General features: G+C 72.1%; 50 protein-coding genes (1 of these 50 cut by a window edge). 18 read left to right on the top strand and 32 right to left on the bottom strand.

Annotated features, from left to right (window positions below; translation table 11 throughout):
- Positions 1-25: 25 nt before the first annotated feature.
- On the bottom strand, positions 26-262 hold the full coding sequence (locus M8C13_RS34325) for a DUF6480 family protein (protein ID WP_252484943.1): 237 nt from the start codon (positions 260-262) through the stop codon (positions 26-28).
- A gap of 51 nt (positions 263-313) precedes the next feature.
- Between M8C13_RS34325 and M8C13_RS34320 the strand changes: the two genes are divergently transcribed.
- Positions 314-2071, top strand: a complete 1758-nt coding sequence (locus tag M8C13_RS34320) for a thiamine pyrophosphate-dependent enzyme (RefSeq protein ID WP_252484942.1) — start codon at positions 314-316, stop codon at positions 2069-2071.
- A 9-nt stretch (positions 2072-2080) separates the two neighbouring features.
- On the opposite strand, the gene M8C13_RS34315 is transcribed toward M8C13_RS34320, so the two are convergent.
- Positions 2081-2575: a hypothetical protein gene (locus M8C13_RS34315; RefSeq protein ID WP_252484941.1), complete on the bottom strand. Its 495-nt coding sequence runs from the start codon at positions 2573-2575 to the stop codon at positions 2081-2083.
- A gap of 110 nt (positions 2576-2685) precedes the next feature.
- Here M8C13_RS34315 and M8C13_RS34310 point away from each other — a divergent pair, with 110 nt between their 5' ends.
- The 6 genes from M8C13_RS34310 to M8C13_RS34285 all read left to right on the top strand — a co-directional run bounded on the left by M8C13_RS34310 (position 2686) and on the right by M8C13_RS34285 (position 10432).
- Complete coding sequence (locus tag M8C13_RS34310) at positions 2686-3474, top strand: metalloregulator ArsR/SmtB family transcription factor (protein WP_252484940.1); 789 nt, start codon at positions 2686-2688, stop codon at positions 3472-3474.
- 330 nt (positions 3475-3804) lie between these two features.
- Positions 3805-4839 (top strand): iron ABC transporter permease, encoded by a 1035-nt coding sequence (locus M8C13_RS34305; RefSeq protein WP_252484939.1) that lies wholly within the window; start codon positions 3805-3807, stop codon positions 4837-4839.
- Positions 4836-5618: an ABC transporter ATP-binding protein gene (locus tag M8C13_RS34300; RefSeq protein WP_252484938.1), complete on the top strand. Its 783-nt coding sequence runs from the start codon at positions 4836-4838 to the stop codon at positions 5616-5618. The genes M8C13_RS34305 and M8C13_RS34300 overlap by 4 nt, the downstream gene beginning before the upstream one ends.
- Positions 5615-6652 (top strand): ABC transporter substrate-binding protein, encoded by a 1038-nt coding sequence (locus M8C13_RS34295; RefSeq protein ID WP_252484937.1) that lies wholly within the window; start codon positions 5615-5617, stop codon positions 6650-6652. The genes M8C13_RS34300 and M8C13_RS34295 overlap by 4 nt, the downstream gene beginning before the upstream one ends.
- Positions 6653-6686: 34 nt before the next feature.
- Positions 6687-6929 carry an Rv0909 family putative TA system antitoxin gene (locus M8C13_RS34290; protein WP_252484936.1) on the top strand — a complete coding sequence of 81 codons (243 nt, stop codon included), beginning with the start codon at positions 6687-6689 and terminating at the stop codon, positions 6927-6929.
- 17 nt (positions 6930-6946) lie between these two features.
- Positions 6947-10432, top strand: coding sequence for a TM0106 family RecB-like putative nuclease (locus M8C13_RS34285; protein WP_252484935.1), 3486 nt, complete (start codon positions 6947-6949; stop codon positions 10430-10432).
- Here M8C13_RS34285 and M8C13_RS45620 read toward each other — a convergent pair.
- From M8C13_RS45620 to M8C13_RS34270, 3 genes are all read right to left on the bottom strand, one after another.
- On the bottom strand, positions 10422-11600 hold the full coding sequence (locus M8C13_RS45620; RefSeq protein ID WP_252484934.1) for a cytochrome P450: 1179 nt from the start codon (positions 11598-11600) through the stop codon (positions 10422-10424). The genes M8C13_RS34285 and M8C13_RS45620 overlap by 11 nt on opposite strands.
- A 169-nt stretch (positions 11601-11769) precedes the next feature.
- Positions 11770-12990, bottom strand: a complete 1221-nt coding sequence (locus tag M8C13_RS34275; protein ID WP_252484933.1) for an alginate lyase family protein — start codon at positions 12988-12990, stop codon at positions 11770-11772.
- A 184-nt stretch (positions 12991-13174) separates the two neighbouring features.
- Positions 13175-16081: a glycosyl hydrolase gene (locus M8C13_RS34270; RefSeq protein ID WP_252484932.1), complete on the bottom strand. Its 2907-nt coding sequence runs from the start codon at positions 16079-16081 to the stop codon at positions 13175-13177.
- Positions 16082-16212: 131 nt separating this feature from the next.
- Between M8C13_RS34270 and M8C13_RS34265 the strand changes: the two genes are divergently transcribed.
- The gene (locus tag M8C13_RS34265; RefSeq protein WP_252484931.1) at positions 16213-17214 is read left to right on the top strand and encodes a LacI family DNA-binding transcriptional regulator; all 1002 of its coding nucleotides are present in this window, start codon (positions 16213-16215) and stop codon (positions 17212-17214) included.
- On the opposite strand, the gene M8C13_RS34260 is transcribed toward M8C13_RS34265, so the two are convergent.
- From M8C13_RS34260 to M8C13_RS34235, 6 genes are all read right to left on the bottom strand, one after another.
- Positions 17208-19334, bottom strand: a complete 2127-nt coding sequence (locus M8C13_RS34260) for a cation-translocating P-type ATPase (protein WP_252484946.1) — start codon at positions 19332-19334, stop codon at positions 17208-17210. The two genes, M8C13_RS34265 and M8C13_RS34260, sit on opposite strands and share 7 nt — an antisense overlap.
- A gap of 229 nt (positions 19335-19563) precedes the next feature.
- Complete coding sequence (locus M8C13_RS34255; RefSeq protein WP_374213248.1) at positions 19564-20193, bottom strand: DUF4360 domain-containing protein; 630 nt, start codon at positions 20191-20193, stop codon at positions 19564-19566.
- A gap of 216 nt (positions 20194-20409) precedes the next feature.
- Positions 20410-21243 carry an SDR family oxidoreductase gene (locus tag M8C13_RS34250; RefSeq protein ID WP_252484930.1) on the bottom strand — a complete coding sequence of 278 codons (834 nt, stop codon included), beginning with the start codon at positions 21241-21243 and terminating at the stop codon, positions 20410-20412.
- A 28-nt stretch (positions 21244-21271) separates the two neighbouring features.
- Entirely contained in the window at positions 21272-22141 is an 870-nt protein-coding gene (locus M8C13_RS34245; protein WP_252484929.1) for an LLM class flavin-dependent oxidoreductase, read from the bottom strand.
- A complete protein-coding gene (locus M8C13_RS34240; protein WP_252484928.1) occupies positions 22138-23082 on the bottom strand; it encodes a zinc-binding dehydrogenase in 945 nt (314 codons plus the stop codon). Before M8C13_RS34240 ends, M8C13_RS34245 begins: the two co-directional genes overlap by 4 nt.
- A 59-nt stretch (positions 23083-23141) precedes the next feature.
- Entirely contained in the window at positions 23142-24026 is an 885-nt protein-coding gene (locus M8C13_RS34235) for an NAD(P)-dependent oxidoreductase (RefSeq protein ID WP_374213247.1), read from the bottom strand.
- A gap of 85 nt (positions 24027-24111) precedes the next feature.
- Between M8C13_RS34235 and M8C13_RS44805 the strand changes: the two genes are divergently transcribed.
- Complete coding sequence (locus M8C13_RS44805; RefSeq protein WP_308202887.1) at positions 24112-27075, top strand: BTAD domain-containing putative transcriptional regulator; 2964 nt, start codon at positions 24112-24114, stop codon at positions 27073-27075.
- 7 nt (positions 27076-27082) lie between these two features.
- Here M8C13_RS44805 and surE read toward each other — a convergent pair whose 3' ends face one another.
- The 14 genes from surE to M8C13_RS34155 form a co-directional block, all read right to left on the bottom strand.
- Positions 27083-27844, bottom strand: coding sequence for a 5'/3'-nucleotidase SurE (surE, locus tag M8C13_RS34220; RefSeq protein WP_252484926.1), 762 nt, complete (start codon positions 27842-27844; stop codon positions 27083-27085).
- Positions 27841-28776: a PfkB family carbohydrate kinase gene (locus M8C13_RS34215; protein ID WP_252484925.1), complete on the bottom strand. Its 936-nt coding sequence runs from the start codon at positions 28774-28776 to the stop codon at positions 27841-27843. Before M8C13_RS34215 ends, surE begins: the two co-directional genes overlap by 4 nt.
- A 50-nt stretch (positions 28777-28826) precedes the next feature.
- Entirely contained in the window at positions 28827-30098 is a 1272-nt protein-coding gene (locus M8C13_RS34210; protein ID WP_252484924.1) for a hypothetical protein, read from the bottom strand.
- 92 nt (positions 30099-30190) lie between these two features.
- Entirely contained in the window at positions 30191-32488 is a 2298-nt protein-coding gene (locus M8C13_RS34205; RefSeq protein ID WP_252484923.1) for a M64 family metallopeptidase, read from the bottom strand.
- Between the two features lie 84 nt (positions 32489-32572).
- Positions 32573-32953 (bottom strand): 4-carboxymuconolactone decarboxylase, encoded by a 381-nt coding sequence (gene pcaC / locus M8C13_RS34200; protein WP_252484922.1) that lies wholly within the window; start codon positions 32951-32953, stop codon positions 32573-32575.
- Positions 32946-33722 carry a 3-oxoadipate enol-lactonase gene (gene pcaD, locus M8C13_RS34195; RefSeq protein WP_252484921.1) on the bottom strand — a complete coding sequence of 259 codons (777 nt, stop codon included), beginning with the start codon at positions 33720-33722 and terminating at the stop codon, positions 32946-32948. The genes pcaC and pcaD overlap by 8 nt, the downstream gene beginning before the upstream one ends.
- Positions 33719-35446, bottom strand: a complete 1728-nt coding sequence (locus M8C13_RS34190; protein ID WP_305884036.1) for a lyase family protein — start codon at positions 35444-35446, stop codon at positions 33719-33721. Before M8C13_RS34190 ends, pcaD begins: the two co-directional genes overlap by 4 nt.
- Positions 35439-35990, bottom strand: coding sequence for a protocatechuate 3,4-dioxygenase subunit alpha (pcaG, locus tag M8C13_RS34185; RefSeq protein ID WP_252484919.1), 552 nt, complete (start codon positions 35988-35990; stop codon positions 35439-35441). The genes M8C13_RS34190 and pcaG overlap by 8 nt, the downstream gene beginning before the upstream one ends.
- Positions 35987-36727, bottom strand: a complete 741-nt coding sequence (gene pcaH, locus M8C13_RS34180) for a protocatechuate 3,4-dioxygenase subunit beta (RefSeq protein WP_252484918.1) — start codon at positions 36725-36727, stop codon at positions 35987-35989. Before pcaH ends, pcaG begins: the two co-directional genes overlap by 4 nt.
- A gap of 17 nt (positions 36728-36744) precedes the next feature.
- Positions 36745-37920, bottom strand: coding sequence for a 4-hydroxybenzoate 3-monooxygenase (locus M8C13_RS34175; RefSeq protein ID WP_252484917.1), 1176 nt, complete (start codon positions 37918-37920; stop codon positions 36745-36747).
- A gap of 77 nt (positions 37921-37997) precedes the next feature.
- The gene (locus M8C13_RS34170) at positions 37998-38861 is read right to left on the bottom strand and encodes an IclR family transcriptional regulator (RefSeq protein ID WP_252484916.1); all 864 of its coding nucleotides are present in this window, start codon (positions 38859-38861) and stop codon (positions 37998-38000) included.
- Between the two features lie 2 nt (positions 38862-38863).
- Positions 38864-39583 (bottom strand): SRPBCC domain-containing protein, encoded by a 720-nt coding sequence (locus M8C13_RS34165; protein ID WP_252484915.1) that lies wholly within the window; start codon positions 39581-39583, stop codon positions 38864-38866.
- On the bottom strand, positions 39583-40200 hold the full coding sequence (locus tag M8C13_RS34160; protein ID WP_252484914.1) for a helix-turn-helix domain-containing protein: 618 nt from the start codon (positions 40198-40200) through the stop codon (positions 39583-39585). The genes M8C13_RS34165 and M8C13_RS34160 overlap by 1 nt, the downstream gene beginning before the upstream one ends.
- A 48-nt stretch (positions 40201-40248) precedes the next feature.
- Positions 40249-41421: a lipase family protein gene (locus M8C13_RS34155; RefSeq protein ID WP_252484913.1), complete on the bottom strand. Its 1173-nt coding sequence runs from the start codon at positions 41419-41421 to the stop codon at positions 40249-40251.
- Between the two features lie 236 nt (positions 41422-41657).
- On the opposite strand from M8C13_RS34155, the gene M8C13_RS34150 reads away from it, so the two are divergent.
- Entirely contained in the window at positions 41658-42845 is a 1188-nt protein-coding gene (locus tag M8C13_RS34150) for a helix-turn-helix domain-containing protein (RefSeq protein ID WP_252484912.1), read from the top strand.
- 4 nt (positions 42846-42849) lie between these two features.
- On the opposite strand, the gene M8C13_RS34145 is transcribed toward M8C13_RS34150, so the two are convergent.
- A complete protein-coding gene (locus M8C13_RS34145) occupies positions 42850-43224 on the bottom strand; it encodes a phage tail protein (RefSeq protein WP_252484911.1) in 375 nt (124 codons plus the stop codon).
- Between the two features lie 128 nt (positions 43225-43352).
- Entirely contained in the window at positions 43353-43790 is a 438-nt protein-coding gene (locus M8C13_RS34140; RefSeq protein WP_252484910.1) for a hypothetical protein, read from the bottom strand.
- On the opposite strand from M8C13_RS34140, the gene M8C13_RS34135 reads away from it, so the two are divergent.
- Positions 43789-44370, top strand: a complete 582-nt coding sequence (locus M8C13_RS34135) for a hypothetical protein (protein WP_252484909.1) — start codon at positions 43789-43791, stop codon at positions 44368-44370. The two genes, M8C13_RS34140 and M8C13_RS34135, sit on opposite strands and share 2 nt — an antisense overlap.
- Before the next feature lie 154 nt (positions 44371-44524).
- Here the strand turns inward: M8C13_RS34135 and M8C13_RS34130 are convergent, their stop codons facing one another.
- Both M8C13_RS34130 and M8C13_RS34125 read right to left on the bottom strand, forming a co-directional pair.
- The gene (locus M8C13_RS34130) at positions 44525-45163 is read right to left on the bottom strand and encodes a hypothetical protein (protein ID WP_252484908.1); all 639 of its coding nucleotides are present in this window, start codon (positions 45161-45163) and stop codon (positions 44525-44527) included.
- Positions 45164-45240: 77 nt separating this feature from the next.
- Positions 45241-46515 carry a DUF6801 domain-containing protein gene (locus M8C13_RS34125; protein ID WP_252484907.1) on the bottom strand — a complete coding sequence of 425 codons (1275 nt, stop codon included), beginning with the start codon at positions 46513-46515 and terminating at the stop codon, positions 45241-45243.
- Positions 46516-46750: 235 nt separating this feature from the next.
- Here M8C13_RS34125 and M8C13_RS34120 point away from each other — a divergent pair, with 235 nt between their 5' ends.
- Positions 46751-47077 (top strand): acyl carrier protein, encoded by a 327-nt coding sequence (locus M8C13_RS34120; protein WP_252484906.1) that lies wholly within the window; start codon positions 46751-46753, stop codon positions 47075-47077.
- A complete protein-coding gene (locus M8C13_RS34115) occupies positions 47074-47904 on the top strand; it encodes an alpha/beta fold hydrolase (RefSeq protein ID WP_252484905.1) in 831 nt (276 codons plus the stop codon). Before M8C13_RS34120 ends, M8C13_RS34115 begins: the two co-directional genes overlap by 4 nt.
- On the opposite strand, the gene M8C13_RS34110 is transcribed toward M8C13_RS34115, so the two are convergent.
- A complete protein-coding gene (locus M8C13_RS34110; protein WP_252484904.1) occupies positions 47858-48184 on the bottom strand; it encodes a helix-turn-helix domain-containing protein in 327 nt (108 codons plus the stop codon). The two genes, M8C13_RS34115 and M8C13_RS34110, sit on opposite strands and share 47 nt — an antisense overlap.
- 56 nt (positions 48185-48240) lie before the next feature.
- Between M8C13_RS34110 and M8C13_RS34105 the strand changes: the two genes are divergently transcribed.
- The 4 genes from M8C13_RS34105 (at position 48241) to M8C13_RS34090 (ending at position 51707) form a co-directional block, all read left to right on the top strand.
- On the top strand, positions 48241-49065 hold the full coding sequence (locus tag M8C13_RS34105) for an SDR family oxidoreductase (RefSeq protein WP_252484903.1): 825 nt from the start codon (positions 48241-48243) through the stop codon (positions 49063-49065).
- Between the two features lie 265 nt (positions 49066-49330).
- A complete protein-coding gene (lpdA, locus tag M8C13_RS34100) occupies positions 49331-50734 on the top strand; it encodes a dihydrolipoyl dehydrogenase (RefSeq protein ID WP_252484902.1) in 1404 nt (467 codons plus the stop codon).
- A 123-nt stretch (positions 50735-50857) separates the two neighbouring features.
- Positions 50858-51511: a HemK2/MTQ2 family protein methyltransferase gene (locus M8C13_RS34095; RefSeq protein WP_252484901.1), complete on the top strand. Its 654-nt coding sequence runs from the start codon at positions 50858-50860 to the stop codon at positions 51509-51511.
- Positions 51492-51707: a CDGSH iron-sulfur domain-containing protein gene (locus M8C13_RS34090; RefSeq protein WP_252484900.1), complete on the top strand. Its 216-nt coding sequence runs from the start codon at positions 51492-51494 to the stop codon at positions 51705-51707. The genes M8C13_RS34095 and M8C13_RS34090 overlap by 20 nt, the downstream gene beginning before the upstream one ends.
- A gap of 99 nt (positions 51708-51806) precedes the next feature.
- Here the strand turns inward: M8C13_RS34090 and M8C13_RS34085 are convergent, their stop codons facing one another.
- Complete coding sequence (locus tag M8C13_RS34085; RefSeq protein ID WP_252484899.1) at positions 51807-52787, bottom strand: iron-containing redox enzyme family protein; 981 nt, start codon at positions 52785-52787, stop codon at positions 51807-51809.
- A 34-nt stretch (positions 52788-52821) separates the two neighbouring features.
- On the bottom strand, positions 52822-53907 hold the full coding sequence (locus tag M8C13_RS34080) for a glutamate--cysteine ligase (protein WP_252484898.1): 1086 nt from the start codon (positions 53905-53907) through the stop codon (positions 52822-52824).
- 100 nt (positions 53908-54007) lie between these two features.
- On the opposite strand from M8C13_RS34080, the gene M8C13_RS34075 reads away from it, so the two are divergent.
- Positions 54008-54920 carry the 5' portion of a TIGR03557 family F420-dependent LLM class oxidoreductase gene (locus M8C13_RS34075; protein WP_252484897.1) on the top strand. Its footprint extends 59 nt past the window's final position, so the window shows 913 of its 972 coding nt (coding positions 1-913); the start codon lies at positions 54008-54010; the stop codon falls past the right edge of the window.

Here is a 54920-nt window from a genome sequence, read left to right as displayed (position 1 = left end):
GCAGACGGGGCTTTGACGACACGACCTAGAGCACGTCGATGATCCCCACGATCTGCGCCACGATCATCGCCACCACCAGCAACGTCACCACACCCACCAGCACCAGCGTGACCCGCCCCGTCGCCGCCGAGGGCTCCGGCTCCCGGTGCGACAACCCCGACATCCCACCCTCCGCAGGCGGCGTCTCACCGGGCGGCACCCCACCACCAGGCTCCAGACCAGGGGTTCGCTCCGGCTCAGGGTGCGGCGGTCGCTCAGTCATGCCACCCGGGTAACCCGTTTTCCCCCGAACACACCGGGTAGGCCCTCCAACATGGCTGACATCTGCGCGCAACGCCTCATCGGCCGCCTCGCCGAATGGGGCGTGGACACCATCTTCGGCCTGCCCGGCGACGGCGTGAACGGACTCATGGAAGGCCTGCGCCGCCACCGCGACCAGGTCCGCTTCGTCCTCGTCCAGCACGAGGAAGCCGCCGCCTTCATGGCCACCGCACACGCCAAGGCCACCGGCCGCCTCGGCGTCTGCCTGGCCACCTCCGGCCCCGGCGGCATCCACCTGCTCAACGGCCTCTACGACGCCAAACTCGACCACGCCCCCGTGCTCGCCCTCACCGGCGCCCAGGAAACCGGCCTGCTCGGCTCCGGCTACCAGCAAGAGGTCGACCTCACCGCCCTCTTCGCTGATGTCGCCGAGTACAACCTGCTCATCACCAACCCCCAGCAGGTCCCCGGCGTCCTCGACGGCGCCGTGCGCACCGCACTGGCCCGCCGCGGCGTGGCCCACCTCTGCCTGCCCAACGACGTCCAGATCGCCCCGGCCGACGCCGACCCCTACAGCCACGGCGCACCCGGCATCCCACACCACGGCGCACCCATCTTCCCCGAACACCGCCCCATCCCCGCCGAAGCCCAGCTGCACGCCGCGGCCACCCTGCTCAACGAGGGCACCCGCCCCGCCATCCTGGTCGGCGCCGGCGCACTCGGCGCGGGCACCGAGGTCACCCAGGTAGCCGACACCCTCGGCGCACCGGTGCTGAAAACCCTGCCCGGCAAAGCCGTCCTGCCCGACGACTCGCCCTACACCGTCGGCGGCCTCGGCCTGCTCGGCACCACCCCCAGCGCCGAACTCGTCGACGACATCGACACCCTGCTCATGGTCGGCACCAACTTCCCCTACACCCGCCACCTGCCCGACCCGGACAAGGTCCGCACCGCCCAGATCGACACCTTCCCCGAACGCATCGGCGTCCGCCTGCCCGTCACCGCCCCCGTCGTCGGCGACGCCCAGGAGTCACTGCGCCGCCTGATCCCCCTGCTGGACAAGCGAAACCACGACCACCTGAGCAAGTACCAGTCCAAAATGGACAAATGGCGGCAAGACCTGGCCAGCCAGCAGAACCCGGACCGCTCCCCCATCGCACCCCAGTACCTGGCCCACCTGCTGGACACCCTGGCCACCGACGACGCCATCCTCACCTGCGACTCCGGCACCGTCACCACCTGGGCCGCCCGCCACTGGACCATCCGCGGCACCCGCGAGTTCTACCTCTCCGCCACCCTGGCCACCATGGCCTGCGGCCTGCCCTACGCCCTGGCCGTGCAACACGCCCACCCCGGCCGCCAGGTGATCGCCTTCATCGGCGACGGCGGCTTCGCCATGCTCATGGGCGAGTTCCTCACCGCGGTCCGGCTGAACCTGCCGGTCAAGGTCATCATCAACAACAACGGCTCCCTCGGCCAGATCCTCTGGGAGCAGATGGTCCTGGGCTACCCCGAACACGGCGTCCGCTTCGGCGAACCCCGCTCCGACTTCAGCGCCTGGGCCCGCTCCTGCGGCGCCTACGGCGCGAAGATCGACTCACCAGAGGCCCTCCCGGACGCCGTCCGCGCCGCACTGGCCCACCCCGGCCCCGCCCTGCTCGACGTCGACGTCAACCCCGACGAGCCCCCGCTGCCCGGCAAGATCACCTACGAGCAGGCCACCAAGTTCGCCCAGTCCTTCCTCAAGGGCCAGCCCCGCGCCAAGCAGATCGCCACCACCCTGTTCAAGGACCGCATCCAGAAGCTCTGACGACACGGCCTACGGCACCCGGTCCCCTGGCCCCAAGCGCTTCGGCGGCACATAGCCGTCGTGGTCCTTGGGGTCACCGGCCTTCGGACCGGGGTCCATCTGGTCGGGGAACAGCAGCACCTCCGCCGTCCGGGACAGCTCGATGCCCTCCGCCGGCCCCAGCCACAGGTCGGTCGTGGAGTTCGCGTACGCCGAGGAGCACAACAGCACCACCCGCCGCTGGTCCACCGCGCACACCAGCAGCTCCACCGTCGAGGACGGGATGTCACCGGTGAACCGGTAGCTGAGATTGACCGCGGGCCCCTGCTCCGGCACCTGCGGATGCGGCTTGACCGCCCACCCGGTGATCTCCGCGGTGAGCCGGTACACCTGCGCACCGCGCACCACCGTCACCCGCTGCCCCGCCGCCCCCAACGCTGGCGGCTCCGGCGGCCCGAAAAGCCCACAACCGGCGACCACACCCACCGCGACCAGCACACCGGCCAGCCTCGCCCCACTCGCCATGACGCCTCTCCCACGCACACCTCACCCTATCCGGCGACCCCGGTTGACATGCAGCCGCACAGCTGCATATGGTTCAGGCAGCCAACCGGCTGCATGTTCGAGAGGATCCGATGGACGAGGTGTTCAAAGCGCTGGCCGACCCCAGCCGCCGCCGGCTACTGGACAGCCTGAACAACCACAACGGCCAGACCCTTAGGGAACTCTGCGCCGAACTGGACATGGCCCGCCAGTCAGTCAGCAAACACCTGGCCATCCTGGAAGAAGCGCACCTCATCACCACCGCTTGGCGCGGCCGGGAAAAACTGCACTACCTCAACGCCGAACCCATCAACGCCATCGCCGACCGCTGGATAACCCATTTCCACCGGCACCGCGCACAAGCACTGGCCAACCTGAAAACCGCATTGGAGCACACCACCGTGAACCCCTTCGTCTACACCACCTACATCGCAACCACCCCGGAACGCCTGTGGACCGCCCTCACCACCCCCGAGTTCACCAAGCAGTACTGGGGCGCGGAACTGGCATCCGACTGGCAGCCCGGCTCCACCATCACCTGGACCCAGGGCAGCTGGACCCACACCGACCCCGACCAGGTGGTGCTGGAAGCCACCCCGCACACCCGCCTGTCCTACACCTGGCACACCTTCACCCCGGACTTCGGCGCCAGCGTCGGCCTGGACGAGGACCTGGTCGCCAAGCTCGCCGCCGAACCCCGCTCCAAAGCCACCTTCGACATCGAACCCCTCGGCGAGCTGGTCAAGCTGACCGTCACGCACGACGGCTTCGCCCCGGACTCGGTGCTGCGCGGCATGATCAGCGAAGGCTGGATCCCCATCATCGCCAGCCTCAAGACGCTGCTGGAGACCGGCAAGGTCCTGCCGGAGCCTCAGCGGTAGATCCACACGTCACCATTCGCCTCGCCCAGAACTGCCCACTGGCCGCTTGCCAGCCCAGCCCAGCGCGGGCGCGGCACCCCCATCCCCACCTCGTCCATGCGTTTTTGTCGGGTTTGCCTCCACTCAATTACTTTCACTCGTCACTGAAGTCATCGTAGCTACCAAGCAAAAAGTTTGATCGTCGCCAGCGCTGTGCCTACGATGCGCACGCCTCGTCGACGGCAACGGGAATCCGACCTGTTCGGAGCGGTCGCGCCACTGTGAAGCCAGACCCCGTGCCGTCCACACCGCCACCTAGCGGGCCGCGTCAGCCCGGGGAGGTTTCACCGCGTGCGTCGTTCCAGGACCGGCCCCGTCTTACTGGTGCTGGCGCTGTTGACGCTGCTCACGACCGCCTTCTCCACCTCGGTCGGTGCTGAGCAGCTACCCCTCCCTGCCGTGCTCGACGTCCTCGCCGCCCGCCTCACCGGCTCCCCCGGCCCGGACCTCACCTTCGACACCATCGTCTGGCACCTGCGCCTGCCCCGGACCCTGCTCGCCCTGGTGGTCGGCGCGGGGCTGGCCGTCGCGGGCGCGGCGATCCAGACCCTGGTCCGCAACCCGCTCGCCGACCCATACCTGCTCGGCGTCTCCTCCGGCGCGAGCGTCGGCGCGACCGCGGTGATCACCACCGGGCTGTTCGCCGGCGCGGGGATCTGGGCGCTGTCAGCGGGCGCGCTGCTCGGCGCGTTCGGCGCGGCGGCGCTGGTGTTCGCGATCGCGGCGGCCCAGGGCGAGCTGACCCCGTTGCGGCTGGTGCTCACCGGGACGGTGCTGGGCTCGGCGTTCTCCGCGGTGGCCAGCTATCTCGTCTTCCGCAGCGCGGACGCCCGCGCGGCCGAGTCGGTGCTGTTCTGGCTGCTGGGCAGCCTCGCGGGCGCGGACTGGGACCGGCTCGGCCTGCCACTGGCCACCGTGCTGCTGCTGGGCGGCCTGCTGCTCGCGGGCAGCGGCTGGCTGGACGCCCTGGCGATCGGACCGGACACCGCCGCGGCCCTGGGGGTTCCGGTGCGCTTCCTGCGCAACGCGCTCTTCGTCGGGCTGGCGGTGCTGGTCGGGGTGCTGGTGGCCATCTCCGGCGGGATCGGGTTCGTCGGACTGGTGATCCCGCACATCGCCCGGCTGCTGGTCGGCGCGCGGCACCGGGCGATGCTGCCGGTGGCCGCGCTGACCGGGGCGCTGTTCCTGCTCTGCGTGGACATGGCCGCCCGGGTGCTGGTCCGGCCGGTGGAGGTGCCGCTCAGCGTGGTCACCGGACTTGTTGGCGCACCGGTGTTCCTGCTCCTGCTGGGCCGCCGCCGCTACCGCTTCGGCAGCGCCGGATGACCGCGACCCTGCGCGCCACCGGCCTGGACTGCGCGATCGGCGGCCGCACCATCCTGCGCGCGGTCGAGCTCGCCGTCCGGCCCGGCGAGGTGCTCGGCTTCGTCGGCCCCAACGGCAGCGGCAAGTCCACCCTGCTCCGCGTGCTGGCCGGGATCCGCCCACCCGCCGCAGGCGCGGTCCTGCTCGACGACCAGCCGCTGTCCGCGCTCTCCGCACGCCGGCGCGCCCAGCTCATCGCCATGGTGGGCCAGGAAGAAGAGCTCCCGGCTGACCTCCTGGTCGGCGAACTGGTCGCCCTGGGCCTCACCCCGCACCGCGCCCCCTGGTCCGGCGGCGACCGGCGCGAGCTCGACGCCGTCCACAAAGCACTGTCCACAGTGGATCTGGCCGACGCGGTGGACCGCCCGGTGGAACAGCTCTCCGGCGGCGAGCGGCGGCGGGTCCTGCTGGCCAGGGGCATCGCCCAGGACGCGCCGCTACTGGTGCTGGACGAACCCACCAACCACCTCGACATCCGCCACCAGCTCCAGCTGCTCGACCTGGTGCGCGCGCTGGAGCGGACCGTGCTGCTCGCCCTGCACGACCTCAACCTGGCCGCCGACGTCTGCGACCGGGTGGTCGTGCTGCACGACGGTCAGGCCCGCCCCGCCGCGCCACCGGAGCAGGCCCTGACCCCGGAGCTGGTGCGCGAGGTCTTCGGCGTCCGGGCCACCCGGGTCACCCACCCGGACACCGGACGCCCGCACCTGCTGTTCACCCCGACCCTGGAGCGCCCATGAGCCGTCCCCTGCCCCTGCTGATCGGCGCGGTCGCGCTGCTCGCCCTGCCCGCCTGCGGCAGCGGACCGGCCGCGCAGCCCGGCGCGAGCTCGGTCACCGTCACCAACTGCGGCAGCCAGGTCAGCTTCCCGTCCCCGGCCAAGCGGCTGTTCGTCAACGACGGCAACCTGATCGCACTCACCCTGGCCCTGCGCGCGCAGGACCAGATCGCCGCCGTGTCCAGCGTCCAGCGCGACGCGGCCACCCTCAAACGGCACTACGGCGAGGTGGTGGACAAGCTCAACTCGGTCGCCCCGGAGTACCCGTCCCGGGAAACCGTGCTGGCCCAGCGCCCGGACGTGATGGTGGCAGGCTGGAGCTACGGCTACGCCGAGGACAAGCAGCTCACCCCGGCCACCCTGCGCCAGCAGAACGTGGCCGCCTACGTGCTCACCGAGAGCTGCCGCCAGTCCGACGGCAAGGCCGCCCGCGGCGTGGTCGAACCCTGGCAGGCCCTGCGCGAGGACCTGGCCAACCTCGGCAAGATCACCGGCCGCACCACCGAGGCGGACCAGGTCACCGCCGACCTGGACACCCGGCTGAAAACACTGCGCGAGGCCCCCAAACCGGCCACCCCGCCCACGGTGTTCGTGTTCGACTCCGGCACCGACAGCGTCTACTCCAGCGGCCGCTTCGGCGCGCCCGAGGCGATCCTCACCGCCGCCGGGGCGCGCAACGCGCTCTCCGATGTGGACGACACCTGGACCAAGGTCTCCTGGGAACGGGTGGCCGCGGCCAAACCGGATGCCTTCCTGTTCGTGGACTATCCGCCGCAGACCTACGCGGACAAGGTCGCGCTGCTCAAGGCGCGGGCCGGGATCAACGAGCTGCCCGCGGTCAAGGAGAACCGGTTCCTCAACCTGCCCTACGCGCTGTGGACCTCCGGGCCGCTCAACATCGACGCCGCCGAACAGGTCCGCAAGGCGCTGGAGGGCTGGGGGCTGGTCCCGGCCTCGGGCGTCACCCCGAAGTCTGACGACCGGGTCGCGAACTGAGCAGCTCCGCCGCACCGGTGGCACCATGGTCGGCATGAGCTTCCTGAACAAGGCGAAAGAGCTGGCGGCGCAGGCCAAGGAGAAGGCGGCCGAGCTGGCGCAGGGCCCCGCGGGGGACAAGGCGCGCGAGCTGGCCGCCAAGGGTGTCGACGCCGCGGCAGGCGGAATCGACAAGGTCACCGGCGGCAAGTACCACGACAAGATCGAGAACGTCAGCACCAAGGTGGAAGGTTTCCTGGACAAGGACGGCAAGCCGGGCGGTGACGCCAAGCCCTGACTTGGCAGACTGACCGGATGCTGCGGACCGATCACGGGCTCGTCCACTCCCCGACCGACCTGGTCGACCTGATGGAGTGCGGGCACCGCAGCAGGCTCAACCAGGCAGTGGCGCTCGGCCTGCCCGGCGCGCCGGTCCCGGAACGCGGGTCGGCGGCACTGGTGGCCAAGCACGGTCTCGCGCACGAGCAGGCCGTGCTGGAGCGGCTCAAGCAGCGGCACGGGGCCGGGGTGGTCGAGATCGACACCCCGGCCCCGCACCCGGACGCCCTGGCCGCGGCCGCCGAGCGCACCAGGGCCGCACTGGCCGCCGGGGTCCCGGTGGTCTACCAGGGCGTGTTCTACGACGGCGAGTTCTCCGGCCGCGCCGACTTCCTCATCAACACCGAGGGCGGTTACGAGCCGCACGACACCAAGCTGGCCCGGCACGCCCGCCCCGCCGCGGTGCTCCAGCTGACCGCCTACGCCGACGCGCTGACCAGGGCCGGGTTCCCCGCGGGCCCGCTGATGCACCTGCTGCTCGGCGACGGCAGCGCGCACTCCCTGCGCGTGCAGGAGTTCCTGCCGCTGCTGGGGCACCTCCGCGGCCGCCTGCGCGGCCAGCTCACCGCACCGGCCGAGCTGCCTGACCGCCTGTGGGACGACGAACGCCCGGCCTGCGCCACCTGCCGCTTCAGCAAGCACTGCGCCACCGGCCGCTCCACCGCCCGCGACCTGTCCCTGGTGGCCGGCATGCGCACCGACCAGCGCCGCAAGCTGGCCGCCGCCGGACTGACCACCATCGAGGCGCTGGCCGCGGCCACCGAGAACGAGCGCCCGCCCACCCTGTCCGTGGCCACCTTCACCGGCCTGCGCGCCCAGGCCACCCTCCAGGTGCAGCAGGACCTCACCCGCACCCCGGAGGACCCGGTCGGCAAGGTCTCCTACGAGATCCTCGCCCCCGAGGAGCTGGCCGCGCTGCCCCAGCCCAGTCCCGGCGACGTGTTCTTCGACATGGAGGGCGACCCGTTCGCGCTGGACTCCGACGGCCTGGAGTACCTCTTCGGCGCGGTCACCCTCTCCCCCACCGGCGATGAGGAGTTCACCCCGTTCTGGGCGCACAGCCGGGTGCAGGAGAAACGCGCCTTCGAGTCCTTCGTGGACTTCGTCACCGACCGGCTCGCCGAGCACCCGGACCTGCACGTCTACCACTACGCGCCCTATGAGACCAACGCGCTCAAGCGGCTGGCCGCGCTGCACGGCACCCGCGAGGAGGAGGTGGACACGCTGCTGCGCGGCGGGGTGCTGATCGACCTGTACACCGTGGTGCGCAAGGGACTCCGGGTCTCCCAGCGGTCCTACTCGATCAAGTACCTGGAACCGCTGTACATGCCGGAGTCCAGGGCGGGCGAGGTGCAGAACGCGGTCTCCAGCATCGAGGCCTACGAGGACTACCTCACCCTGTCCGAGGTCGGCGACACCGAGCGCGCGTCCGAGGTGCTGCGCGGGATCTCCGACTACAACGAGTACGACTGCGTCTCCACCCACCGGCTCTACCGCTTCCTGCTCGACATCCGCGCTGAGGCAGGGATCGAGCCGATCCCGCCGGTCGATCCTTCCACTTTGGACGCCGCCATCGACTCCGCGGCCGACGAGCTGGCCGCGCAGCGCAGGGCCGAGCGCGCCGCCAAGCTCGCCGCCCTGGTCGACCCGCTGCTGGCGGGCCTGCCGGAGAACCCGGCCGCCTTCACCGCCGAGCACCGCGCCCGCGCGCTGCTGGCCGCCTCGGTCGGTTACCACCGGCGGGAGACCAACCCGGCCTGGTGGGAGTTCTTCCGCCAGGTCACCGCACCACTGACCGACCTGGAGTCGGACAACACCTGCGCGGTGCCGGTGTCAGTGTCCACACAGGACTGGACCGCGCCGTCAGGCCGGGTGCGCAACGCCAAACGCGAGGTCCGGCTCAGCTGCGACCCGGACCGGCCGCACCCCTTCGCCCCCGGCGACACCGTCCGCCTGCTCTACCCCGGCCAGCGGACCAGGGACGCGCTGGTGGTGGAGGCGGGCGCGGATGGCCTCACCGTGCAGGAGAGCGCCAAACCCGCTGAGCTGGAGGGTTTTGACGGCCGTCCGGCGGCGGTGCTGCCCGGCAGTCCGGTGCGGCCCAGCCCCAAGGACGAGGCCGTGGCCGACCTGGCCCGGATCACCGTGGACGCGCTGCCCGTGCTGCCCGCGCACCCCGGCATCGACCTGCTGCGCCGCCGCCCCCGGCTGCGCGGCGGCCGGGACCTGCCCGACCCGCGGGAGTTCGGCGGCGACCTGGTGGCCACCGTGATCGCCGCGGTGGACGCCCTGGACGGCTCCACCCTGGCCGTGCAGGGACCGCCCGGCGCGGGTAAGACCTACCTCGCGGGCAGGCTGATCGCGCACCTGGTGGCCAACGGGTGCGGTGTCGGGGTGACCTCCAACAGCCACAAGGCGGTGGAGAACGTGCTCAGCGCCGCGCACGAGGCCGCGCGGGCGACCGGGGTGCCGCTGCCGATGGCCAAGCGCCCCAAGAAGAACCCGGACCCGGACTGCGTCTGGGAGCAGCCCAAGTCCAACAACGACCTGGCCCGCTGGCGGGAGGAGCAGGGCGGCGGGCACCTGGTCGGTGGCACCGCGTGGACCTTCGCCAACGCCGCGCTGCGCGCCCAGCCCTTCGACGTGCTGATCATCGACGAGGCCGGGCAGTTCGCCCTCGCCGACGCCCTCGCGGTGTCGCTGGCCACGAAGAACCTGGTGCTACTGGGCGATCCGCAGCAGCTGCCCCAGGTCGTGCAGGGCACCCACCCGGCAGGCGCGGACGCCTCCGCGCTGGGCCACCTGATCGGCGCGGCCGACGTGATGCCGCCGGAGCTGGGCTACTTCCTGGACCAGTCCCGCCGCATGCACCCCGCGGTCTGCCGCCCCATCTCCAACCTGTCCTACGCCGGGCTGCTGCACGCCCACCCCACCGCCGCCGGACGCGGGATCGACGGTGTGCCACCGGGATTGTGGCTACGCCAGGTCGACCACCGGCACAACCTGGCCTCCTCGCCGGAGGAAGCCGCGGTCGTCGTCGAGCTGACCCGCGAGCTGATCGGCCGCGCCTGGACCGACGGCGAGCGAAGCAGGCCGCTGGCACAGTCCGACATCCTGGTGGTGGCCCCGTACAACCTCCAGGTCCGGGTGGTGCGCCGCGCGCTGGAACGCGCGGGCTACCCGGAGGTGCGGGTCGGCACGGTGGACAAGTTCCAGGGCCAGGAGGCCCCGGTGGTGCTGGCCACCATGACCAGCTCGGCCGCCAGCGACCTGCCCAGGGGACTGGACTTCCTGCTCTCCCGCAACCGGTTGAACGTGGCGCTCTCCCGCGCGCAGGCGCTGGCCGTGCTGATCTGCTCACCGCGGCTGGTGGAGGCCGACATCCGCAACGTGGAGCACATGCGGCTGCTGGCCGGCATGCTCGGCCTGCTCGCCGAAGCCCGCCCCTGGCCTACCAGGTAACCGGCAGCGACGCGATGCCGCCGCCGAGCTTCACCGCCTCCGGGTCCATGCTCATCGGGATCTCCTCCACCGGCACGGTCAGCGCCAGCCCCGGCATCCGGGTCACCAGCGCGCTGAACACCTCGGCCAGCTGGATCTTGGCCAGTGGCGCGCCGATGCAGTGGCTGATGCCGTGGCTGAAGGCCAGGTGCGGGTTGGGCGCGCGGGTGATGTCGAAGCGTTCCGGGTCGGGGAAGACCAGCTCGTCGTAGTTGGCCGAGTAGTGGTCGCACAGCACCAGGTCGCCGTAGCCGATGGTGACCCCGCCGATGGTGATGTCCTCCGCGGCGTAGCGCGGCATCACCGACTCCTCCACCTGACCCATGCGCAGCACCTCGTCCACCGCGCTGTCGATCAGCCCCGGCTCGCGGGCCAGCAGGTCCCGCTGTTCGGGGTGCGCGGCGAACAGCGCGGTACCCACGCTCTGCACGCCGGGGGTGACCAGGAACGGGAAGCTGATGGTGGCGATCAGCCCGGCGATCTGCTCCACCGGCACCCCGACCGCCGACAGCTCGGTGATCACGTCCTGACCGGGGTTGGCCTGCCGCCACACCACGGCCTCGGCCAGGTAGGCGAACACCTCGCCGACCTTGGCCGGATCGTCCATGCCGGTCAGCATGCTGATGAAGGTCTGCTCGTCCGGCACGCCGTGCAGGTCGCAGAGCACCCCGTGGGACAGCGGCAGCGAGAAGTCGTTGTGCAGGTCCGCCTCCGGGCCCTTGGCCAGCAAGGAATCCAGCAGGCGGTGCACCCGGTCCCGGATGCTCTCCCGCAGCACGGCCATCCGCCGCGCGGCGAACAACGGGGTGAGCGCGGCGCGGAACTCCCGGTGCTGCGCGCGGGCCTCGTCGAAGTCGGTGCCGAGCAGGTTGTAGTCGAACACCGGACTGTCCAGGTAGCGCGCCCGGTTCGCCGGATCGGGGTGCGCGTTCTCCATCCTGCCCTCGACCAGCAACTGCTTGAGCTCGGCGTAGCGGGTCACCAGCCAGGCCTGGTCACCGGTCCTGGTGCGCACCTTGAGCACCGGCGCGCGGGACTGCAAGTCGCGCAGGAGCGGGTCCAGCCTGCCCACCACGGGTCGCTGACAACGCAGCAGCGGTAGTTCCTCGACGTCGGGTGCGGTGCTCACGCGGGCATTCCTCCTGGTTGGCGGACCAGTTCCACTCCGGTGATGCTCACGCTATCGACGGCGGTGCCCGATTTTCCCGAGTGTTGTGCCGGGTTCCCGCCAACCTCCGTTGGTTGCCGACCCCCGTGCGCCCGGCCCTCGGCGGCGGGCCGGGCGCGCGGATGCCGGGTCAGGCCGGGTTGCCGGCGTGGGTGAGGGTCTGCCAGGCGACGAAGAGGATGTTCGTGCCGTGCGGGCGCCGGGACTCCACCAGGCGCTGGGTGTTGGCCATGCTGTGGCCCATCCGGTTGGCCAGCGCGTTGTAGCCGACCTCGGTGACCGGGCCGAGGCCACGCTTGATGCTGCCGCCGCACAGCCAGCCCGGCGCGGGTTCGCCCAGCTCGTACTTGGCGTGGAAGCCCAGCGCGTGCCGCAGCCGGTCCGCGATCTCCGGGTAGAGGTCCTGGCCCTGGTGCCGGGTGGTCTCGGCGAAGTTGGCGATGCTGGCCAGGCCGTAGCCGGTGTGGGTGAAGTCGCGGCAGGTCTCCTGGCTCAGCCCGTCCACGAAGGTGTTCTGGTTGTGCCAGTACCGCACGATCTCCTCGCGGGTGTCGATGCCGCTGCCTGCCGGGCCCTTGGCGTAGGCGCCGTCACTGCTGACGTAGAGGAAGGCGGGCACCCGCTGGCGGAACTTGGTCACCGCGCGGTCGTAGGCCCCGCGGTCCTCCAGGAACACCGCGATGCCGATCGCGGCCTCCATCATGGTGAGCTCCCAGTTGCCGTTACTGGTGGCGGTCCCGTTGATCACCCTGGGCAGGTAGACGTTGCGCAGCATGGTGCTGAACCGGGTGACACCCTCCGCTGACCAGCCGCCGCCGGTGTGCCGGATGATCTCCGCGGCCTTGGCCCAGGACACCCCGGCCCATGCGGTCTGCAGCGGGGCGTTGCTGTTGGTGTGGTCCCTGATGGTGGCCGACCAGGCGTCCATCAGCTGGATCGCCTTGTTCGCATAGCGCTGGTCCCTGGTGAGGTACCAGTTCAGCGCGTTGGTGAAGGCCGCGATGGCGTCCTGGCGCTCATCGGTGCACCCGTTGTTGGGGTTGGAGTACGGACCGCACTCCACCACCGCCCGCGGTTTCGGGTTGCGGGACAACGAGGCCAGGCCGTGGGCGTTCATCTGGTCATAGGCTGCCTTCCAGGGTTGCGCGCCCGCCTGCACCTTGCCGCGCACGAAGTCCAGCTGTCCCCGGCTCACGTACACCCCGGGGTGGGTGAAAGTGGGCGGGGCCGCGGCGGGGGTGGCTGCCGGTGCGGGGGCCGGATCGGCGGAAGTGGGCGAAGCGCCTGCGAACAGGGCGGTGGCGGCGGCGAGCGCGGTGAGGACGATCCCGCGTCGATGCAGGGTTGTCATCGGTCTCCTCAGGGATGGGTACCCGGTTGCGCGTCGCGGCGTGAAGCGCGGTGAACGCAAACGATGGTGTGGTCCAGACCACCTGAGGTCAATACGCCGGTATTCGCAAACACCTGAAAAGAGGCATCCCCCGGTTCACAAGCATGAATTTTCACGCTTGTGAACCGGGGGATGATCCGTCAGTTCAGTGGAACGGAATTGTCAGCACCGACTGCTGGCCCTGACTCGCGGAAGCGTTGACCCGCAACGAGGTTGACCCGGTGCCGATCGCGCTCCACACCTCCAGCCGGACACAGCCATTGCGCAGTTCGGCAAATGACCCGGAACTGGAATGCAGCGCGCCCGCGGTGTAGTTCTCCCACCCGGTCACCGGATCGGTGGCGAAATAGCGGTAGGTCTCCACCCGGCCATAACTCCCGGAGCCGGTGAAGTCGTAGGAGACCCGCGCCTGCACCGCGTTGGCCACGCTGGCGCCGGAGTCGACGTAGAGGCTGAAGCCGGTCTGCCGGGCCGGATCGTGCGTGCCGGAGAGGCCGCAGGCGGTGTAGGTCTGCGGGTTGCGCGGTGCGCCGTCGTTGTTGCCGCCGCCGGCCCCGGCGATGGTGTCGCTGCGCGCGCCGGTGGACTCCGCGGCCGACAGCGCGCCGGGGTTGTTGACGAAGAACCGGTTGGCCTTGATCGGCGGCGGCCCGGTGGTCGTCGTGGTGGTGGTCGGGCTGGTGCTGCTGGAGGTGGGCTGGCCGCCGGAGCCGTTGCCGCCGCTCCAGGTGATCGCGCCGGTGGTCGCGGTCTTGCCCGCGCCGACGGTGAGCGTGGTGCCGTTGGAGAAGGTCACCGTGATCGGCTGATTGCCGATGTTGGCCGCCACGTAGGTCTTCGCGCCGTTGCGGGTGAAGACCGCGTGCAGCGGGTGGTTCGCGGTGACCGAGCGGTCGACCTGGCCGAGCGAGCTGAGGTTGCGCAGCCACTGGAAGGTGCGGGCCTTGCTCTCGCCCTCCTCCACGGTGTAGCTGCCCGCGCGGAACTCGGCCAGCGCGGTGTCTGGTGTGGACAGTGCCTGGAAGGACCAGATGATGTCCCGCCACACCGTCGGCGGGCCGCCGTTGTTGGTCACCAGCTCGCGCAGGTTGCGGTCGATGTAGGCCGGATCATGGCCCAGGTACAGGGATCCGCCGGTGATCGGCAGCATGTTGATGCCCTGGATCATCTCCGGCTCGGCGCTGAACCAGGTGGAGTACGCGCCGCCGTCGCCCCACACCATGCCCACCGTGGAGTGCTGGAAGGCGCTGGGGAAGTTGGTGTCCCGGTTGTCGAACCAGTACTCCTTGATCGCCTCGCCCTGGGTGGTGTACATGAACAGCCCGGCATCGCGCGCCGCGGTGTCCCCGGTGGCCAGGCCCCACTGGATCACCGCGTTGGCGAAGTTCATGCCCTCGGAGCTGGACTCCTGGTTGTTCCCGGCGAAGAACGCGCCGTGCCCGGCCGCCCAGTCGTGCCCGGCGTAGATGTCGAAGTCGCGCAGGAACGGGAACATGGCGTCGTTGCGGTTGAACCCGTTGGCGTCCCGGATGAGCAGGTTGACCATGCCGCCGTACTGGCTGGGCGAGGCCCAGGCCGGGTCGAACTTGGCCAGGGTGGCCGCGGCGGCGATGTAGTAGCCGTAGTGGAAGTGGTGGTCGTTGAGGTCGGTGTCGGAGCCGAAGGAGGCCGGGAAGCCGACCAGCGAACCCCAGTTGCGGTTGTAGTAGAAGACCCGCTCGCTCTTGCCGTTGGGCGCGGTGAACCAGTCGGTCAGCCGGGTGCGGACCGCACCGATCAGCTTGTCCCGCACCGCCAGGTTGCCCACCTGGTCGGCGATCTCGATCATCCGCGCCGCCCGGCCGAGCGCCTTGCCGGTCCAGTAGGTGTCGTTGTTGAACCCGGCGAACGGGTCACCGCCGCCCGCCTCGTTGAGGTAGCCGTTCAGCGTGGCCAGGTCGCCGCCGGTCATGCCGACCTGGGGCAGTTCGGGCAGCACACCGTGGTAGCGGATCGCGGTGGTGAACGCCGATGCGCCGACCAAGGTCTTCAGCTGACCCCGTGGTGAGACGTAGGTCTGCGCGATCGGCGTCGAGCCGCTGAGGTTGTGCCACTGGTGCGGGTACAGCGCGACCACCGCGCCGCTCTGGCCGCCCTCCATGGCCTGGGTGGTCAGCCGGTAGGTGGCCCGCACCGTGCTGGCCGCCTGGTCGTAGGCCCATTCGACCCTGGTGCCGGTGACGTGGGCGTGCGCGTGGCGGCCGTAGGAGCTCAGCAGCGCCTGCCGGTCCGCGGCACTGCTGGCCGGAGTCGTCGGCAGCACCGCCACGGAGAAGAATCCCTTGCCCGCCAACGAGGACGTGATCGCGTTGCCGCCGACGTGCCAGCTCGATCCGCTCGGCGCGTAGGCCACGTAGTCGTGTCCGTCCACGCTGAACCCGATGGTCGCCCCGCTGTTCGACCACACGGTCGGCGCGGCTCCGAAGCCCAGCCGCGCGTCCCCGCCGGTGACCTTGGCGTAGACGAAGGGCAGGCCGTGCCCGATGGTGGTGCGCAGGGTGCGCGCGCCGTCGCTGAAGTAGGGGCTGACCGTCCAGTCGGTCCAGCCGTCCACCTTGACATCCGGGGAGTTCAGGCCGGTCACGCCGAGGGTGAAGTCGGTGGAGTACGGGTAGTGGTACTCGCCGACGCCGGTGGCCGTGCCGCTGACGGTGACGTTGGTGGCGTAGTCGACGCCGAGGCCGTTCGCGCTGGTGTTGAAGGAGAACGGGTGCGCCATCAGGTTGTCGGAGTAGGCGCAGTCGTTCCGCTTGAAGATCAGCGAGGACCACCAGTCGTTGGTCGGCACCGCGCCGGTGGGGGCGTTGCCGGTGACGTACTGGCGCGGGTTGCGCGGGATCTCGCCGCAGGCGGTGGGCAGCTTGGCCCCGGCGGGCAACGTCGTGGTGTAGCTGCCCGCGCCGATGGGTTCGGCGCTGGCCTGACCGGAGCCGACCGTGACGGCCAGCGGGACTAACACACCGAGCGTGAGGACCGCAGTGGCCGCGGCCAGCCCACGACTGAGCAGGCTCATCTTTCCTCCGAGCAGGGGTGGAGGGCTGGGATGGGGGTGGCCTAGCTTGAAACCGGTTTCAACAGGGTTTCGGGAATGTAACATCCGTCACAGGGGCGGTCAACGTTCCGGCGATCGGGAAGGGTGGGCCGGTGGCGGGCAGGAAGGCGACGATCACGGACATCGCGGCGCGGGCCGGGGTGTCCAAGGCGACCGTGTCCAGGGTGCTGACCGGCAACGCGGTGGTCGCCCCGGACAAGCGGGACGCCGTGCTGACCGCGATGGCCGAGCTGAGCTACCGCCCGAACCTGATGGCCAAGGGCCTGGCCTGGGGCCGCACCTTCACCGTCGGTGTGCTCACCCCCGACCTGGCCAGCCCGCTCTACGGCCTGATCATGGCCGGGGTGGAGGCCGAGCTGCACGGACTGGGCTACCAGGCCCTCTTCGCCAGCGGCGCCTTCCACACCGAGACCGAGCGCCGCGCGCTGGAACACCTGGTGCAGCGCCAGGCCGACGCGCTGATCGTGCTCGGCGGCCGCCTGCCCGGCGCGGATCTGCTGGCCGTCACCGGCGACCTCCCGCTGGTCACCGTGCTGCGCGCCGGCCCGGGCAAGCTGGCCATCACCCTGGACAACCACTACGGTGCCCGTCTGGCCACCGAACACCTGATCTCGTTGGGGCACAAGGAGATCGCGCACATCACCGGCGAGTCCGGCCAGCCCGACACCGAGGAACGCCTGCACGGCTACCGGGACACCATGACCGCCGCCGGTCTCACCCCGCGCACCATCCCCGGCGGCTACCACGAGGACGACGGCCGCCGGGCCACCCATCGGTTGCTGGACAACGGGATCCGGTGCACCGCCCTGGTCGCGGCCAACGACCAGGTGGCCATGGGCGCCCGGCTGGCGCTGTCCGAACGCGGGCTGCGGGTGCCGGAAGACGTGTCCCTGGTGGGCTTCGACGACCTGCCCAGCGTGCGCTACGCGGTGCCGCCGCTGACCACGATCCGCCAGCCCGCCAGGGAGATGGGGCAGGCGGCGGCGCGCGCGGTGCTGGGCCTGCTGGACGGCGCGGAGGTCCAGCCGCCCGGCTTCACCGCCGAGCTCGTGGTGCGCGCCTCCACCGCACCGCCGGGACGCGACGGCTACTGACCGCCGAACTTGCGCAGCCGCATGCTGTTGGACACCACGAACGCCGAGGACAGCGCCATCGCGGCCCCGGCGATCAGCGGGTTGAGCAGCCCGAGCGCGGCCACCGGCAGCGCGGCCACGTTGTAGCCGAAGGCCCACCACAGGTTGCCGCGGATGGTGTTCAAGGTCGCGCGGGCCAGCCTGATCGCGTCCGGCACCGCGATCAGGTTGTCCCGCACCAGGATCAGGTCGGCGGCGTGCAGGGCCACGTCCGCGCCGGTGCCCATGGCCATGGCCAGGTCGGCCGCGGCCAGCGCGGGGCCGTCGTTGACACCGTCGCCGACCATGGCCACCCGGCGGCCCTGCGCCTGCAACGCGCGCACCACCTCCACCTTGCCCTGCGGCAGCACCCCGGCGTGCACCTCCTCGATGCCCACCGCCTCGGCCACCGCGCGGGCGGTGCTCTCGTTGTCGCCGGTGAGCAGCACCGGAGTCAGGCCCAGTGCGCGCAGGGCGCGGACCGCGGCGGGTGCGGACTCCTTCACCGTGTCCAGCACCGCGAGCAGTCCCCGCGCCGCGCCGTCCCAACCGGCCACCACCACGGTGCGGCCCAGCTTTTCCCATTCCGCGCACCGCTCGCGCAATTCCGCGTCCACGCGCCAGCCGCGTTCGGTGAACAGCAGCGGCCGGCCGATGAGGATTTCCACCCCGTCCACCCGGCCGGTGGCGCCGAGGCCGGGCAAGGCGGCGAAATCAGTGACCTCGGGCAGGGCGCCGAGCTCGGCGCGGGCCGCGGTGGTGATCGCGGCGGCGATGGCGTGCTCGGAGGCGGCCTCCACCGCACCGGCGTAGCGCAGCAGCTCGGCCCGCTCGCCGGTGGAATGCGTCTCGGCCAGCGACATCCGGCCGGTGGTGACGGTGCCGGTCTTGTCCAGCAGCACGGTGTCCACCGCCCTGGTCTGCTCCAGCGCCTGGGCCCCGCGCAGCAGGATGCCCAGCTGCGCGCCGCGGCCGGTGGCCACCAGCAGCGCGGTCGGCGTGGCCAGGCCCAGCGCGCACGGGCAGGCGATGATCAGCACGGCCAGCGCGGCCCCGAACGCGGACTCCGCGGAAGAGCCCGCGAGCAGCCAGGCCGCCAGGGTGAGCGCGGCCAGCACCAGCACCACCGGCACGAACACCCCGGCCACCCGGTCGGCCAGCCGCTGTGCGCCGGACTTGCCTGCCTGGGCCTGTTCCACCAGCGCGGTCATCCTGGCCAGCTGGGTGTCCGCGCCGACGCCGGTGGCGCGCACCACGAGCCTGCCGCTGTGCGAGATGGTGCCGCCGATGACCTGCGCGCCGGTCTGCACCTCCACCGGCACCGACTCGCCGGTGACCATGCTCAGGTCCACCACCGAGCGCCCGGACTCCACCACGCCGTCGGTGGCGATCTTCTCCCCCGGCGGCACCGCGAACAGGTCCCCGACCACCAGCTGCCCGACCGGGACCCGGACCTCTTTCCCCTTGCGCAGCAACAGAACATCCTTCGCCGCGAGCAGGGAAAGCGAGCGCAGCGCGTCCCCGGCCATCCGGCGGGCGCGGGCCTCGAAGTAGCGACCGGCGATCAGGAAGGTGGTCACCCCGGCGGCGACCTCCAGGTAGATGCCGCCGGTGACCGTGGTGCTGAACATCGCGTAGGTCGACCAGCCGAAGGCGCTGAGCACCCCCAGCGAGACCAGTGTGTCCATCGAGGCCGCGCCGTGCCGGGCGTTGCGCAGCGCGGCCCGGTGGAAGGGCAGCGCCGCCCACAGCACCACCGGGGCCGCGAGCGCGAGGCAGACCCACTGCCAGCCGGGGAACCGCAGCCACGGCACCCAGGCCATGGCCAGTGCGAGGTCGGCGAGCGGGAAGGTGAGCAGCACCGACACGACCAGCCTGCGCCACAGCGCGCGCACCGGGTCCGGTCCGTCGGATGCCGTCGTCTGGCGGACCTCGTGCGCGGTGTAACCGGCGGCGGCGACCGCCTGGACCAGGCGGGTGACATCGATGGTGGAAGGGAAGGACACCGAGGCACGCTCGGTGGCGTAGTTGACCACGGCGTGCACGCCGTCGATCTTGTTGAGCTTGCGTTCGATCCGGGCCGCGCAGGCCGCACAGGTCATGCCGGACAGGGCCAGCTCGACCGTGCTCAGTCGCTCCGGGGTCTCGGTCGCGCCGGTCGCGACACTCTGCTGCACTGCACACTCCAGGGGACGCCGCCGTCTGCTGTGGACGCTGGCCGGCCCCGCGAGACGGTGCGCGAACGCACCGCAGCGGAGCCGACCACGCCAGTCAGGTCGGTCATCTGGTCCACCCGGTTCCCCCCTGTGACCTGAGCCACCCTAGAATGCGCTAGTCGCACCGCTTCCAGGAGAAGTGGTAGGTGGTGCGAATGCTGCCATCCGTGGAGTCCATCGTCATAAAGCTGGTCGTGGTCGACGGATTCGAGGATCCCGCCTGCACGCGCAGCTCGGTGTTGACGTTCAGGTTCCTGGTCTCGCCGCAGGGGGCGTAGACCAAGTTGGGCCCTTCGGAGGTGTCGGTCGCCTGCCAGCTGTCGGCGTAGGGGCCGTTGAACCAATGGCTCCGCGACTCGGTGGCCGACATTCCCTGGAAGTAGTAGTTCGCTCGCTGGAGTCCGCGCGCCCCCGCTTGGAGATTCGCGTAACCCCGGTAATCCGCTTTCTGGATCGCGTAGCTGAAGCCGTGCGGGTAGTGGATGCGCAGGGCGAGCTGACAGTTCTTTCGAACATCGGTCGGTTTCGCGCCCACCCCGACCTGAGCGAGATAGTCGCTGTAGGTCACGGTAAACGCGGTCTTGTCGTGCGCGACGGCCACGGCGGACGTGCCGGGCGGGCAACCCGATCCGTTCGCCGTGATCACCTCGACTGTCACCCTGTCCGGCGGGGCTGATTCGGCCGCCGGAACCGGAGAGGCAAGCAGGGAAAAAGCCATTCCAGCCGCGGCCAGCATGGTAATCATGGAATCCCTTCCCAATCGTCTCAATTTATCGACGACGGCGACCCACGATATCGTAAACGGGAGTATTCAACAGCGGCCGTATGGGGCAACCGCGAAAATAGTGCGATCGACTGAGATCACATTTGGGGATCCCATGTGCCCATGAACCCATCAGCCGCGAATGGTTTCAGGACTCATTGTATGCGACTGCATTCTCTGCTGCCAAGGAAAACTTGGCTACACGCGCCGCCAACTGTCCGACTCCAGCGCGGTGCCCGCCTGCGCGCCCATCAGCAGCAGTCCGCCGTCGACTGCGAACGAGGCCCCGGTGACGTAACCGGCGGCCGGGGTGGCCAGGAACGCGATCACCGAGGCGACCTCGGCGGCGTGGCCGGTCCGCCCCAGCGGCACTCCCGGCCTGCGCTGTTCGGTCGGGTCGGCGTCCTCTTGACCGGTCATCGCGGTGGAGATCTCCCCCGGGGCCACCGAGTTGACCGTGATGTGGTGCTCGGCCAGTTCCAGCGCGAAGGTCTTGGCCAGCATGCCGAGCCCGGCCTTGGCCGCGCAGTAGGGGGCCGCGCCGACCCTGGGCTGGTGCTCGTGCACGCTGGTCACCATGATCACCCGGCCGCCGCGGCCGGCCTCGATCATGTGCCGGGCGGCCCGCTGGGCGCACAGGAAAGCGCCGTCCAGGTCCACCGAGAGCACGTGCCGCCAAGTGGCGAAGTCCATCTCCAGCGCGGGTTCGGCGGTGCCGGTGCCCGCGCAGTTGACCAGCACGTCGATGCCGCCGAGCTCCTCGGCCAGCTCGTCGATGGCGTCCACGGAGGCGGGCAGGTCGCCGAGGTCCAGCCGCCGGATCACCGCCCGCGCGCCGCGTTCGACGACCTCGCGGGCGGTGTCCTGGGCGCCCTGTTCGTCCTGGTGGTAGGTGATGCCGATGTCCAGGCCACCGCCGGCCAGCGCGACCGCGGTGGCGCGGCCGATGCCGGAGTCGGAGCCGGTGATCACGGCGGTGCGGGGTCGCCCGGCCGCGGCGGGCAGCGGGGCGACGGGATGTGGTTCCGTCATGTGCCCCGGCTACCCGCTCAGCTCCGGCTCATGCCCCCAGCTGTTTCGCGGCCTCGGCCAGCAACTCGCGCTGCTGGAAACGGTCGGCCGGGAACGGCATCGCCACCACCCGCTCCGCACCCGCCTCGGCGAAGGCGGCCAGCTGTTCGGCTGCCTGCGCCGGGGATCCGGTCACCAGCGCCTTGCGGGCTTGCTCCTCACCCATGCCGTAGTCGGCCAGCCCGCGCACCCGATCGTCCACAATGGACTGTTCGAGTGGCCCGAGCCCGACGCTGACGCCCACGGTCACCGGGGCTTCGATGCCGAGCTCGCGCAGCTGCCGGATGCCGTCGGCGACCACCGAGGGCGGCACGAACGCCGGGTACCAGCCCGCGCCGAGCCGCTGGATCCGCCGCCAGGCCACCGGTCCGGAACCCCCGATCAGCAGCGGTGGCACGGTGGCCGGTGGGGACAGCCGGACCACCTCGCCGTCGATGGCCGCCTCCCGGCCCGCCACCAGGTCGGGCAGCACGGCCAGCACCGCGTCGGTGCGTTTGCCGCGTTCGCGGTAGGGCACGCCGACCGCGCGCCAGGCCGCGTCGCCGTGCGGGTCGCCGCCGCTGCCGATGCCGACGATCAGCCGGTCGCCGGAGAGGTGTTGCAGGGTGGCGATCTGCTTGGCCGCCCAGGCCGCGCCGCGCAGGGCGGGGATCATGACGCCGAAGCCGAGCTTGATGCGGCTGGTGCCGGCGGCCACGGTGGCCTGGACCAGGGTGCTGTCCAGGTAGGGCAGGGCGGGGATGAGGTGGTCGCCGGTCCACACCGACTCCAGGCCCAGGCCCTCGGCGTGCCGGGCGTGCTCGGCCGCGGTGGCCGAGGGGTCGACCCCGAAGGAGGGCAGTTGAACGCCGATCTTCACCGGACCTCCAGCAGGGTCTTGCCGATGGTGCCGCGACTGGCGATGGCCGCGTGCGCGGCAGCCGCCCCGGCCAGCGGGAAGCGCTGTCCGATCACCGGTCGCAGCCGCCCGGCCGCGGCCTCGGCGAGCACGTGGCGGGTGGCTTCGCGGACCAGTTCGGGGTTGGGGCGCAAGGACACCAGCGTGACGCCACGTTCGGCGGCGGTCTCCTCCGGGATGCCGGTCCACTCGCCGCTGGCCAGCCCGTAGCTGATCATCCGGCCGCCGGGGCCGAGCAGCTCGAAAGCGGCCCGGCCGATCTCGCCGCCCACCCCGTCGAAGACCACGTCCACCCGGCCCGCCCGCTCGGTCCAGCCAGGTTCGGTGTAGTCCACCACCTCGGCCGCGCCCAGCGAGGCGGCCAGCTCGGTCTTGCGCGCACCGCCCGCGGCCGCGACCACGGTGGCCCCGGCCGCGGTGGCCAGCTGCACCAGCAGCGAGCCGACCCCACCGGCGGCGGCCTCGACCAGCACCCGCTCTCCCGGTTCGACCGCGACCGCGCCGAGCAGCATGGCCGCGGTGCGCCCGTCGGCCAGCAGCGCGACCGCCGCGTCCAAGGGCAGCCCCTCCGGCACCCGGTGCAGGGTCTCGGCCGAGGCGACCGCGAGCTCGGCGTACCCGCCGGTCCCGCTCAGGCTGCTGATCACCTTGGCCCCTGCCAGCTCTGGGTCGACGCCGGGGCCGGTGGCCAGCACCGTGCCGCCGACGCCGTTGCCCGGGATGACTGGCAGTTCCACCCGGAACGGGCTCTGGCCGCCCGCCCGGAACTGGGTCTCCACGAAGGTGATGTTGGCGTAGGCCACCTCGATCAGCACCTGTCCCTCGCCGGGCACCGGATCAGGGGCCTCGCCGAGGGCGAGCACCTCCGGCCCGCCGAACTCCCGCAACCACACCGCACGCATGTCCTTGTCCCCTCAGTAGGTCTTGCCGCCTGAGCAAACAAGCTCCAGCTAACTGGAGGTCAACCCCTGGCGCGCATGACTTCGAACACACTGGACGCGCTGTCCGCGCCGCGCCCCTGCTCGACCAGGCCGCGCACCAGCTCCAGCAGCGGCACATGCAGCCCGGGATCGACCCCGGCGGAGCGGCTGGTGACCACGATGTTGGCCAGCGCGGCCAGGTTGATCTCCAGGCTGGAGTCGCCGCCCGCGTAGTCCTTGGTCTCGGCCTCCCTGGCCAGGTCGCTGAGGAAGGCGATCATGCCGTTGAGCCAGGGCACCGCCATGCCCAGGAACTCGGTCGGGCGCACTCCCGCGGAGTCCAGCATGGCCGCGCCGTGCAGGAAGCCGAAGATGGTGCCGTACCCGGCGCTGAGCAGGGCGTAGCTGTACAGCTCGGCCACCCCGGGGTCCTCGGCCAGGTAGCGGGCCGCGCCGAGCACGCCGAGCTGTGCGCCGAAGTGGTCGAAGGCGGCGCGGGATCCGCTGTAGAGCACCTGGGCGTCCGGGGTGCCGATGGCCGCGGGCACGGCCATCACCGCGCCGTCCAGGTAGTCCGCGCCGTGGCCGTCGGCCCACCCTGCCAGCGCGCGGATCTCCTCGGGGGCGCTGGAGCTGATGTTGAGCAGGGTGCGCCCGCGCAGGTCCTCGGCGACCGGGTCGAGCAGGTCGCGCACGGCGGCGTGGTCGAGCACCACGGTCAGCACCAGCGGACTGGCCCGCACCGCCTCAGCGACCGAGCCCGCCACGGTCGCCCCCTTGGCCGCCAGTGCCTCGGCCTTCGCCGACGAGCGGTTCCACACCGTCACGGGGTGCCCGTTGGACAGGAAGGTCTCCGCGATGGCCGCGCCGAGGCGGCCGAGGCCGATGATGCTGACCGGGGTCTTGTCGCTGGTCACGATGATCACTCCTTGATCGCTGCGGTTGATGTGATCAGCGTGCTCGCCTGCGCTTTCGGTCTGCTGGTGGTTCGCTGGCGGTTAGGGTGTCGGGGTGCGATTCGGGGTGCTCGGTCCGCTGACCGCGTGGACGGCGCAGGGCACACCGGCGCCGGTCCAGGAGGCGAAGGTGCGCCTGCTGCTGGCCGCGCTGCTGGCCCGCGGCGGGCGGCCGGTCCCGGCGGACCGGCTGGTGCTGGACCTGTGGGGCGACGCGGTCCCGGCGAACCCGCTGGGCGCGCTGCAGACCAAGGTCTCCCGGCTGCGGCGGGCCATCGGCCGGGACCTGGTGGAGTCCGGCCCGGCCGGATACCGGCTGCGCGCCGATACCGACGCCGACCGCTTCACCGCCCTGCTGACCGCGGCCGGGGACGCGCCACCGCGCGAGCGGGCCGAGCTGCTGGTGAGCGCGCTGGACCTGTGGCGGGGACCGGCCTTCGCCGAGTTCGCCGACGAGGACTTCGCCCGCCCGGTGGCACACGGCCTGGCCGAACGCCGCCTGGCAGCGGTCGAGCTGCTCGGCGAGACGCGGCTGGCGCTGGGCGAGCCCGCCGAGGCCCTGGCCGCCGTCGGTGACCTGGTGGCCCGGCATCCGCTGCGGGAGCGGCTGCGCGCGGTGCAGCTGCGCGCGCTGTACCTGGCCGGACGGCAGGCCGAGGCGCTGACCGCCTACGCCGAACTGCGTGAGCGGCTGGCCGAGGAGCTGGGCGCGGACCCAGGGCCGGAGCTGGCCGCGCTGCACGAGTCGATGCTGCGCCAGGACCCGGGACTGCGGGTGGCGGTCCGCCCGCGCGGCAACCTGCCTGCCGCGCTCACCGAGCTGATCGGCCGCGAGCACGCCGTGCGCGCGGTCCGCGGCCTGCTCACCCGGCACCGCCTGGTCACGCTCACCGGCCCCGGCGGCGTGGGCAAGACCAGCCTCGCGCTGGCCGCCGCCGAGACGGGGCCGGAGTTCCCGGACGGCGCGTGGCTGGTCGACCTGTCCGGCCACCCCGGCACCGCGGGGCAGGCCGAGCTCGCCGAGTCGGTGGCCGGCGCCCTGCACATCCGCGCCGACCCCGGCGCCGACCTGGCCACCGCGCTGCGCGACCAGCGGCTGCTGCTGGTGCTGGACAACTGCGAACACGTGCTCGCCCCGGCCGCCGGCCTCATCGCCCGGCTGCTGCGCGCCGCCCCCGAGCTGCGCGTGCTCGCCACCAGCCGCGAACCCCTCGGCGTCCCCGGCGAACGCCTGGAAGCCGTGCCGCCACTGGCTCCCGCCGACGCGGTCCGCCTGCTCACCCAGCGCGCCGAGGCCGCGGGCGCGGACCTCAGCACCGCCGACCCGGACACCCTGGCCGCGCTGTGCCTGCGCCTGGACGGCCTGCCACTGGCCCTGGAACTGGCCGCACCCCGGTTGCGGGTGCTGGGCCTGACCGAGCTGCTGTCCAGAGTGGACGATCGATTCCGGCTGCTCACCACCGGCGGCCGGCTCGCCCCGCCACGCCAGCGCACGCTGCGCGCGGTGATCGACTGGAGCTGGGACCTGCTCACCGAACCGGAGCGGATCCTGTTGCGCCGCCTGGCCATCCACGCCGAAGGCTGCACCCTGGCCGCCGCCGAAGCGGTCTCCGCCGCCGACCCGCTCACCGGGCCGGAGATCCTCGACCTGCTGGCCCGCCTGGTGGACCGCTCCCTGGTCCTGGTCGCCGAGGGCCCGCGCTACCGGCTCCTGGAGTCCATCGCCGACTACGCCCGCACCCGGCTCACCGACGCCGGCGAGCTCCCCCAGCTCCGCGACCGCCACCTCACCCACTACCTGGACCTGGCCGAAGCCGCCCAGCTGCGCGACCACCGCCAGCGCGACTGGCTGTCCCGCCTGGACCGCGAGTCGGCGAACCTGCGCCGCGCCCTGGACACCGCGGTGCACAACGCCGACACCGACCGCGCCCTGCGCCTGGTCCGGGCCCTGGTCTGGTACTGGTACCTGCGCGGCCGGCTCAGCGAGGCCGAACGCCAGCTCCGCCTCGCCCTGTCCGTGCCGGGCGCACACCCGTTGCGGGACACCGTCGCCGCCTGGCTGACCGGCATCACCCTGCTCCGCCGCGGCGGCGCGGACCCGAACGCCCGCCGCGAGCTGACCGAACAGTCCACAGTGGACGCCGAAGCCACCTGGTTCCAGGCCTTCTCGCTCCACTACACCGGCGGCGACCTGACCGCGGGCGCCACCCGCCTGGCCGGAGTGTCCACAATGGACCCGTGGCTGCGCGCGGCGGTCCTGGCCACCACCGCGCTGCAGGCGGTCATGCGCGGCGACCTGGCCACCGCCACCACCCAGTCCACCGAGTCCCTGGCGCTGTTCACCACCCTCGGCGACACCTGGGGCCGCTCGCTGGCCGGGTACGCCCGCTCCGCCGTCGCCGAGATCACCGGCGACTACGCGCTGGCCACCGAGCTGCGCACCGCGGCGCTGGAACTGGCCCAGGCCAACGAGTTCTGGACCGACGCCGCCGACCAGCTCACCGGCCTGGCCCGCCTGGACCTGCTCGCCAGCCACCACGCCCGCGCCGAGTCCCGGCACCGCCAGGCCCGCCGCCTGGCCGCCGAACACGGCTACCAGGCCGGTGTCATCCACGCCGAGCTGGGCCTGGCCCTGGGCGCCCGCCGCACCGGCGACCTGGCCACCGCGCACACCCTGCTCACCGGCGTGCTGGCCTGGCACCGCCAGGTGAACTACGCCCCGGGCGTCGCCCTCGCACACAGCGAACTGGGCTTCATCGCCGAGCTCCGCGGCCACCCCGGCGAGGCGCTGTCCCGGCACACCCTGGCCCGCGCCGCCGCCGAGACCAGCGGCGACCCGCGAGCCATCGCCCTGGCCGAGGAAGGCCTGGCCGGTGCCCATTCCCTTGCCGGAGAACACGATCGGGCCGCCGAACTGCTCGCCTCGGCCGCGGCCCGCCGGGCCGCCACCGGCGCGCCCCTGCCACCAGCGGAACGCGGCGACGTCGACCGCATCACCGCCCGGCTGACGGCCACCTGAGGCGCGCTCAGTCCAGCGGCAGCACCACCCCCGCGTCCTCGGCCACCGAACACAGCGGCGTCACCGTCGGACACCCCTGCGCCAGCAACGCCACATCGCTGCCGGCCTCGATCTCCCCCTCGACCTCCACCGTCACCAGCTCCAGCCCGCCGCCGTCGAGGTGCCGCACCCGCGACTGCACGGTCCCGTGCTCGGCCAGGCTCGCCCGCCGCAGCGGCCCCAGCTTGCCCACCGGCACGTTGGGCACGTTCAGGTTCAGCACACTGCCCGGTGGCAGCTCCCACAACAGCTTCAGCACCGTGCCCGCGACCTCCACCGCGGTCTCCCAGTGGTGCTCCTCCGGCGCGCGCATGCCCACGTCCAGGGACACCGCCAGCGCCCGGATCCCGTTGATCCCCGCGGTCAGGGCCGCGCCGACGGTGCCGGAGTGCAGCACCGCGCGCCCGACGTTGGCGCCCCGGTTGACCCCGGAGAGCACCACATCCGGCCGCCCACCGAAGGCGCCCTGGGCCGCCAGCAACGCGATCAGTCCCGGATGCCCGGCCACCGCGTAGCCCGGCACGTCCAGGCCTTCCAGGCTGCGTTGCCGCACCGCCACCTGCCGCCGGTCCTCCGCCGCGGTCAGCCCGGCGCTGGTGCCGCTGGCCTCGCTGGCCGGTGCGGCGACCACGGTGGCCAGCCCGCTCCGCCCGGCCAGTCCGGCCAGCGCGGCCAGCCCCGGTGACAGGATGCCGTCGTCATTGGTGATCAGTGCCGTCTGCGCGCTCATCCGCTCCCTTTCTCGTCCCACGGCCGGAGTTCCACCCGCTGTGCCAGCGAGGCGATGGCCTCTCCGCTCCCGGTGCCCAGCCCGTGCCGGGCGATGTTCAACGCACCCGCCGCCGCCCCCACCCGCAACGCCGAGGCCAGCGACTCCCCTCTGGCCAGCTCCGCGGTGAACCCCGCGGTCATCGAGTCGCCGCCACCCCGCGTCTCCACCGGGTTCAGCGCGGGCACGTGCACGGTGCACAGCTCCCCGTCCAGCAACGCCAGCGCGGGCTCGGCGGCCCTGGACACCACCACGGCCCTCGGCCCGTGCCCGGCGATCTCGCGCGCCGCCGCGACGAGTTCGGTCAGCTCGTCACTGGCGGCCCGCCCGTCCTCGATCAGCTCCTCATGACTCACCTTGACGAAGGTCGGCCCGCCCCGCAACGCGGTGGCCAACCGCTCCCCGGCCAGGTCGATCACCACCTGGCACCCGTTGCGGGTCAGGTCCGCGGCCAGCCGGTGGTACAGCTCGTGCGGCACCACCCGTTCGTCGCTGGGCCCGCTGAGCAGCGCGGTTCCCGCTTCCAGGGCCTCGGTGAGGGTCAGCTCGTACAGGTCGTCGAGCTCGTGCCGGGACAGCGGATCCGCAGGCATCTCCACCACCGGCTCCCGCTCCCCGCCGCGCCGGTCGTGGATATAACACCCGTTCCGCCCAGCGATCCCCCGCAACCGCAGCCCCACGCCACCTTCGTCCAGCAACCCGCGCAACACCCGCCCCGTCTCACCCCCGACGGTCGCGCACAACACCACCTCAACCCCGAGCGAGCGCATCATCCGCGCCTGCCAGACGCCCTGGCCGCCGGGGTGCAGGTGGATGTCGGGGACGCCGTCGAGCGCCTCGACGGTGACGGTGAGCTGGGGCGAGGGCGCGAGGACTACTACGTTGCCGGTCACTCACCCGGGTTACCCGGAGATCAGGTCTGTCACTCGGCCAGGTGACGGGCTCAGACGATGCCCACCGTGTAAGGCGCGAACACCGGCATCCGGATGCCGGAGCTGTTCTCGACGTAGAAGAAGCTGTCCTGCGCCGCCACCGGGAGCACGCACGGCCGGGTGGGGCACTTCTGGTCGAGGATGGCGGGGTCCTTGAGGATGTAGCGCACCTCCAGGACCGCGTTGCGCTCGGCGGAGATGGTCACCGGACTGGACAGCAGCTTGCAGTAGGCCAGCGTGTGCCCCTGCTTGATCGGGCCGCACTCGGCGGTGTGGGCCTTCTCGTCCTGCCACACGATCAGCACGATCTCGAAGTAGTCGAGCTTGTTGGCGACCTGGAAGATCTGCTGCAGGCTCCGGGGCAGGGTGTAGGTCGCGGGCTTCCGGCCGTCCGGGTACTCGTTCCACTTCGAGTTCAGCAGCAAGGTCTGCGTGGCGACCAGCTTGTCCTTGGCGAACACCACGTTGGCGGTGCGGTCGCCGACCTTGTGCTCGGTCCACTTGATGTCCGCGCCGGAGCTGAACGTCCGGTTGAAGACGCCGACCGGGTCGGTGAACCAGTTGCGGAACTTCGCCTGGTAGTAGTTCCACATGAACTTGGCCAGCCCGTAGATCGCCACGCCGGCCGCGATGGCCGCGCCGGCTGGTGGGAAGGCGAGTCCGACCGCGGTGGCGGCCAGGCCGAGCACCGCGGTGATGCCCTGTTCGACATCGCCCACGGCGACGGCTTCGGCCAGCCCGATCAGGTCTCCCAGGGGTGGCACGGTGCTGGCGGCGAGGTAGATGGCGGTCCGGGCGTACTCCTTGAGCCGGTCGGTGTTCGCGGTGAGCGCGCCGCCGCCGGTGGTGACCCGGCCCGCGAAGTCGGCGAACTCGCCCGCGCGGGAACTGAGGTTGCGCACGGCCGGGTTCTTGCTCGCCGTGGTGATCGCGCGCAGCGCCTTGGCGATGTCCACCCTGGTGCGCGGCTGCGCCCCGGACTGCGAGCACTCGGGGAGGTCCCGGCACAGGTCGGTGAACTCGTCCGCGGCCCGCTTCAGCTGGCGGGGCAGGCCGTGCACCTCACCGCGGTCCATCCGGCAGAAGCGTTCGTCGGCCTCGCCCTGCTCGCAGGAGATCTCCAGCTCCTTGACCAGCTCCTCGTCACTGGCGTGGAAGACGCCGTCCAGGACCTGCGCCACGGTCGGCGAGTCGTCCCGCGGCGCGGCGACCGCAGGCGTCGAGGAGAGGAGGAGCGTCACGCCCAGCGTGGCGGCCAGCACGGCCCTGCGGGAACTGCCCATGACCTGGGGAGTCTAGGCAGGACCGGCGCTCGGCGAACCACTCCGTCAGGTGCCGCGGGCAGTCTCCTTCGGGACACCGCGCGAACGGAACGTCACCCCTGGCGCAGCGGTGCGCACTGACCGGTCGCCGGACCGGTTCCGGTGATCGGCGCGCCCAGGTTGTCCGGAGCGGTCGCGTTCCCGCCGCACCGCACCGGGCCGATCACCTGAACCCCGGCCAGCACCGGGCCGCGATCGGTCGCCGTGGAACCCTCGACCCGCAGCGGCCCCACGATCCGGCCGCCGACCACGGTCAGGTCGCCGGTGGTGCCGGTCAGCGTGACCGGGCCGGTCACGGTCGAGTTGAGCAGGTGCACACCGCCCGCGCCCTCGCTGGTCACCGGGCCGGTGATGGTGGACTCGGTGGCCACCAGGGTCGCGCCGGGCTTGACCGTGACCGGGCCGGTCACCGTGGCCGACTCCAGGCAGGTGACGCCGGTGGTGATGGTCAGCGGGCCGAGGTGGCGGCCGGTGACCGTGGCGGTGCAGGCCGGGGGCTGGCGGAGCAGGGTGACGGCGAAGCGGCCAGGGGTGGCGGTGTTCCCGGCGGGGTCGATGGCGCGGTACTCGATGGTGTGGCGGCCGTAGCCGGGCGGCACCTCGTCCCACGGGGAGAGCCTGGGGGTGCCGAGCTTGCCGTAGACCAGGTCGTCGATGTTGGTGCCGTCCGGGGTGAAGCGGAACGGCGCGCCGGCGTCGGTGGGCCAGCCGAAGTAGTTGAACCAGCCGTCGCCGTTGGTGCGGAACTCGGGGACGACGAAGCCCTTGGTGTCGTCGGTGGCCTTCAGGCGCATGGTGAACGGCGCGTTGAAGACGTACTCCGGGTCGCCGGTCGGCGAGGTCCGGGTGAGCAGCGGCTTGGACAGCTCGAAGCTGGTGGCCGGGGTCTGGGCGTCCACGGTCCAGGTGCGGGTGGCGGCGCCGGTGGTCGCGGTCAGGGTGTGCCGGCCGGGGGTGAGCTTGAGGGACTTGAGGTCGAGGTCGCGGTTGTCCGCCGAAGTGGTCACCGGGCGGCCGTCCAGGGTCCAGCTGACCGCGGGTTCCTGGGCGGCGGGGCGGGTGGTCCGCACGTAGACCACGTCGGTGGCGCCGACCGGCCGGTCGGTCGGGGTGCTGCTGACGAACTCGGCCGGGACCTGCGGGCGCGGGGTGGTGAGGCTGGTGTCGACGGTCCAGGTGCGGGTGCGGGTCAGCGCGGCGGAGGCGCGGATGGCCGGGTCGCGGACGAACTCGGTGGGGTCGGTGACGGTGGCGACCAGGGTGTGCTTGCCGGGCGCGAGGTTCTGCTTCGCCAGGTCGACCGAGCGGGAGCCGTTGGTGGACAACGGTTTTCCGTCCAGGGTCCAGCTGACCGCGAGGCTGTGGCTGACCGGGTGCAGCGGCTCGACCCAGACGATCCGGTCCGCGCCGATGGGGGCGGTGTCGGGGGTGCCGTCCTGCAGGATGCTGGTCTTGGCGGACAGGCGCTGGACCATCACCTCGCGGGTGGGCTGGTCGAAGTAGTAGCCGAGGGTTTTCATCATGGAGTGCTTGCTGGGCCGCCACACGCCCTTGCTGTGGTACAGCCCGGCCTCGAACCGGCCGATCACGCCGCCGGACTCGCTCGGCTCGCCCAGCCAGCGCCACCACTTCTTCCGCTGCTCGCGCAGCTGCGCCTCGGAGAGCAGGGTGTGGTGCGCCGAGTCGGGTTCGCCGCCGGTGTAGGTGCCGCCGCGGACTCCCCGGTTGAGGTAGTCGTACTCGTCTTGCAAGCCGCCCAGGGAGTGGCCCAGCTCGTGCGGGGTGATCAGCGCGGACAGCGCGTTGCCGCCGGAGGCGGTGGCGTAGGTGCCGCCCGCGCCGCCGTAGGTGTCGCTGTTGGCGATGGCCAGGATCTGGCGGTTGGCCGCGGTGGTGCCGGGCACCAGGTTGGCGTAGTTGTTCACCGCGGTGTTGTCCACGGTGAGCAGGCGGCGCACGCCGCTGGGGTTGCAGCCGCCCCAGAAGGCCATCCGCAGCGGGGTGTTGCGGCGCGGCGAGCCGATGTCGGGGTCGCAGCTCACGCCGGACTCCGGGGAGGCGATCTCGACGGTGTAGACGTTGAGGTAGCTGCGGTAGGACTTGAACGGCTCGATCGTCCACAGCACGTTGAGGTGCTTGTCCACGTGCTCGCGGAACTTCGGCAGGTCGGCGCTGGCGTAGCCGTCCGGCACGATCACCAGGTTGAACCGCTTGGCCGCGTCCCCGGTGACCTGCACGGGCACCACGGTGCCCGGCGGTGCGGTGGCCTCGGCCTGGGCCGGGCCCGCGACCAGCAGCACACTCGCGGCCAGGGCCAGCGCGCCCAGCAGCGCGGCGGTTCGTCTCACCATGCCCCGGAGCCTAGATCGCACTCCCGGGGGCCACGCAGTGCCAACCGTCGTAGGCCGAGTGGACCACTCGGCGCAACCGCGCGGTCAGGGTTCCTCGATCTCCCGCAGCACCCGTTGGGCCACCGCGTAGGCGGCGTTGGCCGCGGGCACCCCGGCGTAGACCCCGGTGTGCAGCAGCACCTCGCCGATCTCGGCGGCGGTGAGCCCGTTGCGCACGGCCGCGCGCACGTGCAGGGCCAGCTCCTCTTGGTGGCCGAGCGCGGTGAGCAGGGCCAGGGTGAGGCAGCTGCGGGTGCGCCGGTCCAGGCCGTCCCTGGTCCACACCGAACCCCAGGCGGACTCGGTGATGTAGTCCTGGAACGGCGCGGTGAACTCGGTGGTGCCCGCCACCGCCCGGTCCACGTGCGCGTCGCCGAGCACCTCGCGCCGCACCCGCATGCCCTCGGTGTGGCGGTGGTCAGTCATCGCGGCCTCCCAGATGCTCCAGGATGAAACGGGTGAACTCCGCGGGTTGTTCCAGGCTGCCCAGGTGCGCGGCGTGCTCGACCACCTCGAACCGCGCGCCGGGAATCCGGTCGGCGATCAGGCGGCCCTGCTCGGGCGGGGTGGCCGGATCGTCCGCGCCGGAGATGACCAGCGTCGGCGCGGTGATCCGGGGCAGCACGGGCAGCAGGTCCATCCGCTCGATCGCCCCGCAGCAGGCGGCATACCCCTCGGCGGGCGTCGCGGCCACCATCGCGCGCAGCTCGGCCACCAGCTCCGGGTGCCGCCGCGCGTAGTCCGGGGTGAGCCAGCGCCCGACCACCGTCTCGGCCACCGCGCCCGTGCCCTCGGCGCGCACCAGCCGGGCCCGGTCCGCCCAGCCCGAGCGCGGGTTCAGGACGGCCGAGGTGCAGCACAACACCAGCCCACGCACCCGCTTCGGCCGGAACGCCCCCAGCCACATGCCCACCATGCCACCCAGCGACAACCCGGCGAAGTGCGCGTCCGGCAGGTCCAGCTCATCCAGCAACGCGGCCACATCCGCGCCCAGCGCCGCCAGGTCGTAGGGCCCCGGCGGCGTCAGCGACTCGCCATGCCCCCGGTGGTCATAGGTGATCACCCGGTACCCGGCCGCGGCCAGCGCCGCCACCTGCGGCCGCCACATCCGGCGATCGCTGCCGAGCGACCCGGACAGCACCACCGGCGGCCCGTCCACCGGCCCGGCCACCGTGTGCGCGGGAAGGATCGTCACCTGTCCTCCTCCCAGGCCGCCAGCGCCCGGTCCACGAACAACCCGGCGCTGCCCACATACCCCGCCGGATCCAGCAACTCCGCGATCCGCTCCGCCGACAGGTGCTCCCCCACCACCGGATCCGCCGCCAGGATCGCGCCAAACCCGCCCTCCGCCACCGCCTGCCGGGCGCACCGGGCGACCGCGTCATGCGCCGCCAGCCGCCCCACCTCGTCCACCAGCGCCGAGGTCACCCGCTCGGCCAGCAACAACCCACCGGTGCGATCCAAGTTCGCCCGCATCCGCCCCTGGTCCACCCGCAACCGCGCCAAGCTCTCCGCCACCCAGTGCACCGCCGACCCGGTCACTTTGGCGAGCTCGGTCAGCGGCCGCCACTCAGCATGCCAGTTCCCCGCCGCCCGCTGGTACTCCTGCGGCCGCACCGCGAACACCGTGCCCACCAGCCCAGGCGCCTGCGCCGCCGCCCCCGCGGCCAGCACCGCGGCCACCGGATTCCGCTTGTGCGGCAACGTCGAGGACCCGCCACTGCCCGGCGGCCCCTCCTCGAACACCTCGCCGACCTCGGTCTGCGCGAGCAGGATGATCGTGCGCGCGATACCTCCAGCAGTCCCGGCCACCTCACCAAACGCGGCGGCGATCGCGGTCAGCCGGGAACGATCGGTGTGCCAGGGCAGCACGGGCTCATCCAGTTCCAGCTCGCGAGCCAGGGCGGTGAGCACCGCAGGCCCACGGTCCCCCAGCGAGGCGAGGGTCCCGGCAGCGCCGCCCAGCTGAGCCGCGAACTGCAAGCCGCGCAACCGGTCCCGGGCAGCCGTCAACGCGGACAGCCAGTTCGCCGCAGTGAGCCCGAAGGTCACCGGCAACGCCTGCTGCCCCAGCGTCCGCCCGGCCTGCGGCGTGTCCCGGTGGGCAGCCGCCAGCTCCGCGGCCCGCGCCCCCGCACTGTCCACAGTGGACAGCAGCGCGCGGGTCGCGCCGCGCAGCACCAGCATGGCCGCGGTGTCCAGCACGTCCTGGCTGGTGGCACCCTGGTGCACGTACCGGCTCGCCGCGCCACCAACCCGGGCGGTGAGGGCACGAACCAGTGGCGCGGCGGGGTTGCCCACGCCAGTGGCCGCAGCGCCGATCTCGGCCGGGTCGATCTCTAGGCGGTCGATCCCCGCCGCGCCAAGCTCTGCCGGATCACCGCCCGCCACATCACCGGCCCGCGGATCGCCAGCCGCCAGATCACCAGCCGCTGGATCGTGCGCTCCGGGGCCCCGGGCGGCCGGATCGCGCGCAGGGTCCCGGGCCGCCGAATCCTGGGCCGCCGAGTTCCGAACCATCGAGTCCCGAACCATCGAGTCCCGGACCCCCGGGTCCCGGGCCGCCGATTCCCCGCGCGCCGGGTCCTGGGCCGCCGAATCTCCGCCCACCGGGTCCCCTGCCGCCGAATCCCCGACCACCGAGTCCCGGGCCGCCGGAATCTGGGCCGCCGAGCCCCGAACCCCCGAGCCCCGAGTCGCCGGGTCCCAGACCGTCGGGTCCCACGCCGCCGGGTCCCCGGCCGCCTGATCGCACGCCCTCGCGATCGCCGCCGCGTGTTCCGGCGCGAGCAGCCCCACCTCCGCCTGGGCCGTGGCCAGGGCGCGCTCGAAGGCGAGCATGGCGCGCAGCCAGGCCCGGTCCTCGACCTCAGCCCGTACTGGGCCGGCCGCCGACAATCCGTCGAACAGGTCAGACATCGAAGAACACGGTCTCCTGTCCGCCCTGCAACCGCACGTCGAACCGGTAGCCGTCGACGGTCCGCTCGGCGATCAGCGTGGCCCGCCGGTGTTCCGGCACCGAGCACAGCACCGGGTCGCTCCGGTGCAGGTCGGCGTGTTCCGGGAAGTAGATCCGGGTCACCACCCGGTGCAGCAGCCCGCGCGCCAGCACGGAGACGTCGATGTGCGGAGCCTGCACCAGCCCAGCCTCAGCCGGCACCGCACCCGGCACCACCGTGCGGATGCCGTAGCTGCCGTCGGCCGCCGTGGTGCAGCGTCCGAAGCCGCGGAACCCCGGTGCGGCCACCGCGCCGCGGGGATCGGCCGGGTGGTTGAAGCGCCCGTCCGGATCGGCCTGCCAGGTCTCGATCACCGCGTCGGGGACCGGCTCGCCCGCGCCGTCCCTGACCGTGCCCCGCAACCATACCGCATCTGGCATATTCGGGGAAATCGCGTCCGGGCCGTCCGGCCACTCCAGGCCGAGGGCGAGGTAGGGGCCGACGGTCTGCGAGGGCGTGCTCATTCGTCCTCCTCCTCGTCCTCGAACACCGAGGAGTCGCTGCCGCGCAACACGATGTCGAACTCGAAGGCCAGCGCCCAGTCCGGCCGGGTGCGGTCCAGGTCGAACCGGGAGACCATGCGCTGGCGGGCGCGTTCGTCGGGCACCGAGTTGAAGATGGGGTCCTGGCCGAAGAGCGGATCGTCCGGGAAGTACATCTGGGTGACCAGCCGCTGGGTGAACGCGGTGCCGAAGACCGAGAAGTGGATGTGCGCGGGCCGCCAGGCGTTGTCGTGGTTCTTCCACGGATAGGCGCCCGGCTTGATGGTGGTGAACTCGTAACGGCCCTCGTCATCGGTCAGCGTGCGGCCGGTGCCGTCGAAGTTGGGGTCCACCGGCGCGGGCCAGCGGTCCCGCACGTGCTTGTACCGCCCGGCCGCGTTGGCCTGCCACAGCTCGATCAGCGAGTTCCGCACCGGCCTGCCGTCGCCGTCCAGCAGCCGCCCGTGCACGATGATCCGCTGACCGTGCGGCTGGCCGGGGTGCTGGCGGGTCAGGTCGTTGTCCAGCGGGCCGAGGCGACCTGGGCCGAGCAGCGGGCCGGTCACCTCGGTCAGCCGGTGTGGCAGCACGACCAGGGGTTGCTTCGGGTGGCGCAGCGCGGTGGAGCCGTAGCCCGGACTGTCCAGCGGCGGGTGGGTGCCCGGCGCGTCCCTGCGGTAGCGCGGCAGCGCGAGCCGCCGCCCCTCGGTGGTCGACATCGTCTCCCCTTCTGACCTCAGCAGCCGATCGGCAGACCGGCGTAGTTCTGGGCCAGCTCGGTGGCGGCCGCGGTGGAGGTGCGCACCGCGTCGAGCTGGGCGAGTTGCAGGCGGGCGTCGAAGTCGTCGCCGTGCCGGTGCAGCATGGTGGTCATCCACCAAGAGAAGTGGGTGCACCGCCAAACCCGGCGCAGCGCGGTGTCCGAATAGGACTCGGCCAGCCCTGGCTTGCCGTCCACCAGCCAGGCCACCAGCGCGCGGTGCAGCAGCACCACGTCGGCCACCGCCAGGTTGAGGCCCTTGGCCCCGGTGGGCGGCACGATGTGCCCGGCGTCCCCGGCCAGGAACAGGCGGCCGTGCCGCAGCGGGGTGGCCACGAAGCTGCGCATCGGCAGCACGCTCTTCTCGGTGATCGGGCCGGTGGTCAGCTGCCAGCCGCCGTCGCTGGCGCCCAGGCGGGTGGCCAGCTCGGTCCAGATCCGCTCGTCCGGCCATTCCTCCAGGTCCTCGCCGGGGCGGACCTGGAGGTAGAACCGGCTGACCGTGCTGGAGCGCATGCTGTGCATGGCGAACCCGTCGGTGTGCCAGGCGTAGATCAGCTCGTCGGTCGAGGGCGGAACCTCGGCCAGCACACCCAGCCAGGCGAAGGGGTAGTCCCTGGTCCAGGTCTCGCGCAGGGCCGAGGGCAGCGCGCGGCGGCTGGGCCCGTGGTGGCCGTCGCAGCCCGCGATCACCTCCGCGTCAATCCGGCGCGGGTACCCGTCGGCGTCGACGAAGGTGACGTGCGGCGACTCGCCGTCCACCTCGTGCAATTCGACCTGGCTCGCGCCGTAGAAGGCGGGCCTGCCTGCGTGTTCACGCGCGGCCATCAGGTCCTTGGTGACCTCGGTCTGCCCGTACACCGACACCGAGCGCCCGACCAGGTCGACGAAGTCCACGTGCTCCCGGTGACCGGGCCACTGGAGGTAGATGCCGCGGTGCCGCAAGGCTTCCGCCCGCAGCCGCTCGCCGACCCCGGCCTCGCGCAGCACCTCGACCGTGCCCGCCTCCAGGATCCCGGCCCGGATACGTGACTGCACGTGCTCGGCGCTCTGCCGCTCGATCAGCACCGAGTCCACGCCGTCCAGGCCGAGCAGGTGCGAGAGCAGCAGACCGGCCGGCCCGGCGCCGATGATGACCACCTGGGTGCGCATCCACTCCCCTTTCTCCGTGGACGCACCTTGGCCGCCGCGAGCAGCGAGCAGCTACCTCACTTTCATTGAATGAGACACTAGGTCGGGCGTGGTGGATCTTGTGCGTGAGCGCCGGAGTCCAGGTCGTTCCCGGCGGTGCCGCCAGGGGCGACCTGGGCCCGGCGATCGCGTGCAAGATCCACCACGCCCGACCTACCGGCACCCAGGGCGCGCGAAATGCCCCGCGCGGCGGTTTGCAGCGCGGGCAGGTGGCTGGGCACCGCGGCGTCGTCCGGCATGATCACCGCCAGCGCCGCGGCCACTTCGCCGTCCGGTCCGCGCACCGGCGCCGCGATCCCGGTGACCCCGTCGTCGATGAACCCCCGGCACAGCGCGAACCCGCCGCGCCGCACGTCGGCGAGGAAGGCGCGCAGCCGCGCCGGATCGGTGATGGTGCGCCGGGTGTAGGCGCGCAGCGGTGCGGCCAGCACCGACTCCTGCAGCTCCACCGGGGCGTGCGCCAGCAGCACCAGCCCTGCCGAGTTGACGTGCAGCGGCAGCCGCCCCGCGATCCGGATGACATTCTCTACCGCGCCCGGGGCGGACAGCCGCTCCACGAACAAAACTTCGCGGCCCTCCAGCACGCCGAGCTGGGTGTGGTGGCCGACCACCGCCTGCAGGTCCTCCAGGAACGGCATCGCCGCCTCGCGCAGGCTCAGCGCGGGCGAGGCCCTGGAGGCCAGCTCCCAGATCCGCAGGCCCAGCCGGACGCTGCGGTCGGGTTCGCGGTGCAGCCAGCCGTACCCCACCAGCTCCTCGATCAGCCGGGAGGCGGTGGGCACCGGCAGGCCGGCCCGCCGGGCGATCTCCGAGACCCGCAGCGCCGGGGTGTCCGAGCCGAAGGTCTCGAAGATCCGCACCACCCTGGCCAGCACGGACTCCCCGGCGGGCGAGTTGGCCATGCTCAGCCCTGCGCCGGGTACAGCCCGTGCAGCCACCGCGCCCACGCCTCGTCGGCGGCGGCCCGGTCGACCGGGGTGTAGACGTGGTGGCCGACCGCGATGGCCATGCCCAGCGCCGCGCGGCCGTGGAAGCGGTACAGCCCGTCCTCGGCGCGCACCGCGAGGAAGTCGCCGCCGGGCTCCTCCACCCAGTCCACCACGCCCTCGATCGGCGGCAGCCCGGCCGGGGTCAGCCGCACCCGCTCGCCCAGCGCGGGGTCGCGTTCCAGGCCCAGGCCGCGCAGCAGCACCGGCCAGGCCTCCGGCTTGGCCGAGGCCTCCGGTCCCTCCGCGGTGAGGTAGACCGCGGGCCGGCCGGCGAAGTGCCGGAAGTACTCGGCCAGGGTGTGCAGGTACATGTCCCAGCCGCGGCTGGTCATGCCCTCGTACTCCGCGCCCCAGTCATCGCCGAGGAAGCCGCTGTGCACGAACCGCAGCACGGTGCTGCCGCCGTCCTTGGCCTCGATCAGGTACTCGAAGGCGTGGAAGGAGCCGTCCGGGCCGGCCGGGGTGGTGATGGACAGGTGCGCGGGCGGCTGCCACACCTCGCAGGCGCCGGCGTCCGGCGCGGGCTGGGCCATGAACCAGGCCTCCATGCCCGGCCCGGTCGCGATCGCGTCCCACACCTGTTGCGGGGTGGCCGCCAGCTCGACTTCCTTGCGCAGCTCGAACTTCCGTCCCATCAGGACTCCTTGCCAGTGTTGACGTCGTCGGCGAGCACCGGTCGCACGCTCGGGTGCACGGCCACCAGCACCCGGTGCGCGCGGCCGCCCGCCGCTGTCTCATCGTGGTACTTGCCCACCAGCCCTGCCACCGCGGCGGCCAGCTCACGGGCGAAGGCGGCCCGCTGCTCCGCCGAGGCGAACCTGATCTCGCCGTCCAGGGCGTAGGTGGCCACCGGCTTGCCAGCCTTGCGGCTGCCGGTGATCAGGTGGCCGACGTCGCGGACCAGCCGGGCGGCCAGCGCGAGCAGCCAGCGCGCGGAGAGCTGGTCCGGCGAGCGCGCCGGATCGGGCTGCACCGCGCCCAGCGCGGCGGGCGAGATGACGTAGGAGGCGGCGGTCGCGCGCAGCACCCGCTCGGTGAAGTTGCCCTTGCGGCGTTCCTCCACCAGTTCGACCAGGCCGTGCTTCTCCAGTTCCCGCAGGTGGTAGTTGACCTTCTGCCGGGCCACGCCCACCCGCGCGGCCAGCGAGCTGGCCGAGCCCGGCTCGGCCAGCTCGGCGAGCAGACGCGACCGCAGCGGATCCAGACTGCTCTCCGCCGCGGCCGCGTCCTCGATCACCGCGACATCTTCCATGCGGCCATCGTGGCTTGGACAAATTTTTTTGTCAAGGGCTCCCGGTGATCAGCACCCGGAGGTGGCCGGCTGGCCGGCGAACCGGTCGGCCAGGAACTGGTGGGCGGCCTCGTTGCCGGTGTAGACCAGCGTGATGTGGTCGCTGGGGTAGCCCTGCCAGCGCGCGTTGACCCCCAGCCGGCAGTAGGCGGCGAAGAGCTCCTTGGCCTGCGGCGGGTACACCAGGTCGTCGTTGTCGCCGTGGTATTGGAAGACCGGGACCTGGATCTTGTTGCCGCCCAGCTTGTTCTCCCTGACCCTGGCCAGCCAGGGCGGGGTCAGCACCGGGCTCGTGGTGGTGTGGTCGGCCAGCCTGCCGTTGGGGTACCAGGTGAGCAGCTCCACCGTGCAGGCCTCGCGCTGCATCCGCGCGTACTCCGCCCGCCCCTTGTCGTTGAGGTAGTCATCCAGCTTGAGCTCCGGATAGGCCCGGTCCAGGCCCATCAGCGCGGTGGCCAGCAAGCCGTAGCCGCGCTTGCCGTCCAGCGGCAGCGCCACCTGGATCAGGTCCGCCGGGACGCCGCCGCCGACCACGCCGACCAGGTTCAGCTCCGGGGCGTAGGACGGCTGCAACTCCCCCGCCCACATGGCCGCGCCGCCACCCTGGGAGTAGCCGCGCAGGGCGACCTTGGCGCCTGCGGACAACCCGGTGCCCGGCAGCCGCAGCGCCGCCCGGACCACGTCGAGCACCGCGGTGCCCATCGAGCGGCCGACGGTGTAGGTGGTGCGCGGCTCCGGCCGGTAGCCCTCGTAGTCGGTGATGGCCACCGCGTAGCCGCGGGTCAGCAGGTCGGTCACCGCGGGCTGCTCGTACAGCGCGCCGACGTCGATCATCCGCGAGGGCGTGCAGCGGAAGGCCGGGCCGTGCGTGCCCACCGCCAGGCCCACCACCGGCGCGGTCTTGGGATCGACGTCCTTGGGCACCAGCACGGTGCCGGTCACCGCGTGCCGCTGGCCCAGCGCGTTGGTGGACAGGTACATCACCTGCCAGGCCTTGGCCTTCGCCCTGGTCGGCGGGTTGTCCGAGACCCGGGAGCGGACGAGGTCGCCCGGCGCGCCGGCCGGCAACGGGTCCGGCGGCTGGTAGAAGCTGTCCTCCGCGAGGGCTGCCGGTGGCAGCAGCGCTGCCAGCAACAGGGCGCTGAGCAACGCCGGCACAACGCGGCGAATGGAACGTGACATCGCTCGACCTCCGAGCCGCACGACTTGGTGAAAACAGGGAATTGGCCAGCTGGCCGACTCCGCAAAACTACCACTGACCCCACTGCGCCCGAAGTACTATTCTTTGTCATCACCTCACAAAACCGCCGCCGGAAATACGCACCTCACCACGAGGACCTCACACGATCAGGCGACGTCTCTCGACAGAGAAATGTTCACATTTGACAGAATTGGCGGCGGCTCAGCTAATACACGGTATGCGTCTGGCGAGTCGGCTGTGGTCGACCATCCCCAAGGAGTTCGCCCGCCCGTTCCGTCCGCACGTGGGGCGCATGACCGCGGACATGATCCAGGAGATCCGGCGCGCGGTGCCGGAGTACGAGGCGCTGCTGGGCAGCGAGCACGAGGCGGTCATCGTCGAGGCGATCGAGAAGGCGATCCTGTACTGCATCGACCACCTCGGCGACCCGAAGTTCCGCAGTGACGAGTGGGCCAGCTACCTGCGTCACCGGGGCATGGTGGAGTTCCACGAGGGCCGCAGCGCGAACGCGTTGCAGACCGCGTACCGGGTCGGCGGCAAGGTGGCCTGGCGGCACGTCTCCGCAGTCGGGCAGAGCATGGGCGCGCCGCCGGAGCTGCTGTTCACCGCCGCCGAGGCGATCTTCGCCTATGTCGAGGAGCTGTCCGCGCTGGCCGTGGACGGCTACACCGAGGCCCAGCGCAGGGCCGCGGGCAGCCGGGAACGCAGGCGCCGCCGCCTGCTGGAGCTGATCCTGGCCGACCCGCCGCCCTCCCGGCGGGTGCTGCTCCAGCACGCCGAGGCGGCCCGCTGGACCGTGCCGGAGACCGTGGTCGCGGTGGCCCTGGAACCCCGCGGCGACCAGCACACCCTCAGCCCGCCCGCGCTGACCGCCGAGGTGCTGGTCGACCTGGAGGGCGAGCTGCCCTGCCTGGTCACCGCCGATCCGGAACGGCACCTGCGCGACCTGGCCCGCAACCTCAACGGCTGGCGGGCCGCGGTCGGCCTGCCGGTGCCACTGGCCGAGGCGGCGATCTCGCTGCGCGGCGCGCGCCGGGCCCTGCGCTTGGTGCAGCGCGACCTGCTGCCGGACCGGCCGGTGACCTGGTGCGCTGACGAGCTGCCCACGCTGTGCCTGTTCGCCGACGAGTTCCTCATCGGCGAACTGGCCCGGCGCTGCCTGACCCCGCTGGACGACCTCACCCCGAAGCAGCGCCGCCGCCTGGCCGACACCCTGCTGGCCTGGCTGAGCAGCCGCCGCAACGCCCTGGAGATCGCCGCGGACCTCGATGTGCACCCGCAGACCGTGCGCTACCGGTTGCACCAGCTGGAACGGCTCTTCGGCGACCAGCTCACCGACCCGGACCAGCGGCTGGCGCTGGAGCTGGCGCTGCGGGCGGAGCGGCTGCTGCACCCGCACCCCTGAGGGGTCAGTGGTACTCCACGCTCATCGACTCCGCGGACATGGTCAGCTCGGCGATGGCGACCTGGTCGTGCCGGGTGTCGAAGCTGGGCGCGGCGATCCGGGTCGGGAAGGCGCTGCGCACCCGCCAGGTGACCAGCAGCTCGGGGCCGGGGTCGTTGGTCAGGCTGATCGACAGGTCCCGCTCCGCCACCCGGTCGCCCCAGGCCGTGCCCAGCCAGTTCCACAGTTCGCCGCGCGCCGCGCACACCCCCCGGGTGAGCGTGAAGTCGACGTTGTGCCGCCGTGCCCCCAGCGGTTCTCGCCCGGTCTGCAGGCCGGTGACCCGGACAAACGCCATCACATCGCCGTCCACCGCCACCCGGAACCGATAGGACGGCATCGGGGGACGCCTAGTGGTCAGTTCGGACGACGCGCGCATGGGCTGCCCTCTCACCTGGACAAAGATCAGTGCCCCCAGCATGCGACGACGGAGCGTGACGCCGCCGTGACGTGGCGCACAAAGCGGCCTCAGTTCCGCAATCGCAACGTCGTGACCAGTTGGTTGTCCGGTCCTGACACCAGGCCGGTGAACAGCGGGCTGAGGTCCTCCCGCACCCCGCACCCGGTGAACGGCGGGATCCGGAACACCGAGGTGTAGCGGTAGTCGGTGTTCGGCAGGATCGGCAGGTCCCCGACCAGCCGGATGACCATCGGCTCCTCGGTGCGACAGCCGGGGCCGACGTCGAGGGGCACGCCGGCCTGGCGGACGTCACGCAGGCGCAGCCGCAGGTTGACCGTGATGTCCAGCTTGCCGCCGGGCAGCGTGCCCGCCGCGGGGCCGACCGGCTCGAACTCGACGGTGGCGGTGGAGGGCACGAAGCCCAGCACGACGAAGTAGGACCGGCTCGGCGGGATGGCCAGGGTGCCGGTGAGCTTGCCGGTGCCGAGGTTGACCGTGGTCTGCATGACGCCGGGGGCGGTGGTCAGCTCCGAGCCGAGCTTGCGGATCCGGGAGGTGGTGCGGACGTCGTGGCGCAGCTCGATGTCGGCGGTCGGGGACGCGCCGGGGATGAGCGGGGTGGGGCACGGGCCGGGGCTGGGGCTCGGTCCGGGGCCGGGGGTTGGGCTCGGTCCGGGGCTCGGGGATGGGCTCGGACCGGGCGAGGAGGTGGGCGGTGGGCTGGTGACTGGTGGTGGGCCGGAGCTGGTCGTGGGAGCGGGGCTACTCGTGGGGCCAGGACTGGTCGAGGGACCGGGGCTGGTCGTCGGACCGGGACTGGTCGCCGGGCCGGGACTGGTCGCCGGGCCGGGACTGGGGGCCGGGCCGGGACTGGGGGCTGCGGGACTGGGGGCTGCGGCGGGGCGCGCCGACCCCGGGGCCGTCGGAGACCCCGGGATCGGCGCGGTGGGCGTGGCCGACGGCTCGATGGCGGACCGGGCCGTCAGCCGGTCACCAGGCAGTGGTGCCTGGCGCTGTGGGGACACAAGCTGGGGGGAAACCAGCTGGGCCGCGGGGAGCGCGCTGGTCAGGCACGGGCTTGCCTGACCAGCGCCACTCCCCTGGCCCGGCTCGGTGGTCAGTGGGGCGTTGTGCTCGGCGGGTGCGGCGCCGGCGGTGATCACCACGGCTGTGGTGGCCAGGACGGTGGCGAGACCGGTCAACCGCCATCGCCACTGGTGAGCGGCATAGGACTCCCTGGTCATCTCTGGGCCGGGATCGTGGGGAACTCGGCCAGCTGGTCGGGGGTCGGCGGGTCCACCACAACCGGGGCGCCCCAGTCGCGGTAGCTCGCCGAGACGGTTCCGATCGACGCCCGCACCGGCCGGTCGTCTCCGTCCAGCACCAACTGGATCCTGTGACCGGCTGGCACGGCAACTTCGTAGCTCACACCTTCGGGTGAGGTCTGCGCGGCGGCCAGGGTGGCCCCGGCCGGGATGAGCTTGCGCGGGTCCGACAGGTCGCGGATCCGGTCGGCCACCTCGGCCATGGGTTTGGCCAGCTCAGCGCCGTCGCCGGTGAGGCGGAGCCAGGGCTTGGCGCCCGGTGCGCGGTGGTCGTCGGGGATCCGGACGAAGGACGCGTCGGGCAGGAACGCGTACGTCACCGGCTGACCACCTTGCTGGGTCAGCTCGCACCGGGCGCTGGTGGTGTCCCGGCGGCAGGCGGCCCGGCCGGTCACCCCCAGATCGAGGTCCACCGCGACGGACTTCTGCTTTTCGGCGGCGGTGGTGATGGCCCTGGACAGGGTGTCGGCGTCGGGGTGACCGGGCGCGGCGGCCGGGCTGCCGCAGGCGGTCAGCACGAGCAGCGCGAGCAGGCTGTGGATGGTGGCACGCATGGCGGTCTCCGGCAGGCTAGGTTGGGACCCGGGCGCGGACGGGCTGGCGGCGACGCCGTCCGCACCCGGGAGTCGGGCTACTTCTTCTTCAGGTCGAGCGTGATCGAGTTGCCGGGGCCGGAGGTCACGGCGCTGACCACATCGGTGATGAAGGTGCCGCAACCGGCGAACTTGGCGATCTCGTAGTCGCCGGTCAGGGTGCCGCCGACCATCGGGTTGAAGTTCGGCCCGGAGGTCAGCGCGATGTCCGAGGGCTTGGTCGTCTTGCAGGTGTCGCCGATGACCACCGGGATGCCCCACACCCGCACGTCGGGCAGCTTGATGGTGACCTTCGAGTTCGACTTGACCACGCCGCCGGTGAACGTGCCGGTGGTCTTGCCCTCGGGCACCAGCTCCACCGCGGCCTCGGTGGGCAGGAAGCCGAAGAGCTTGAAGCTGGCCTTGGTCTTGGGCAGGGACAGGTCACCGGAGAGTGCGCCGGACTGCAGGTTGACCTTGGCGTCGAAGTTGCCGGGGCCGAGCACGACCGCGGTGTTGAGCTTCTTGATCTGGGACTTGCCGTTGAGCCCGTAGCTGATCTCCAGGTCCGACGGCGGGTTCGAGGTCGTGGTGGTCGGCTGGGTGCTGCTGGTGGTGGTGCTGGTCGGGCTGGTCGTGCTGCTCGAGGTGGTGGTCGGGGTGGTGCTGCTGGTCGTGCTGCTGCTGGTCGTGGTGGTGGTCCCGCCGCCGGGCGGCAGCACGTCGACCTCGTAGAGCCTGGTCTTCTGCGGCGGCTCGGTCTTCTTGATCGTGCAGGCCGAGTCGAAGGTGCCCAGGCCGGTCGGCGTGCCGTCGGCCTTGAGCGGGGTCAGCGTGGTCAGGAAGTCACCCACGTCGATCGTGGTGCGGCCCGGGTTGGGCAGCGCGAAGGACGGGGCCTTGCCCTTGGCCACCACGTCGAAGGCCCCGGAGTCCGGGATCGGGGTCTTCGGGAAGGTCATCGGCACCTTGAGGTCCAGGGCGAGCCCTGCGTTGTCCAGCTTGGTGTCGGCGGTGGCCTTGCCCTCGATGGTGGCCGCGGAGACCAGCTTCAGCCCCGCGGTGGCGTCGGCCGGGACGGTGGCCACCGCGGTGACCTCGACCTCCGGGGTGGGCTGACCGGCCACCGGCTTGTCCGGCAGGCCGACCACGGTGATCTTGACCGACATGTCCTTCACGCCGATCAACGGGAACGGGCAGCTGTACACCAGGGTCAGCTCGGCCGGGGGCGCGGCCACGCCGGTGCCCGCGCCCGCCAGCACGCCGGCGGCGGTCAGCATCGCCCCGACGGTCACCGTGGCCAGTGCCCCGGCAAGCCTGCTGCGATTGTTCATCTTCATTGACTCCTCATCGCACGGGATTGGCTCACCCCACCCAACGGCATTCGAGAAGGCTGGTTACGGGAAATTTTCCGGAATTCTTTTTCTTGTCAACGGGCGCTAATCAATGATCATCGCGATTGTCATCGAGTGCGCACGCACACAAGGCCCGACGTTTGGGTGTTGACCCACTTGATTATGCGGCAATAACGTCCGCCGGACCCGTAACCGATTCGAAAGGCCTATTTCCATGCCCGAAGTAGCGATACCGGTCGCGGTGGACGCCGACGAGGTGCTCGCCGACGTCGTCGAGATGATCCGGACCCTGCTGGCGCACTACGGCCTGGAGGACGTGGCCATCGGCCGCTGGTGCCGGTTCCACGACGACCTGGACCTGGAGAGCATCGACCTGGTCAAGCTGGCCACCGCACTGCGAGACCGCTACGGCGAGCCGGTGAACCTGGCCGCGTTCCTGGCCGGGCTGGACCTGGACGCGCTGATCGGGCTGACCGTCGGGCACCTGGTCGACTACATCGTGGCCGCGCTGCGCGCCGCCGGGACGGAGCAGCGCCGGTGACCCTGTTGACCGTGTGCGGCCTGGACACGCACGTGCAGCGGATGCTGCCCAAGGGCGACCGCCCGGAGGCGCCGCTGGTGGTGTGCGTGCACGGCATCCTCACCGACAGCCTGGCCAGCTACTACTTCACCCTGGGCCCGGCGCTGGCCGCCGCCGGGTACGAGGTGCTGATGTACGACCTGCGCGGGCACGGCCGCAGCCACCGCCCGGCCACCGGCTACCAGCTGGAGCGCTTCGTCGGCGACCTGCGGCACCTGCTGGACCGGTTGCAGGTGCGCCGCCCGGTGCACCTGATCGGCAACTCCTTCGGCGGCACGGTCGCCTTCGGCCTGGCCGCGGCCAACCCGGAGCTGGTGGCCAGCCTGGCCTTCATCGAGTCCGAGCCCGCGCTGGAGCCGTGGCGGCCGAAGATGGCGGCCAACCTGGCCAGGGCCAAGCGGGAGCTGGTGCGCGAGGAGTCGCTGGCCTGGATCGCCACCGAGTACAACCCGCACACCGCGCGGCTGGCCAAGGGCGCGGCGAAGCTGTTGCACAGCACCACGATCGCCGAGGACATCCCGGCCAGCCAGGTGCTCGACGAGGCGAGGGTGGCCGCGATCGAGGCGCCGGTCTTCGGCATCTACGGCGACCGCTCGGACCTGGCGGTGCAGGCGCCGTGGCTGGAGAAGCTGCTGCCGCGCTGCCGCACGGTGGTCATCCCGGACCAGGAGCACTCGGTGCTGATCGAGCGCACCCCGCTGACCAAGGCGCTGCTGCTGGAGTGGCTCAACGAGCACGCGCTCAGCGCACCGGCAGGTCCCGTTCCGCCCACTCGGCCATCGCGGTGAACACCGGCCGCAGCCGGTAGCCCGCCTCGGTCAGCTCGTACTCGACCCGGGGCGGCACCTCGGCGTAGGCGGTCCGGGTGAGCAGCCTGGACCGCTCCAGCCCCTTCAACCGCGCGGAGAGGGTCTTCGGGCTGATACCGGGCAGCGCGGCGCGCAGCTCGGTGAACCGCCGAGGACCCTCCAGCAGCTCGCGCACCACCAGCGTGGCCCACGGTCCCTCCAGCACGATCAGGAACCGGGCGATCGGGCACTCCGGCAAAGTGTGGTCCGGCTCACTCATCCAAACTCCATTAGTTCATTTGAGGAAACTGGTTCCCCGTCGGAACTATAGCGGGCATGACCTACCTCGTACACGGCGCCACCGGCGCTCAGGGCGGCCCCGTCGCCGAGCTGCTCAAGGCCAACGGCCACGACGTCCGCCCGCTCACCCGCGCCCTGGCCAGCCTCGACGACGCCGCCGCGCTGACCAGCGCCTACGCCGGGGTGGATGCCGCTTTTGTGCACCTGCCGATCACCCCCGACCCGGCCGCCCCGGCACGCTGGGCCGAGGCGATCGGCACGGCCGCGCTGGCCGCCGGGGTGCGCCGGGTGGTGATCTCCACCAGCGGCGGCGTGCCCGAGGCGCCCGCCCAGGCCGACCGGATGGCCATGCTGCACGGGCTGGCCGCGCGGCTGCGCGCGGGCGGGGCGCGGGTCACCGTGCTGGCGCCCCGGTTCTTCCGGGAGAACCTGCTGCTGCCGCCGATCCAGGAGCGGCTGCGTGCCGAGAGCGTGCTGGCCTACCCGATCCGCGCCGACCAGGTCATCGCCTGGTCCAGCCACCTGGACGTGGCCGAGGCCGCGGTCGCCGCGCTGACCGGCGCGGACGCTCCCGAGCTGGTCCACCTGGGCCAGCCACTGACCGGTCCCGAGCTGGCCGAGGCCTTCACCGCGCACCTCGGCAGGCCGGTGCGCTACGAACAGCTGACCCCGGAGCGCTTCACCGAGCTGATGACGCCGCTGTTGGGCGCGGGCGCGGCGGCCGGGATCGCCGCCGCCTACGCCGAGCTGGCCACCCTGCCGGGCGCGAGCTTCCCGGCTGACCAGGGCGGCGAGGCCTTGCTGGGCACCGGGATCCGGTCCACGCAGGCCTGGCTGACCGAGCTGGGCGTCCCGGCCTGAGGCACTCGGCGCCGGGCCCACGATCACGAAGTGCAAGAACTCACTCCCCAGGAGACACCTGTCCGGCGGGTCCTGAGGCCGCGTGTGGTGGATCTCGCACGCGATCGCCGGGCCCAGCCCGCCGCTGGCGGCACCGCCGGAACGACCCCGTACGACCTGGTACGCGGCCGTCCCTGCGGCACCGCCAGCGGCGACCTGGACTCCGGCGCTCACGCACGAGATCCACCACACGCGGCCTCGGCCGACCGTGCGTAGGGTGTTCCGCGTGAGTACACATTTCGATGTCGTGGTGCTCGGCGCCGGACCCGGCGGGTACGTCGCGGCAATCCGAGCCGCGCAACTCGGCCTGCGGACCGCGGTCGTCGAGGAGCGCTACTGGGGCGGGGTCTGTCTCAACGTGGGCTGCATCCCGTCGAAGGCGCTGCTGCGCAACGCCGAGCTGGCGCACATCTTCCAGCACGAGGCGCAGGAGTACGGGTTCTCCGTCGAGGGCGGGAAGGTCAGCGTCGACTACGGCGCCGCCTACAGCCGCAGCCGCAAGGTCGCGGACGGGCGGGTCAAGGGCGTGCACTTCCTGATGCGCAAGAACGGCATCACCGAGTTCACCGGCCGGGGCGCGTTCCTGGACGCCAACCGGATGCAGGTCGCGCTGGCCGAGGGCGGCACCGAGACGATCAGCTTCGACCACTGCGTCATCGCCGCGGGCGCCTCGCCGCGACTGCTGCCGGGGACCTCGCTGTCGGACCGGGTGGTCACCTACGAGGAGCAGATCCTCGCCGACAGCCTGCCGGGCAGCATCGTGATCGCCGGCGCGGGCGCGATCGGCGTGGAGTTCGCCTACGTCCTGGTCAACTACGGGGTCGACGTCACCATCGTGGAGTACCTGGACCGCCTGGTGCCGCTGGAGGACGAGGAGGTGTCCAAGGAACTGGCCAAGGCCTACCGCAAGCTGGGCATCACGCTCAAGACCAGCACCAGGGTGGACCGGATCGACGACTCCGGCGACCAGGTCAAGATCGAGGTCACCGGGCCGCAGGGCGCGGAGACGCTGCACGCGGACAAGGTGTTGCAGGCCATCGGCTTCGCGCCCAACGTCAACGGCTACGGCCTGGAGAACACCGGCGTCCGGCTCACCGAGCGCGGCGCCATCGACATCGACGGGCGCGGCCGCACCAGCGTGCCGCACATCTACGCCATCGGCGATGTCACCGCCAAGCTGATGCTCGCGCACGCCGCCGAGGCGATGGGCGTGATCGCCGCGGAGACCATCGCGGACGTGGAGACCATGGAGCTGGACTTCACCATGATCCCGCGCGCCACCTACTGCCAGCCGCAGATCGCCAGCTTCGGCCTCACCGAGAAGCAGGCCAGGGACGCCGGGCACGAGGTCAAGGTGGCCAAGTTCCCGTTCACCGCCAACGGCAAGGCGCCCGGGCTCAACGACACCCGCGGCTTCGTCAAGCTGATCTCCGACGCCAAGTACGGCGAGCTGCTCGGCGGTCACCTGATCGGGCCCGAGGTCACCGAGCTGCTGCCCGAGCTGACCCTGGCGCAGCAGTGGGACCTGACCGTGCACGAGCTCGCCCGCAACGTGCACGCCCACCCGACCCTGGGTGAGGCGGTCAAGGAGGCCCTGCACGGCCTGGCCGGACACATGATCAACATGTGATCACGGGGTTCCCCGGGGCCACTTCTGGGTACCGCCCCGGGGAACTCCCCACCTGGCGCTGATCGTCGCCGCGGCCGCTGAACTGACGCGTTTGGACAGTCCGCGCCGAGGTATTCGGTTGTCGTGGAACTGCTCCGAAGTCTGGGTGTGTACGCGCCGCAGCGCGACACCACGTTGCTGGTCGACGCCATGCTCGCCGCGCCGTTCCCCACCGGCGCGCGGGTCCTGGACGTCGGCACCGGTTCCGGCGCGCTCGCCGAGGCCGCGGCCATCGCGGGCGCGGCCGAGGTGACCGCGATCGACGTGTCCCGGCGCGCGGTGCTCACCGCCCGGCTACGCACCCTGCGGCACTGGCCACGGGTGCGCGTTCGCCGCGGTGATCTGCGCTTCTGCCTGCGCGGCAAGGAGTTCGACCTGGTGCTAGCGAACCCGCCGTACGTGCCCGCGGCCCGGCCCGCGCTGCCCGAGCGAGGTCCGGCCAGGGCCTGGGACGCCGGGCCGGACGGCCGCGCGCTGCTGGACCCGCTGTGCGCGCGGGCGCCGGAGCTGTTGGCGCCCAAGGGAACCATGCTGCTGGTGCAGTCGGCCTTCGCCGGCACCGAGGACACCCTGGACCGGCTGCGCGCGGGCGGGCTCAAGGCCGCCGTGGTGGCCAGGGACCGGATTCCGTACGGTCCGGTGCTGCGTGAACGGGCGGAGTGGCTGGTGCGCAACGGTTTCGCCGACCCCGGCCAGGACGAGGAGCTGGTGGTGATCCGTGCCGACCGGACCCGCTGACCGACCGCGCCGGATGCGCCTGGTCACCGGCGGCCCGCTGCTGGTGGAAGGGCCAGTCGAGCTGGAGCTGCCCGACGGCGAGGTCCTGCACTGCTCCCGGTTCCAGGTCGCGGTGTGCCTGTGCCGCCGCAGCAAGAGCTATCCGTTGTGCGACACCAGTCATCGCCGCCGCACGAAGTCCACTCAGGACGGTTGACCGCCCACCCGCGCGCGCACGCCCTCCGCGAGCACGGTGGTGAACCCGTTGTCCCGCAGCACTTTCCGGTGTTGCGGGACAACGGGTCTCGGCTCGTCGTCAGATGAGGGAGGTCTGCCCGGCCCGCCAGCAGCCCAGCAGGTGCTCGGCCAGCCGCTGTTCCAGGAACTCGGTGGCCTGCACGCCCAGCACCACGTCGGCGGCCAGCTCCGGTTCGCGCGCCAGCAGGTCGCCGAGCACGTCGTGCCGCAGCACCTGCTCGTGCACCGCGTCGGCCTCGATGTGCTCGGTGAAGAACTCCACGCAGGCCGGGTCGGCGTTCAGCCGTTCCAGCGCCTGCGCCATCCGGCGGGCGCTGGGCGCGGTGGTGATCTCGGCGGCGGCGAAGTGCCCGACCAGCGCGCCGCGCAGCGAACGGCGCAGGCCGAACAGCGACATCATGTTGACCGGCGCCAGCGCCACCGCGGGCACCCGGTCCAGGTAGGCGAGGTAACCGGGATCCAGGCCCGCACCGGTGAGCAGGTTGGCGTAGAGCTGGGAGTGCATGCGCTCGGCGTCGCCGCCGCCGAACTCGTCGAACTCCACCGCGACCAGCGCCGCCTTGGCCTTGCCGCGCAACCGGGGCAGCACCCAGGCGTGCGGGTCGGCCTCCTTGAGGTGGTAGAGCGAGCGGTGGGTGAAGTACTCCCGCACCTGCCACCACTCCCCCTCATCGCGCAGGAAGTGCGAGACCCCGTTGCCCTCCACCGGTTCCACCAGCAGTTCGTCCACTGTGGACCATACGTCCGCGCCGCCTGCCACCTCGTGGCGCAGCGCGGCCAGGAAGGTCCGTTCCAGCGCGGTGCGGAAGGCGATCATCGCCGGGTCCCACTCCCAGTCCGGGTCGGCCTCGGCGAATCCCTGGTAGTGCAGCTCGTAGAGGGTGTACAGCGCGAGGTGCAGGTCCTCGCCGAAGGGCTCCGGCGTGCCCGGGGCCGGGAAGGTCGCGGTGCCGGGCTCCTCGCGCAGGATGCGCACCACGGCCGCGGACAGCGGGCCGCGCGGGCGCGGGAGCACCGGGCTCAGTGAGACAGCGGTCATCGTCACCTCCCGCGAGTACCCGGATCCGGCAGGCTCAAGCGCGGGTCAGCTCGGCGGCCAGCAGCGCTACCACCGCCCCGGCCCCGTGCGCGGCCGCCACCCGCTGCCGCTGCGCGCCGGCGCCCTGGGCGAGCACCCGTGCCAGCAGCTGGGTCACCAGCGCCAGATCGCCCGCCTGGGCCAGCGCCGGGCGCACCCAGTCGAGCAGTTCGGCCAGCAGCTCGGTGGCGGGCAGCCGCTTCTCGTGCACCGGGTGCACCCCTGGTCCAGTGAGGCCGTAGCGGGCGGCCGACCAGACCGCGGCCGCGCCGACCTGCTCGCGCACCACCGGTTCCGGCCTGCCCCTCTCCACTTCGGACAGTCCGGTGTGGACCAGGGCCCGGCTCAACGCGGCCTGGGCCAGTGCCTCGGCCGCGGTGGGCACCGCGTCGGCGACCCGGAACTCCAGGGTCGGGAAGCGCGGGGACGGGCGCAGCAGCCAGAAGCTCTGCGTGTGGTCGACCAGCGCGCCGCAGTCCACCAGCCGGGCCACCTCGGCGTCGTACTGCTGCGCCGAGCCGAACGAGGGCGGCAGCCCGGAGCCGGGGAACCGGGACTGGCACACCATCCGCCAGCTCGCGTACCCGGTGTCCCGGCCCGCCCAGAACACCGAGTTGCCGGCGAGCGCGAGCAGGGTCGGCAGCCACGGCCGCAGGTGGTTCATCACCGCGACCGCGGTCTCCCGGTCCGGCACGCCGACGTGCACGTGGCAGCCGGAGACCTGGTAGTCCTCGACGATCCCGGCGTAGCGCCGCCCGATCTCGGCGAACCGCTCCCCCTCGGCCACTCCCGGCGGCGCGCCGTCGAGCACCGGGGTGCCGGTGGAGAGCAGCAGCAGGCCCTCGGCGCGGGCCGCCGCGTCCAGCTGCCGCCGGGCCGCGAGCAGCTGCCCGCCCAGCCCGGCCAGGTCGGCGCACACCCCGGTGGCCGCCTCCACCTGGGTGTCCATCAGTTCGGTGTGCAGGTTCCCGGCGGCGGGCGGACCGGCGCGGCGCAGCACGCGCGCGGCCGCCCGGACCGGCCGTCCCGAGGCCGGATCCACCAGCAGGAACTCCTCCTCGACCCCCATGGTCAGCGTCATGCCCCGCAGGTACCCCGTTTGCGCGGCCGTCAAGACCGGGGTTGAGCCGCAGCGGTCCGGGTATGTCGGTGGGCGGGCGCGCCGAGGCCGAGGAGGAGACATGCGGTGGGGTTACACGCTGATGACCGAACAGGCCGGACCGGCCCAGCTGGTCCGTGACGCCGAGGCCGCCGAGGGGGCCGGGTTCGACTTCGAGGTGATCAGCGACCACTACTCGCCGTGGCTGGACAGCCAGGGCCACTCCCCGTACGCGTGGAGCGTGCTGGGCGCGGTCACCCAGCGCACCGAGCGGGTCGAGCTGATGACCTACGTGACCTGCCCGCTGATCCGCTACCACCCGGCGGTGGTCGCGCAGAAGGCCGCCACCGTCCAGCTGCTCTCGGACAACCGGTTCACCCTGGGCCTGGGCGCGGGTGAGAACCTCAACGAGCACATCACCGCGCAGGGCTGGCCACCGGCGAACATCCGGCACGAGATGCTGGAGGAGGCGGTGCGGATCATCGGCGAGCTCTTCGACGGCGGCTACGTCAACTACTCCGGCAACCACTACCGGGTGGACTCGGCCAAGCTGTGGGACCTGCCCGAGAAGCGCGTCCCGGTGGCGGTCGCGGTCTCCGGCAAGCAGTCCGTGGCCCGCTTCGCCCTCTCCGCCGACGCGATGATCGCGGTGGAACCGGAGGCCGAGCTGTGTGCGACCTGGGACGCCAGCCGCGGCAACCACTCGCCCAGCCGCAAGATCGGCCAGCTGCCGGTGTGCTGGGACGAGGAGACCGAGGCCGCGGTGGCGCGGGCGCACGAGCAGTTCCGCTGGTTCGGCGGCGGCTGGAAGGTCAACGCCGAACTGCCCGGCCCGGCTGGCTTCGCCGGAGCTACCCAGTTCGTGACCAAGGAGGACGTGGCCGCCTCCATCCCCTGCGGCCCGGAGGTGCAGCCGATCCTGGACAGCGTGCGGGAGTTCATCGATGCCGGGTTCACCGATGTCGCGCTGGTGCAGATCGGCGGCGACCACCAGG

Origin of the sequence: Crossiella sp. SN42 (genome assembly GCF_023897065.1) — a bacterium.
Classification (GTDB): Bacteria; Actinomycetota; Actinomycetes; order Mycobacteriales; family Pseudonocardiaceae; genus Crossiella.
The sequence above is the reverse complement of the archived record's forward strand: the minus strand, read 5'-3'. Positions and strand labels throughout refer to the sequence as shown.

Coding starts and splice junctions, on each gene's coding strand:
- pcaC (WP_252484922.1), bottom strand. CDS start 32,953: ATGACTGACCACCGCCACACCGAGGGCATGCGGGTGCGGCGCGAGGTG.
- M8C13_RS34270 (WP_252484932.1), bottom strand. CDS start 16,081: ATGAGCCTGCTCAGTCGTGGGCTGGCCGCGGCCACTGCGGTCCTCACG.
- M8C13_RS34135 (WP_252484909.1), top strand. CDS start 43,789: ATGACGCCGGGGGCGGTGGTCAGCTCCGAGCCGAGCTTGCGGATCCGG.
- M8C13_RS34160 (WP_252484914.1), bottom strand. CDS start 40,200: ATGGAAGATGTCGCGGTGATCGAGGACGCGGCCGCGGCGGAGAGCAGT.
- M8C13_RS34165 (WP_252484915.1), bottom strand. CDS start 39,583: ATGGGACGGAAGTTCGAGCTGCGCAAGGAAGTCGAGCTGGCGGCCACC.
- M8C13_RS34300 (WP_252484938.1), top strand. CDS start 4,836: ATGACCGCGACCCTGCGCGCCACCGGCCTGGACTGCGCGATCGGCGGC.
- M8C13_RS34260 (WP_252484946.1), bottom strand. CDS start 19,334: ATGACCTGTGCGGCCTGCGCGGCCCGGATCGAACGCAAGCTCAACAAG.
- M8C13_RS34140 (WP_252484910.1), bottom strand. CDS start 43,790: ATGCAGACCACGGTCAACCTCGGCACCGGCAAGCTCACCGGCACCCTG.
- M8C13_RS34325 (WP_252484943.1), bottom strand. CDS start 262: ATGACTGAGCGACCGCCGCACCCTGAGCCGGAGCGAACCCCTGGTCTG.
- M8C13_RS34170 (WP_252484916.1), bottom strand. CDS start 38,861: ATGGCCAACTCGCCCGCCGGGGAGTCCGTGCTGGCCAGGGTGGTGCGG.
- M8C13_RS34240 (WP_252484928.1), bottom strand. CDS start 23,082: ATGCGTGCGGTGTGGTTGCGGGAGTTCGGCGGGCCGGAGGTGCTCGCC.
- pcaG (WP_252484919.1), bottom strand. CDS start 35,990: ATGAGCACGCCCTCGCAGACCGTCGGCCCCTACCTCGCCCTCGGCCTG.
- M8C13_RS34130 (WP_252484908.1), bottom strand. CDS start 45,163: ATGCGTGCCACCATCCACAGCCTGCTCGCGCTGCTCGTGCTGACCGCC.
- M8C13_RS34275 (WP_252484933.1), bottom strand. CDS start 12,990: ATGACAACCCTGCATCGACGCGGGATCGTCCTCACCGCGCTCGCCGCC.
- M8C13_RS34120 (WP_252484906.1), top strand. CDS start 46,751: ATGCCCGAAGTAGCGATACCGGTCGCGGTGGACGCCGACGAGGTGCTC.
- M8C13_RS34320 (WP_252484942.1), top strand. CDS start 314: ATGGCTGACATCTGCGCGCAACGCCTCATCGGCCGCCTCGCCGAATGG.
- M8C13_RS34190 (WP_305884036.1), bottom strand. CDS start 35,446: ATGTCTGACCTGTTCGACGGATTGTCGGCGGCCGGCCCAGTACGGGCT.
- M8C13_RS34285 (WP_252484935.1), top strand. CDS start 6,947: ATGCTGCGGACCGATCACGGGCTCGTCCACTCCCCGACCGACCTGGTC.
- M8C13_RS34205 (WP_252484923.1), bottom strand. CDS start 32,488: ATGGTGAGACGAACCGCCGCGCTGCTGGGCGCGCTGGCCCTGGCCGCG.
- M8C13_RS34125 (WP_252484907.1), bottom strand. CDS start 46,515: ATGAACAATCGCAGCAGGCTTGCCGGGGCACTGGCCACGGTGACCGTC.
- M8C13_RS34290 (WP_252484936.1), top strand. CDS start 6,687: ATGAGCTTCCTGAACAAGGCGAAAGAGCTGGCGGCGCAGGCCAAGGAG.
- M8C13_RS34210 (WP_252484924.1), bottom strand. CDS start 30,098: ATGGGCAGTTCCCGCAGGGCCGTGCTGGCCGCCACGCTGGGCGTGACG.
- M8C13_RS34250 (WP_252484930.1), bottom strand. CDS start 21,243: ATGACGGAACCACATCCCGTCGCCCCGCTGCCCGCCGCGGCCGGGCGA.
- M8C13_RS34080 (WP_252484898.1), bottom strand. CDS start 53,907: ATGACGCTGACCATGGGGGTCGAGGAGGAGTTCCTGCTGGTGGATCCG.
- M8C13_RS34150 (WP_252484912.1), top strand. CDS start 41,658: ATGCGTCTGGCGAGTCGGCTGTGGTCGACCATCCCCAAGGAGTTCGCC.
- M8C13_RS34155 (WP_252484913.1), bottom strand. CDS start 41,421: ATGTCACGTTCCATTCGCCGCGTTGTGCCGGCGTTGCTCAGCGCCCTG.
- M8C13_RS34315 (WP_252484941.1), bottom strand. CDS start 2,575: ATGGCGAGTGGGGCGAGGCTGGCCGGTGTGCTGGTCGCGGTGGGTGTG.
- M8C13_RS34110 (WP_252484904.1), bottom strand. CDS start 48,184: ATGAGTGAGCCGGACCACACTTTGCCGGAGTGCCCGATCGCCCGGTTC.
- M8C13_RS34175 (WP_252484917.1), bottom strand. CDS start 37,920: ATGCGCACCCAGGTGGTCATCATCGGCGCCGGGCCGGCCGGTCTGCTG.
- M8C13_RS34145 (WP_252484911.1), bottom strand. CDS start 43,224: ATGCCGTCCTATCGGTTCCGGGTGGCGGTGGACGGCGATGTGATGGCG.
- M8C13_RS34295 (WP_252484937.1), top strand. CDS start 5,615: ATGAGCCGTCCCCTGCCCCTGCTGATCGGCGCGGTCGCGCTGCTCGCC.
- M8C13_RS34310 (WP_252484940.1), top strand. CDS start 2,686: ATGGACGAGGTGTTCAAAGCGCTGGCCGACCCCAGCCGCCGCCGGCTA.
- pcaH (WP_252484918.1), bottom strand. CDS start 36,727: ATGTCGACCACCGAGGGGCGGCGGCTCGCGCTGCCGCGCTACCGCAGG.
- surE (WP_252484926.1), bottom strand. CDS start 27,844: ATGAGCGCGCAGACGGCACTGATCACCAATGACGACGGCATCCTGTCA.
- M8C13_RS34255 (WP_374213248.1), bottom strand. CDS start 20,193: ATGATTACCATGCTGGCCGCGGCTGGAATGGCTTTTTCCCTGCTTGCC.
- M8C13_RS34105 (WP_252484903.1), top strand. CDS start 48,241: ATGACCTACCTCGTACACGGCGCCACCGGCGCTCAGGGCGGCCCCGTC.
- M8C13_RS34085 (WP_252484899.1), bottom strand. CDS start 52,787: ATGACCGCTGTCTCACTGAGCCCGGTGCTCCCGCGCCCGCGCGGCCCG.